This is a genomic window from Micromonospora sp. A200 (genome assembly GCF_029893845.1).
Lineage (GTDB): Bacteria > Actinomycetota > Actinomycetes > Mycobacteriales > Micromonosporaceae > Micromonospora > Micromonospora purpureochromogenes.
Genome location: NZ_JARXXY010000014.1, coordinates 111,993 through 168,016, shown reverse-complemented (window position 1 = coordinate 168,016; position 56,024 = coordinate 111,993). Strand labels below are relative to the sequence as shown.

Below are 56,024 nucleotides of genomic sequence, written 5' to 3'. Positions count from 1 at the left end.
TGCATGATGTGCAGGCCGACCCGCTTGCCGTCCGGCAGCGCGAACGCCTCCGGCACGGTGCCGATCACCGTGAACCCGAGCCGCCGGTACAGCTCCACCGCCCACGTGTTGGACTCCGCCACCGCGTTGAACTGCATCGCCGCGTACCCCTGCCGGCGGGCCCAGTCCAGGGCGTACTCGACCATCGCCCGGCCGACGCCCCGGCCCCGCGCCTCGGCGGACACCATGAAACTGGCCGTGGCGACGTGCGCGCCGGGCCCGGGCTTGTTCGGGCCGATCTTCGCCGTGCCGAGGACCCGGTCACCGTCGAGGGCGACCACGGTGACGCCCGGTGATGCCTCCACCCACATGGCGCGTGCCGACTCCTCGGTCAGCCCCGGGTCGTAGACGAAGGTGTCGGCCGCGACGACGACCTCCCGCACGATCGACCACACCTGCGGCCAGTCGGCGTCGGCGAACTCTCTGATCAGCATCGGAGCAAAGCTAACCGCAGCGCCGCCGCGACGCCAACCGGGTTCGACGGTGCCGAACCGTGACCGGTACGGGACAGCGCGGCACGCACCCGAGCGGTCACCATGGGAGCGTGGCCGTACCCGTCACCGACCGCCCGGACGCGGCAGCCCCCGCCGGGCCGCCACCACCCGGGCCCCACACGAAGGGGCCGTGGCTGGTCGCCGGCGCGGTCACCGTCGTGCTGCTGGCGCTCGCCCACCGGTACGGCTACCACCGCGACGAGCTGTACTTCCTGCTCTGCGGTCGGCACCTGGACTGGGGCTACGTCGACCAGGGGCCGCTCGTCCCGGCCCTGGCCCGAGCGATGGACACCCTCGCCCCGGGCAACCTCGTCGTGCTGCGTACCCCGTCGGCCCTGATCGCCGGGGCCGCGGTGCTGCTGGTGGCGGCGCTGGCCCGCCAGTTCGGCGCCGGACGCGGCGGGCAGCTCCTCGCCGCCGGCACCGCCGCGGTGGCCGGCGTCGTCCTCGCCACCGGGCACCTGCTCAGCACCACCACCGTGGACCTGCTGGTCTGGCTGGCCGCGGCATACTGCGCGGTCCGGGTGCTGCGCGGCGACCCGCGCTGGGCGCTCGGCCTCGGCGCGGTACTCGGCGTCGGGATGCTCAACAAGCTGCTGCCCGCGCTGCTCGGCGTGGGCCTGCTCGCCGGGGTGGCGATCGCCGGGCCGCGCCGGCTGCTGCGCGACCGGTGGGTGCTCGCCGGCGTGGCGCTGGCCGCGCTGCTCGCCGCGCCGAACCTCGCCTGGCAGGCCGCGCACGACTTCCCGCAGCTCGCGGTCGCCTCGTCGATCGCCGACGGGGACAGCTCCTACAGCGGCCGCCTCGACGCGGTCGTGCTGCAACTGCTCATCATCAGCCCGATGGCGGTGCCGATCTGGGTCGCCGGGCTGGTCGCCCTGCTGCGCCACCCCCGGTGGCGGACCTACCGGGCGCTGGGCTGGGCCTGGCTGGTGGTGTTCGGCATCGTGCTGGTGGCCGGCGGCAAGGGCTACTACGACGCGCCGCTGCTGCTGGTGCTCACCGCCGCCGGCGCGATCGTCACCGTCGACTGGGCGCGCACCGTGCCGCGTCGGGTCCTGCTGGCCGCCGCCGCTGTCGTCGCGGTCACCGGCAGCGCGGTGCTGCTGCTGCCCACGCTGCCCGCCGACCGGCTGCCCGGCTTCGTCGTCGAGGTCAACTACGACGCCGGGGAGACCATCGGCTGGCCGGCGTTCGCCGACTCGCTCGCCGCCGTGCACCGCGGCCTGCCGCCGGAGCAGCGGCAGCGCACGGTGATCCTCACCGGCAACTACGGCGAGGCCGGCGCCGTCGCCCGCTACGGTCCCGCCCGCGACCTGCCCCGCGCCTACTCCGGGCACAACAGCATGGCCGAGTTCGGCCGGCCGCCCGCCCACGCCGACACCGTGATCGCGGTCGGCTGGGACCGCCCCGACCAGCTGCGCGGCTGGTTCCGGCAGGTCACCCTCGCCGGCCGGGTCGACCAGCGCGTCGACGTGGAGAACGACGAGAACGGCGGCCCGATCTGGCTCTGTCAGGGCCTGCGGCGCCCGTGGGACCAGATCTGGGACCAGGAGGTACGCCACGCCGGCTGAGCGGGGCACCGCCGGGAATCAGCCCGCCGTCGCCACCACCACGAACTCGCCGTCGTCCCCCGCACCCACCGGTTCCCCCTGCCAGCCGCCGTGGATGCGCCGCACCCGGAAACCCGCCTCGGCGAGCGAGTCCCGCAACTCCCCCTCGGTACGGAACCGCAGCACCGCGTCGCCGCGCAGCTCACCGTCGGCGAAGCCGAAGTGACGGGTGAAGCGCACGACGCCGTTTTGGGCGTCGGTCACCTCGGTCCAGGTGACCACGACGGAGCCGTCCGGCAGGTGAACGGACCGGCGCGAGTCGACCCGGTTCCACCGCTCCCAGCGCCGGTCGGCCGGATCCCGGGAGTCGAAGAGCAGCCGGCCACCCGTACGCAGCGCCCGACGCAGCGCGGCGAGGACCCGCCGCCACTCGTCGTCGTCCACCACGAACTGCGCCACGTGGCTGGTCATCACCGCCACGTCGTACGCCCCGCCGGGCAGCACCTCCGCGCCACCCTCGATCCAGGTGACCCGGTCCGCGCCGGGCTTGGCGCGCGCCGCGTCCAGTGAGGCGCGGGCCGGGTCGACGCCGGTGACGGTGTGCCCGGCGGCGGCCAGGGCCAGCGCCAGCCGGCCGGTGCCGCAGCCGAAGTCCAGCACCCGGACCGGGTCGACGCCGACCTCGGCGAGGAAGAAGTCGTCGTCGGGACCCCACGGGCACTCGACGTCGTAGACCGCGACGAGGCGGGGATCGGCGAACTCCGCGTTGCGCACCGCCGCACGCTAACCGGACGGTTCCCGATCCGACCGGAGTGGCCGTGGCCGTGGCCGTGGCCGCAGCGCAGCATTCTGCTCGGTGGGAAGATCAGCCAGCCAGTCGACGATGGCGGCAGCTGTCCAGGACTGCGCGTGGCTGCCGGCGGGCTCACCGGTCTGCGGGTCGTAGTACTCCCCGAAGTTGCGATCCGCCACCATGGCGAGGGTCTGTTCCCGCCATCGATCCGCAAGCGCATCCTCGCCGTGCCGCCGCAGCGCCCACACGAACAGCCAGTTGAGGAATGGCCAGGTCGGGCCACGCCAGTAGGTACGCGGTTTGAACCCCGGGTCGTCCGGCGAGACGGATGGCGGCACCTTGAAACGCAGTGAGGGATGCTCGGCCCACCGTGGCCCGGCGAGGATCGCGGTCTGCTCACGCCGCACCGTCTCGTCCCCCCCGCAGAGCGCCACCGACCAGGACGCCACCGACTCGGCGGGGATCCAGGACCCGCGGATCTCGTCGAAGTCGCGGCACCGGCCGGTGACCGGGTCGAGGGTCGACAGGACCCCCTGCCGGGCATGCTCGGCAAGCAGCCGTTGCTGGTCGGCGATGTCCCCGCGCCCGAGGCTGTCGGCCATCCGCGCGGTCTCATCGGCTGCGAGGGCCAGCACCGCGGTCATGAAGACGTCCCGGACGCGGAAGGACACCACTTTTTCGATCATCTTGTCGTCGTAGCCGACCGACTTCATCTCCCTGACCAGCGTGAGGTAGCGCTGGTACTCCTCGTCGCTCGGCCGGTCGGCCAGATCGGTGACAACCTTCGTGTCGTGGCGGCGCAGTTCGACGAGCTCGTCGACGGTCACACCCGCGTACGCGGAGTCCCACCGTGGCGAGTTGTCCATGCCGGACTCCCAGCCATGATGGATTTCAATCAGCCCACGCCCCGACGGGTCGCGGATGTCGGTCAGCCACTGGTGCCACGCGACGACCTTGGGCAGATGCTCGGCGACGAAGGCCTCCGCACGGACGGCGTCCGCCCCGCCCCGCGACCGGGCGATGTCGAGGATGCGTGCCAGGGCGATGGCGTGCGCGGGGGGCTGGCAGATTCCGCTGGTGAGCACCCCGCCGGGCTTGGCCCTGGCCGAGGTGGTTCCCCACACGTCCGGCCCGGGAAAATAGCCGGGCACGTCGGAGAAGACGATGTGCGGAATCATGCCGGTCGACCACTGCGCGTCGAAGAGGTTACGCAGCTCCAGCAGCGCCCGCTCGACGGACATGTGCGCCAGGCCGATGGAGATGAAGGCGGCATCCCACGACCATTGATGGGGGTAGAGCGCCGGCGCGGCCTTCACCATCCCGCCGAGGTCGTTGTCGCGCAGAACCCTCCGCGCCGCCTCATCCAACGTCGACGCGTCCACAACAAGGCTCCTGTCGTTCATTGGCTCGTCACCAGACCCAGCCCGGTCTGAGGGTCGTAAAGCCGCACGGAGTCGGGGGCGAAGTGAAGGAGGACCGTCTCGCCCGGGGAGACCCGCTGGCTCGGTGGGACCTGGACCTTGAGGCTCTGGTCGGCCACCTTGACCGTCAGTAACGTGGCGGCGCCCAACGGCTCGACGACGTCGACGACAGCGGGAACCAGGTCCGGAGTGTTCGCGGCGATGGAGATGGCCTCGGCACGGATGCCGATCCTGATCGGACCACGCGGTACGGCCGCCGGTGCGGGGATGGAGGCGCCCTCACCGAAGATGATCCGGTCATCGGCTACCTGACCATCGAGAAAGTTCATTGGCGGCGACCCGATGAACCCCCCGACGAAGGTGTCCGCTGGGCGGTCGTACACCTCCATCGGGTGTCCGAGTTGGGCGATCTTGCCGGCCTCCATCACCGCCACCCGGTCGCCGAGTGAAAGCGCCTCGACCTGGTCGTGGGTGACGTAGACGGTGGTCGTGCCGATGTGCTCGACGATCTTCTTCAGCTCGGCGCGGAAGTTGAGCCGCAGCAGGGCGTCGAGGTTCGACAGTGGCTCGTCCATGAGCAGGACGTCGGCGTCGACGACGATCGCTCGCGCCACGGCCACCCGCTGGCGCTGGCCGCCGGAGAGCTGTGCCGGGTAGCGGTCCAGGTACGGAGTCAGCTGGAGCAGCTCCGCCGCCCAGGCCACCTTCTTGGCGATCTCATCCTTGGGCATCTTTCGGGTCATCAGGCCGAACCCGATGTTCTGGCGTACGCGCCGGTGTGGGAACACCGCATACGACTGGAACACCATCGACAGGTTGCGCCGGTTCGGTGGCAGGTAGGTCATGTCCCTGCCACCGATCGCAATCGCCCCGGCATCGGGCAACTCGAGCCCGGCGATCATCCGCAGCAGCGTCGTCTTGCCGCAGCCGGACGGGCCGAGCAGGACCATGAACTCGCCGTCTTCGACGTGCAGGGAGATGTTCTTGGTGGCCGGCTCGGTGCCGCCAGGATAGGTTTTGACCAGGTTACGAATTGAGATGTCAGCCATGGTGGTCGTCCACTTTCACTGTGCGGCGCGGGAGGCGGAGCCGGGTCATCGGATGGTGGTCCCCCACATGTTGATCAGGTACTTGCGCATCACCGCGATGAAGATCAACGCCGGGACGATGAGGAAGAAGCCGCCGGCGAAGCGGAAGGTCAGCGGGGAGTCGGACAGGGACGAGAGCACGGTGGCCGGCAGCGTCCGCTGGTTGAGGGTGAGGATGGTGGCGCCCAGCACCTCGTTCCAGCTCAGCACGAAGGTGAAGATCGAGGCAGCCGAGATCCCGGGCAGCGCGAGCGGTAGGACGACGCGGCCGAAGGCACCGAGCGGCCCGCAGCCGAAGATGCGGGCCGCTTCCTCGACATCGACCGGGACCGCGAGGAAGACGCTCGCGGTGACCAGGATCGTCGTCGGCAGCGTCAGCGCCGTGTGCAGCAACACCACGGCGAGCGGCGTGTCGTACATGCCGACGTTGAGGAACAGTTCGGCCAGCGGCACCGAGAGCACGACGATGGGCAGCGCCCGGGTGAAGAGCAGGAAGAGTTGGTACTGGTCACGGCCCTTGAAGGCGTACCGGGCGATGGCGTATCCGGCCGGCGCGCCGACCACGAGGGAGAGAGCCAGCGTCCCGACGGCGACGATCAGGGAGTTGATCAGGCCAGCACCGACACCGGTCGAGCTGAGGAAGGTTGACATCGTCTCGACCGAGAAGGCAGTCGGCAGGAACCGCAGCGGAAACTCGTTCATGGCGGCTGGAGAGGAGAATGCCGCGACCGCGATCAGGTAGAACGGCACGACCATGAACAGGCTGACCGCGACGCACGCCAATTGGAGGAGTAGGCGGTTGCGCTTGAGCCGACGTAACGGCCTCAGATCGACGGGTACGTCGTCGGACTGTTCGGTGCGCGAGGGTGCCAGCGTGCTCATCGGGCCGCCCCCTTTGTCCCGTCGCGTAGCACTCGCAGGTAGAGGAACGCCGCCGCCATCGACACGAACATGACGACGAGCGCGAGCGCCGAGGCGACATTCGGGTTCTGCAGCGCCGTGTAGAACCGGTAGGTCTCCCCGACGAGCAACGGGAAGTCCTGGCCGGTCAGGGCCTGCGCGACGGCAAAGGTCTGGAAGGCGAGGATCGTCCGAAGGATCAGAGCCACCTGCAGGCTCGGCTTGAGGAGCGGCAACCAGACGTGCCGCAGCCTCGTCCAGTAGGTCGCCCCGAAGACGTTGGCCGCCTCGTCGTAGTCCTTGGGGATTCCCTGCAGGCCGGAGACGACGATGACCATGACGAGCGACGTCGCCCGCCACAGCTCGGCGACGAGGATCGCCGTGAACTGCGATGTCGGGTTGGTGTAGGAGAGCCACGACACCGGGCCGACACCGATCGTTGACAGGGCCGAGTTCAGGTACCCGTTGTCGGTGAAGATCGCAAGCCAGACCAGACCCGCGGCCAGGTCGGAGACGGCGATCGGCACCGCCCAGAGATAGAAGTAGAAGCCCTGGCCCTTTGGCCGCTGGTGCAGCAGCAGCGCCATGACGATGGCGAGCACGAACTGCACAGGCAGCAGAACGACGATGAGGAGCAGCGTATTCCGCACGGCGGGCCCGAACTGGCCGTCGCCGACCATCCGCTCGATGTGGTCGAGGCCGAGCCCGTCCGGCGACTGGAACGCCTGCAGGATGCCGGCGACCATCGGCCACGCGAAGAGCAGCAGCATGAGGATGATCGACGGGGAGATCAGCAGCAGCGCCGGCGAGAGCCGGCGCGATCGGCTGGCACGACCTCCCCGCGTGCCTTCTCGTACCAGTTCCGTCCTGGTCATGGCTCAGGCCACGCTGCAGGTCTGACCCGCAACCGCCTTGTCCGGCGTCCAGCATGGAACCTTGGCCTGGTCGAGGATGCCCTGCAGGATCTTGGCCTGGGCGCCGAGCACCGCTGCCGGTTCCTTGCCGTCCTTGCAGATCTGCGCGAAGCAGTCCTTGTAGACCTGCGACACCTCGCCGTCGCGCTTGCCCAACCCGACCGGCGGCACGGCGACGATGGCGTTCACCGCGTTCTGCTGCGCGCCCACGGCCTTTGCCTCGAGGCTGACCGCCGGCGGTAGGTCCGTCGGGAGGTCGCCCTTGACGACCGGGAAGAACGCGTTCTGCCGCAACGTCTCCGCTTGGGCCGGTAGTTGCGACAGCGCGGTCATGACCTTGGTGGCCTGGTCGAGGTCGGCACCCCTGGGTACGCCGAAGCCGGCGACGACGAGCATGTAGCCCTGCCCCTTGGGGCCCGTCGGGGAAGGCAGCATCACCCAGTCGTCGGGCTTGTCCTTGGGAGCATTGACCAGACGGGCCACGTGGTCCCAGCCGACCAGAACCTCACCGCGTGCCATCGGTTCCTGCAGGTTGTCGTAGTTCGTCGACGCGGGGTTCATGTTCGCCCAGAGTTCCTTCATGTACTTCCATGCCGTGACCGCGTCGGCGGATGCGAATCCGGTGACCTGTCCGCCGGTGAAACTCGGCAGCAGGAAGCCCTGGAAGAAGCGGTGATAGAGGCCCTTGGGCCCGGCGGGGAAGCCGAAGACCGCCTTGCCGGTGGCCTTCCTGGCGTTGATCGCCCACTGGAGGTACTGGTCGTAGGTCAGTTTGTTCTGGTCGGCACCCGACGGCAGGTACGCCAGCGTCGACTTGTGCGCCGCCACCACGTAGGTGGCCTGCATCCACGGGATGTACTTCACCGTGCTGCCGCCGAGCGTCGCCAGCGACCAGAGGTCGTCCGAGATGCCGGCGGAGGACAGCTGAGACTTGACGGTGTCCAGGTCTTCCAGGTTGTCGGCGAGGGCGGCGAGGTCACCGTGCAGGCCCCCCACCAGTCCGATGCTGACCTTGTTCGCCTTGACCTGAGCGGAGACCTGCGTGACGACCTCCCCGGCCGTCATGGAGTTGTAGGCGATCTTGAAGTCCTTGACATGCGTCGAGAGGATCTTCTCGTAGCGCTGCTTTTCTTCGATCGGCGTGAACTGGGTGGAGATGAAGGTGAAGTCTCCACCGCCGGACGTGCTCGCGCCCTGACAGCCCGACAAGGGCCCGGCCAGGAAGGGCATCGCAGTCACCCCGAGACCGAACTTGAGGGCTGTGCGCCGGGAGAGGGGCCTGTCGTTGATCGAAGACATCAAGACCTCCACTGTGGTGGGTGTCGTCGTCGACACCCTTCTGTCAGGCTGCTGAACATAAGTGCCGTCCTCATGGTCGTCAAGGGTTGCGGGGGGTTGTAACGTCTGTATCCATGCACGATCCGCCACGGCTGCAGGCTGCCGCCGCCCCCGCGGGAGTGGCATTGTCCGCCGGTCGGTTGCTGCACCTCATCCGCAGCGAGTCGGGGGTGACCCGTGCACAGTTGTTGGCCCGCACCGGCATGTCGCGGACCACCCTGACCGAACGCCTCGAGCAACTCACCGCCGCACGCTTGATCCGCGAGAGCCGCAGCACCGATCCGACCGGCGGCCGACCCGCGAAGATCATCGAGTTCGACGCCGTCGACAAGGTCGTGCTGACCATCGATCTCGGGCACACTCACGCCCGGGTGGCGGCCGTGTCCATCGCCGGGGTACCCCTGGCGGCGACCGAGATCGCCGTGAAGGGCAGGTCGCCGTCGGAACTCGTGCTGACTGCATTGATCAAGGCAGCCGAGGAGGTACTGCAACAGTCTCAGGGTTGGGAGGTTGTCGGCATCGGGTTCGGCGTGCCCGCGCCGGTGGTGCAGGAGGGGCAGACCCACTGGGACAGCTCACCGATGCGCGGCTGGTCCGAACGCCTCATCACCGACACCTTGCAGGGGCGGTGGCCGGTCCCCCTCGTTCTCGAGAACGACGCGCGCGCGTTGGCCATCGGCGAGGACAGCCTGATGTCCTCCACCGAGTCCGGTGTGGACATCCTGCTGGCTGTCAAGTTCGGCTGGGGTATCGGCGCAGGAGTAGTGATGGACGGCCAGCCCCTGCGGGGTTCGACCGGCGCGGCCGGCGACATCGGTCACACCCGTGTGACGAGGGACGGCCCACGCTGCCGGTGCGGTCGACGCGGTTGCCTCGCCGCGTACGCCTCTGGGCGAGCGATTCTGCGGCAGCTGCGGCATCGCCGCGTGACCAGCCTTTCTGAGGTGGTGACGCTGCTGGACGGTAAGGATCCCGAGGTGACGGCCACCGTACGGCGCGCGGGTGAGGCGATCGGTCATGTCCTCGGCGGGCTACTCGCCTGCATCAATCCGTCCGTCGTGGTCCTCGGTGGCCTGCTCGGACACCATCCACTGGTCGTGCGGTCCGTCCGTGCCGAGGTGAAGAACAGCACCCTGCCCCGGGTGATCGAGCGGACCAGCATCCAACCCAGTCGTCTCGGGGAGGACGCCGGCACGATAGGAATGGCCCGGCTGGTGGTTCAATCGCTCTACAGCCCGGAGGCCGTGGACAGCCGGCTGAAACTCCTGACAATCTGATCTAGCTTGATCTTCAACCTGCGGTGGGCGAGCTGCTCAGCACCTGGACCGCGTGGTACGTCCCCTGGGTCGGAGTCGACCGCCATGCCGAGCCGATCGAGCGAGGCCGACACCGTACTCCGGCTGAGCTCGCCACTTGCACCGTCCACCAACAGCCGAAGTACCCGCTGCGACAGCCTTCCGTACCGCGACTGCCACCAGACCCTGTCCTCCATCGCGCGCTGCTCCGGGCTCAACGGCAGGTCCGATCTGACTCTGGTGGGGCCTGCGGCGCCCATGGGACCAGACCTGGGACCAGGAGGTACGCCACGCCGGCTGAGCCGGATACCGCCCGGGATCGTCAGCCCGCCGTCGCCACCACCACGAACTCCCCGTCGTCCCCCGCACCCACCGGTTCCCCCTGCCAGCCGCCGTGGATGCGCCGCACCCGGAAACCCGCCTGCGCGAGCGAGTCCCGCAACTCCCCCTCGGTACGGAACCGCAGCACCGCCTCGCCGCACAGCTCACCGTCGGCGAAGCCGAAGTGACGGGTGAAGCGCACGACGCCGTCCCGCGCGTCGGTCACCTCCGTCCAGGTGACCACGAACTGCGCCACGTGGCTGGTCATCACCGCCACGTCGTACGACCCGCCGGGCAGCACCTCCGCGCCACCCTCGATCCAGGTGACCCGGTCCGCGCCGGGCTTGGCGCGCGCCGCGTCCAGTGAGGCGCGGGCCGGGTCGACGCCGGTGACGGTGTGCCCGGCGGCGATCGTCGGGGCCCCACGGGCACTCGACGTCGTAGACCGCGACGAGGCGGGGATCGGTGAACTCCCCGTTGCGCACCGCCGCACCTATTCCATGGGGCCGGCGGGAGCGAACCGGAAGTGGATCCCGCTGGGCACGTCGGCATGCGTCAGCCCGGTGATGTCGCTGAAGTCCCTGAGCCGAGCGAGGGCCGCGTCGGCGGTCACCGTGTCGCTCAGCGCCACGGTGATGCCGGCAAAGTGCAACCACGCGTCTGCGGCGACCGATTCGAGTCCCAGGCTGTCCAGGTCACCGGACACGTTCGCCCGGACCTGGATGGCCAGGTCGCGCTGCTCCAGTATCTGCAGCTGGATCGCGTCGTAGCGGTGGTGCGCGAAGTAGTAGACGCTGGCCTCGCCCGGCTCGGCGAAGCGTGAGCTGCTGGCGCTCCGGCCTGCCATGCTGCACCACCCGTCCGCCTGGATCGGCAGCCACTCGATGTCCAGGGTGAGTGGGCTGCTCCCATGATGGCGGGACACCGGCTGGAAGGGGAAGTGAAAGCTCCAGGTCAGCTGCGGTGCGAGTCCTAGCGTCGGGTTCTCGAACAACAGCCCCCGCCACTCACCGCCCTCGGCCGGAACGAAATCGCTGCGATCCAGGGCGTCCTCGTCACCTGCCTCGTCGATCATCGGTGCAGTCTGCCACCGCCGGGAAGCAAGCAGTGGCCCGGCTCGTGCGCCAAAAAACCTATCGCTCCGATAGGAAGCAACAGAACAGACATTATGATGCACCGCCGCTTTGCCCGTTATGTTCGGACCGATTACCGGAATGTCATTAACGGTTATTCGATAAACCGACAACCGTGCCTGACTGGCGAGCTGTAGAGGTTCCCGGCAGCGCCAGCCCGACCACGGCCTGACCCAACTGCGCGCCGCGCCGTTCTGTGACGGGTGTGGCGTGTGCGTCTCCGGTACTGGCATGGTTCGGGGATGATGCCGGGCGGGCCGGGTGGCCCGCCCGGCATCATCCGCGCTAGTCCCCGGCCACCACAGTGAAGGTGAATCCGGCGCTCGTCGGACGGCGCAGCGGAATGTCGCACTTGATCCGGCGCAGTGCCTCGTTCCTGCTGAGGCCGAGCCCTTGCGCGATGAGCCGATCCGGGCGCACCGGTACCGGGTCCTCGAAGACGACCTCCACCTGGACCGGCCACGCCTCGTCGGGCCATGCCGGCGGGGTGTCCAGCCGCCAGGCCCCCGTCCAGTCCAGGGTGAAGCGGTTACGCCGGGCGAGCAGCGGATCCAACAGCCTGGAGGCCACCAATTCCGGATCGTTGACGCCGTAGCCGTGGAGCTCGGCCGGATCGAAGGATCTGACCGGCGCTCGCTCGTGGACGGTGAGCTTGCTCGTCCGATCGCAGGATACGCAGCGGACCAGCAGCCACACGTCCAGCAGCTTGCCATTGGCGTTGACGCGGAATTTTCCCTCGCCGGTGGTGGCCGACTCCGACCGGCAGTCCACGCACCGCAACGACAGCAGAGGCAGCCTGGTCCGACGAACGACCCAGGGCAGCACGATATGAGGTTGTGAAGACATGATCTCTCTCTGGACCTGACACGAGGCCGATTACGCGCGCGGCCTCAGACGCTGTACGACCGGGCGCACAAGGGCAGCCCGGCAGAACCGACGGAGAGCGTCGGCTAGGTGAGCGGAAGAAGGTGTCAGGTCTAAAGAGCAGGCGGGGTCACGCGGTTTTGTCCTCTGTCCTCACGGCGACGGGCCGCAGGCAACCTACGGGAACGCGAAAGGACGGCTCAAACGGTTTTCCGACCGAAACTTCGTCAGTGCCACCGGGACCCCTCGGTAACGAAGGCGATGGTGTCGTCGAGGCCGGCCGGTAGCCGTCGCCGGTGTCCACGGTGAGGGTCGGCAAGGCTCCGCGTCAGCCCGGGGTGAGGACGCAGAACTCGTTGCCCTCCGGGTCCGCGAGGCACGTCCACGACACATCGCCCTGGCCGACGTCGACGCCGGTGGCACCGAGAGCCCCCAGCCGGGCCACTTCCGCCGCTTGATCATCACCGGGATACGGCATCAGGCCGGAGGAGGCCAACCGTACGGCAGCGCTTCGCTCCGGGCGCTCCACGTCGACCTGCGGCCCGGCGAACGTCACGCCGTTCGGTTGCTTCAAGCCCCTACGCCGAGGGCTACGAGCTGCTGGCCGCGCCCGCGACGGGGGCGGTCAGCGCGAGCGCCGCCACGGAAAACGCCAGCGGCGGCGCCGGCCCGGCCGGCCGGCGGTGGTCGCCGGTTCGATGGCAGCGGCCAGGACAGCCGCTGAGCGCTGTTCCCGGTCGGCCCGCCAGCGTCGTACCGTCTCGTCGACGTTGACCGGCCGGACCACCACCCGCGGGCCGGTCGGGGTACGCAGCCAGGCCACGATCTCGGTGTTCAGCGCGGCCACGTACGCCCGGACGGACTCCTCGGTGGGCAGGTCACGGACCTCGTCGGGGACCTGCTCGACCCGGCGGCGCAGTTGCAGCGGCGTCGGCAGCAGCAGGTCGCTGGGCAGGGCCTCCCGCTCCAGGAAACTCTTGATCCACCACGACTCGTCGTAGGGGGCGCCGCGGCCCGGGATCGGCTTGCCCATGCCGGGCAGGTTGTCGAAGTCGCCGCGCTCCACGGCGGTGCGGATCTGCGCCTCGACCGCCGCTTCCCACGCGTTGCTCACGTCACCCACCTCCCCGAACCACCGTATCCGCCAGTACCGCCGAGGTTCAGCGCCCCGGCGCGGCCGGGCATTCCCCGCCGGCGGGTGGTGGCGGCGGCCGGGGCGTAGATTCCCGGCAGGGCCGACGCGGGGCAGAGGAGGGCAGCGTGCGGGACTGGCTGATCGGGCTCGGTGTGGCGGTGGCCTGCCTGCTGGCCAGCTGGGCGCTGCTGGTGCTGCTGGCCCGGCGGCTGCCGCCGGGCATCCTGCGCGATTTGGCCGCGTTCATCCCCGACTGTCTGACTACGGTACGCCGGCTGCGCGCCGATCCCCGGGTCCCCCGCAAGGCGAAGATCGCCATCGTGGTGGCGGGCCTCTGGCTGGCCAGTCCGATCGATCTGATCCCGGAGTTCCTGCCGGTGATCGGCCCGCTGGACGACATCGTGGTGGTCGCCCTCGCGCTGCGCTACGCGGGCCGGCAGGTGCCGCGTGAGGTGCTGCTCGCCGCCTGGCCCGGGGAGCCGCGCCTGCTGCTGCGGCTGCTCGGCCCGCCCGCCACGCCACCGGCCTGATCCCCGCCGAAGACGTCAGTCCCGCCGGCGCACGTGGCGGTGCCCGTCGCCCGGGTACGGCGGCCGGGCGGGCAGCACCTCCACGAACGGGTACCCGCTCTTCTCCGCCACCCGGCAGGACGCCGGGTTGTCGACCTCGTGCAGCAGCTCCAGCCGGGTCAGTCCGGTGGCGGCGAAGCGGGTGAACGCCCAACGGCTCACCGCGTCCACCGCGCGCGAGGCCACCCCGCGGCCCCGGGCCGCCGCGGCCGTCCAGTAGCCCACCTCGGCCTCCGGCCGTCCCGGCGTGACGTCCTTGAGCAGCACGCAGGCGACGAGCCGCTGCCCGCCGTCGACCGGGTCCGTCTCACAGACGGCGAAGCAGAAGCGGCGGCCGGCCGCCCAGCCCTGCCGGTGCCGCGCCACCCAGCGGCGGGCGTCGGCGGCGGTGCGCAATGGGTGCCGGGTGCGCGCCCGCAGTTCCGGATCGCGGTAGATCTCCAGCAGCGCGTCGACGTCGTCGTCGCGCCACGGGCGCAGGACCAGCTCGGCGGCGGATGTGGTGGCGGGCACCCGCAGGACGACGGACATCACAGCAGTGTCACCGCTGAACGGGCCGGCGCAAAGATGCGGTGCGCACGACGCAGCGGTTCCCGGCGTAGGGTCGGGGCGGGCATGGGAGGGGCGGTGCGGCGATGGTGACGGTGGGCGCGCTGGTGGGGATCGGTCTGGTGGCGCTCGGCCTGGTGCTGACGCCCGGGCCGAACATGGTCTACCTGGTGTCCCGGTCGGTGACCCAGGGCCGCCGCGCCGGGCTGGTCTCCCTGCTCGGGGTGGCGGTCGGATTCCTGGTCTACCTGGCCGCCGCGGTGGCCGGCATCGCCACGGTCTTCGTGCTGGTGCCGCCGCTGTACACGGCGGTGAAGCTGGCCGGCGCGGCGTACCTGCTGTGGCTGGCCTGGCGGACGCTGCGCCCGGGCGGGCAATCGGCGTTCACCCCGACGCCGCTGCCGCCGGACCGGCCGCGCCGGCTGTTCACCATGGGTCTGGTCACCAACCTGCTCAACCCGAAGATCGCCATCCTGTACGTGTCGCTGCTGCCGCAGTTCGTCGACCCGGCGCGCGGCCATGTGGCGGTGCAGAGCCTGCTGCTCGGGCTGACCCAGATCGTGATCGCGCTGACGGTCAACGCGCTGATCGTGCTGACCGCCGGTTCGGTGTCGGCGTTCCTGCTCCGCCGGCCGGGTTGGGCGCGGGCGCAGCGGTACGTGATGGGCACCGTGCTGGCCGGCCTCGCGGTGCGCATCGCCGTCGACCGCTCCCGGGCCGCCGTCGCCACCGGCTGACCCGTCCCGACCGCCAGGGTCGGCGCTGGGCCTCAGAGGGCGTCGGGTCGGCGCAGTGCCGGGTGCCGCTCGCCGGGCCGCGAGTGCCAGGTCGGGGCGTCCTCGCGCAGCGTGGTGTCGATGCGCAGCCGCGCCCACTCGTCCAGCTCCGGCAGGTCGTCCGGGGCGAACCAGCCCACCTCGGTCGACTCGTCGCCGTCGGCGCGCGGCTCGCCACCCACCGGCGCGCAGCGGAACCAGACGTTGAGGTACTCGCAGACGTCGCCGTTGGGATAGACCACCGGGTGGGTGGCGACCCCGCCGACCCGCTCGACCCGGACCCGCACGCCGGTCTCCTCGAAGACCTCCCGCACCACGGCGTCGGCCGGCTGCTCGCCCGGGTCGACAATGCCGGCGGGCACCGACCAGCGGCCGTTGTCGCCCCGCCGGGCCAGCAGCACCCGCCCGGCGTCGTCGCGCACCACGCCGCTGACGCCGGGCAGCAGGAGCAGGTCGTGGCCGATGTGGGCGCGCAGCCTGGTCACGTACGAGGGGACGGGCACCGGCACACGCTAGCCGGTGGCGTCGCGGTGCCGGCGGACCATCCCGGCGGCCAGCGGCGCCGCGTCGAGGTCACCGGCGGCGATCCGGCCGGCGACGGTACGGCGCACCATCCGGTCGGCCAGCGCGGGCGCGTGCCGGGCAAGGGCCAGCTCCAGCCGGCCCCGGGTCGTGGTGGCCACGTCCCGGGGCGCCCGGCGGGCGGTGGCCGCCCGCAGGATCGCCGCCACCACTCCCTCGACGGGTTCCATCCGGGACACCCCGCCCAGCGACAGACCGGCCTCGGCGGTGCTGTCGTGGATCGGCGAGGCGACCATGCTGGGGTAGACGACGCTGACGCCGACGTGGGTGCCGACCTCGTGGCGCAGCGCGTCGGCGTAGGCGACCAGGGCCCGCTTGCTCACCCCGTACGCGGCGGCGAGGGGCAGCGGCAGCACCGCCATCCGGCTGGCCACGAAGATCACCCGACCGCGGGCGGCGACCAGGTCGGGCAGCGCGGCGGCGGTGGTCCGCCAGGCGGCGAGCAGGTTCACCTCCAGCTGCTGGCGGACGGTCTCGTCGGGAGGCAGCTCCGCCGGGGCGGGACCGCCGACGCCGGCGTTGTTGACAAGCAGGTCCAGCCCGCCGAGGCGGTCGGCGGCGGCGCGTACGGCGGGCGGGACGGCGGCCGGGTCGGTCAGGTCGCAGCCGAGGACGGGCACGCCGGCGGCCACGCCCGGGTAGCGGTCGACGCCGACGACCCGCGCCCCGGCGGCGTGCAGCGCGGCGCAGAGTTGCCGGCCGAAGGTGCCGTGCGCGCCGGTGACGACCGCCCGGCGGCCGGCCAGCCCGCTCACGCCGGCACCCGGGTGGTGGCGGCGGCCCGGCGGGCGCCCTCGTCGAGTTCCCGGGCGAGCTGGGCGAGGTAGGCGTCGAAGTCGACGCGCATCGCCGGGCGGCGGTCGCCCCAGCGGTCGGTCGCCGCGCGCAGCTCCGCCCGGATGTCGGCGTGCTGCCGGGCCGGGTCGGGCAGCGCGTACGTGCCGGCGAGCTGGGCGGCGACCAGCCGGGCCTGCGCCTCGACGAGCGGGAACGCCGCCCCGGTGGACTGCATCAGCCCGACGAAGGCCAGGCCGGGCACGTCGGGGTGGAAGACGTGCCGGTACAGCGGCAGGGCCTCCGGCCGGTCGCCGAGCAGCGCCGGGTCCAGGAACGGGAGGTCCACCCGGTAGCCGGTGCACCAGATCACCAGGTCGACCTCGTCGGCGCGGCCGTCGGTGAAGGTGACCTGGTCGCCGTCGAAGCCGGCGACGCCGGGCCGTACCTCGATCTCGCCGTGGGTGAGGCGGGACAGCAGCCCGTCGGAGAGGGTGGGGTGGTCCTGGAGGAAGCCGTGGGCGGGGGCGGGCAGGCCGTAGCGGGTCGGGGGTCCGACGGTGGCGGTGAGCATGGTCTGGCTGATCCGTTGGCGCAGCCGCCACGGCAGCCGGCGGGCCAGCGCCCCGTTGAGGGTGTCCGACGGGCGGCCCAGCAGGTGCTTGGGCACCACCCACACGCCGCGGCGCAGCGACAGCAGGGTGCGCGCGGCGGCGTACGAGGCGTCGACGGCGATGTCCATCGCGGAGTTGCCGCCGCCGACGACCAGCACCCGCCGGCCGGCGAGCTGTTCCGGCCCCCGGTAGGCGTGGCTGTGCAACTGCCGGGCGGTGCCGGTGCCCGGGGGCGGCGGGACCGGTGACCTCGGCACCCGGTTGTGCCCGTTGGCGACGACCACGGCGGCCACGGTGACGCTGACCGGCCCGTCGGGTCCGTCGGCGTACACGGTCCACCGGCCACCGGCCTCGGGGACGACCCGGTCGACGGTGTGCCGCAGCCGTACCGACTCGTGCAGGCCGAACCGCTCGGCGTAGTCGGCGAGCCAACCGGCGACGCGGGTGTGGCCGGGGTAGTCGGGCCAGTGCGCCGGCATCGGGTGGTCGGCGAACTCGGTCCGCCTCCTGCTGGTGTTCAGGTGCAGCGTCCGGTACGCCGGCGAGCCGGGCGAACCGTAGACCCACAGGCCGCCGACCCGGTCGCCGGCCTCGAAGCAGACCGCGGGCACGCCGGCGTCGGCGAGGGCCTTGAGGGTGGCCAACCCGGCCGCGCCCGCCCCGATCACCGCCACGGACGGTGGTGCGCCCATCCCCGCCTCCCCTACCCACGAAAATCCAACGACTGTCGGATAATGGTCGTGGGTGGGGCCGCGCGTCAAGAGCCGTACAGGCCGTCGAGGAAGCGGTGCACGAAGGCGCGGAACTCGCGGCGCTCGCGGGCCTGCGATCCGCCGCCGGCGGCCAGGGCCACCACGTGCCCGTGCACCGCCCAGACCAGGCTGCGCACGGTGACGTGCGGGGTGGGCTCGGCCAGCGCGCCGGTCGCCGCGGCGGCGGTGAGCAGCTCGGCGACCAGCCGGTACAGCGGCGCCGCGTACCGCTCGTCCAGCTCGGCGTGGCGCTGCGGCTCCAACCAGCGGCGCAGCCACAGCGCGGTGGTCTCCGGCCGGTCCTCCAGGAAGTCCACGAACACGTCGACCAGTTCGTGCAGCGCCCGCAGCGCCTCGCCCGGCCCCGCGCCGAGAGCCGCCCGGGCCCGTGCCGTCGCCTCCTCCATGGCCGCCCGCTCGGCGGCGAACACCCGCGCGAAGCAGGCGTCGTAGAGCTGCGCCTTCGTACCCGTGTGGTGGGAGACCGTGGCCACGTCGACGCCGGCGGCGGCGGCGACCTCCCGGAGCCCGACGGCGTCGAAGCCCCGCCGGGCGAACAGCTCGGTCGCCGCGGCGAGCACCACCTCACGGGTCTGCCGGGTCTCGTCACGGCGGGGACGGCCCGGGCGGCGTCGGGGCATGGTCATGCCGGCCATTGTGCCCCTACAATCCAGCAACCGTTGGATTGGCCGGGAGGAGACGCGGCATGACCGGGCTCGACCAGCAGCCGACCAGCGCGGACGCGGCGGCCCTGCCCCGCGGCCCGCTGCTCGGCTTCGCCGCCGGCTCGCTCGGCATGGGCATCTGGGTCACCGTGCCCGGCCTGCTGCTGCTCTACTTCCTCACCGACGTGCTGGCCGTCGCCCCCTGGCTGGCCGGATTGGCGCTGCTGCTGCCCAAGGTCGCCGACGTGCTGCTGCACCCGTGGGTCGGGCACCGCTGCGACGTCGAACAGGCCCGCCGCGGCGACCGGCGGCGGCTGTTGCTGCTCGGCTGCGCTCTGCCGGTGGCCTTCGCGGCCCTCTTCGCGGTGCCCGGCGGGCTGACCGGCGCGCCCGCCGCCGCCTGGGTGGCGGTCCTCTTCGTCGCCGGCAACCTGCTCTTCGCCGCCTACCAGGTCCCCTACCTGGCCACCCCCGCCGACCTGCGGATCGGCTACCACGAGCGGACCCGGCTGATGGCCTTCCGGATGGTGGTGCTGACGCTCGGCATCCTCGTCTCCGGTCTACTGGCCCCGCTGCTGGCCGGCGGGGACGCCGCCACCCGGGGCGGCTACCAGCGGATGGGCGTGCTGCTCGCCGCCGGGATGCTGGCCGCCATGCTGGTCGGCGTCGCCGGCATCGCCCGGTTGCGCCGGGCCGCCGCCGCGAGCGCCGCCCCGCACTCCGGCGGCTGGCGGGCGCTCGCCGCCGCCCTGCGCGACCGGCAGTTCCGCTGGCTGGTCGCCGCCTACCTGGCCATGTCCACCACCACCCACCTGGTGCTGGCCGGGGTGCCCTACTACGCCGAGTACGAGCTGGGCCGCCCGGGCCTGACCACGGTGCTGGTGGCCGCGTTCGTCGCCCCGGCGCTGCTGGTCACCCCCGGCTGGCTGGCGGTGGCCCGCCGGGTCGGCAAGCAGCGGGCGCTGCTGGGCGCCCAGGGCGCGTTCGCCGCCGGCTCGCTGGTGCTGGCGGTGGGCCGGCCGGCGGGGCTGCCGGTGCTGGTGGCCGCGGTGGCGGTGCTCGGGGTGGCCTTCGCCGGCATGCAACTGCTGCCGTTCTCGATGGTGCCCGACGTGATCCGCGCCGGCACCGGTGCCGCCGGCACCTACACCGGGGTGTGGACGGCCACCGAGGCCACCGGCGCGGCGCTGGGCCCCTGGGCGTACGCGCTCTGCCTGGCCGCCGGCGGGTTCGTCGCCTCCACCGCCGGGCAGAGCGTCACCCAGCCCGACGCGGCGCTGGACGCGATCCGCTGGGGCTTCGGGCTGCTGCCCGCCGCGGCGATGCTCGCGGCGCTGCTGCTGCAACGCCGCTACATCCTGGACCGCGCCGCCCGCGCCGGGGACTGACCGTCCCGACGCCGGCACTAGACTTCCGCCTCGATGGACGCCCAGCCCGCCCCCGCCGACACCCGCCCCTGTGCCCACTGTGGACGGGACGTGCCGCAGCGCATCGGCGCCGGCCGGCCGTTCCGCTACTGCCGGGACAACGACGGCGCCTGCCAGCGGGCCTCCCGCAACTCCCGGATGCGGCACCGCAACGCCCCCGGCCTGCCAGGTCAGGTGGCCCGCACCTGGGAGGCGGTGGACCGGCTCGACCAGATCGTCGAGACGCTGACCGAGGCGCTGCACGCCGAGCTCTCCCCGGCCGGGGTGGAACGCCAGCTCGCCCAGCTGCGCGCCGAGACCGCCGCCGACATCGCCCGGGCGCACACCGAGCGCGACGAGGCCCGCACCGACGCCGAGACCGCCGCCGCCGAGGCCACCCGCGCCCGTCAGGAGGCCCGCGCCGCCGCCGCCGACCGCGACACCGCCCTGGCCCGCGCCGAGCAGGCCGACGCGCGGGCCGCCGCCGCGCGGGACCACGCCGCGCGCGCCGAGGCGGACCGGGACGTCGCCCGCCGCGAGGCCAGCGCCGCCGAGGCGCTGCGCGCCCAGGCCGAACGGGACCGCGACGCCGCCCGCCACGAGCTGCGCGGCCTGCGCACCGAGCGGGACACCGACCGGCAGCGCGCCGCCGACCTGACCGTCGAACGCGACGCCGCCCGCGCCGACGCCCAGCGGGCCACCGCCGCCGCCGCAGAGGCGGTGCGCCAGGCCGAGCTTGCCGCGGCCGAGGCCGCGCGGGCGCGTACCGAGGCCGACCGGCACGCCGAGCAGGCCCGGCGGGCGCACGCGGAGGCCGCCGCCGCGACCGCTGACCGGGACGCCGCGCGGGCGACGGCCGACGCCGCCCGCGAGGAGGCCGCCGCGGTGTCGGCCCGCGCCCGCGAGGAGGCCACCGGGGCCGCCGCACAGCGCGACGCGCTCGCGGCCCAGCTGGCCGAGGCCCGCCGCGGCGGCGACGCCGCGCAGGCCCGGCTGACCGAGATCGAGGTACGGCTGCGCGCCGCCGAGGCCGACCGCGACGCCGCCCAGCGGCGGGCCGCGCAGCTCGCCGACCAGGTCAGCGACCTGGCTGCCGCGCTGGCCCGGCTCGGCGCGCCGCCTCAGGCGCGCTGAGCGGGCACCTCGGCCGGTGCGGCCTCGACCTGCACCCTCGTGTCGTGGAACGTCGGCCCGCCACCCAGGTCGGTGTCACGGACGGCGGTGACGGCGTTGACGGTGCTGCCGCCGGGGCTCAGCCGCGCCCAGTACGCCTTGTAAGTGAACGCCAGGCCCGGCCGGGTGGCCTCGTCCACCGCCACGGTGGCCAGGAACGCGCCCCGGTCGTTGTGCACCCGCGCCCCGTCGCCGTCGGCCAGGCCCCGGGCGGCCGCGTCGACGGGGTGCAGGTGGATGCGGGGCGGGCCGGTGCGGTCGAGGTGCCAGGGCAGCGAGGCGAAGGTGGAGTTCATCAGGAACCGGCCGGCCGGGGAGATCAGCGCCAGCGGGAACCGCCGCGCCAGCTGCGGGTCGGCGGCCTCCACCGGCGGGGTGTAGCCGATCAGCGGGTCGACGCCCTGCCCGGTGAGCTGCGGGTCGTACAACCGGGCCCGCCCGTCGCGGGTGGGAAAGCCGCCCTTGGCGTACGGGGCGGCGCCGACGTCGACGCCGGTGGCCCGCGCGTAGGTGTGCTCGCGCAGCTCCTCGAAGCTGACCCCGGCGCCGTCGAGCAGCTGCCGGGCCAGGTCCTCGTCGGTGTCGCGCAGCCGGGGATGGGTCAGGCCGAGGGCGGCGGCGACGCGGCGGAAGATCTCCGTGTTCGGCAGCGCCTCCCCCGGCGGGCTGCTCGCCGGCAGGTTCAGCGTCGCGTAGTGGTGCCCGTAGGAGGTGTGCAGGTCGAGGTGTTCCGGCTGCATGGTGGCCGGCAGCACCACGTCGGCCCAGTCGCAGGTGTCCGTCCAGCGCTGCTCCAGCACCACGGTGAACAGGTCGGCCCGGCCCAGCCCGGCGCGCAGCCGGTTCTGGTCGGGGACGGTGGCGGCCGGGTTGGCGTCGAACACCACCAGCGAGGTGACCGGCGGGTCGGCCTCGCCGGTCAGCGCCGCGGCGAGCCGGCTCATGTTGATCGAGCGGGCCGGCGGGGTGGGCAGGTCGACCGGGCGGGCCACCCGGTCGGGGTCGATCCGGTGGTGCCCGGAGGTGGTCACCAGCGCCCCACCGCCCGGGTAGCGGAAGTCCCCGGTCAGCAGCGGAATCGCCGCGATGGCCCGGACGGCCTGGCCGGCGCCGGCGTGCCGTTGCAGGCCCAGTCCGACCCGGATGGCGGTGGGCCGGGTGCCGGCGATCCGCGCGCCGAGCCGGCGCAGCACGTCGGCGTCGAGACCGCACTCGGCGGCGGCGCGTTCCACCGGCCACTCGTCGAGGCGGCCGTCGAGCCGTTCCCCGCCGGTGGTGTGCGCGTCCCGCCACTCCCGGTCGACGCCACCGAGGTCACGGATGTGGCGCATCAACCCCAGCGCGAGGGCGGCGTCGGTGCCGGGCAGCGGCGCGACGTGCTCGTCGCTGCGCGCGGCGGTGTCGGTGCGCAGCGGGTCGATCGTCACCACGTACGCGCCGCGCCGCTGCGCCTCCTGCACGAACGGCCAGTGGTGCAGGTTCGTCGAGAGCAGGTTCGCGCCCCACAGCACGATCAGCCGGGCGTCCACGATCGACTCCGGTTCGAAGCCGACCGACCCGCCGTAGATCGACTGGAGGGCGGCGCGGGCGGCGGCGGTGCAGATGGTGGTGCGCAGCCGCGACGCGCCCAGGTGGGCGAAGAGCCGGGGCCCCATCGTCCAGCCCTGCACCAGGCCCATCGTGCCGGCGAAGTAGTACGGCAGGATCGCCTGCGGCCCGTCGGCGTCGATGGTGGCGCGCAGCCCGGCCGCCACCCGTTGCAGCGCCTCGTCCCAGCTCGCCGGCCGGTACGACACCGGCCCGACGCCCTTGGGCCCGACCCGCACCAGCGGCCGGGTGAGCCGGTCGGGTCCGTTGACCGCGTCGAGGTAGCGGTTGACCTTCCCGCACAGCGCGCCCCGGGTGAACGGGTGGTCCCGGTCGCCGCGCAGCGCCACCGCCCTGCCGTCGGTGACGGTGAGCTGCCAGGTGCAGGTGTCCGGGCAGTCCAGCGGGCAGGCGCCGGGGTGGATCGTGGTGCGGGCCATGGCGCGGATCGTATCCCCACCACGCCGGGCGGGGCGGCCCCGCGCGCGCCGGGCGCGGGCCGAACCAGGGTCAGTGGATGCCGGCCATCAGCCGGGAGATGTGCCGGGTGAACATCACCGCGCCGAGGCCGAGCAGGACCGAGGCCAGGCCGAAGGTGAGGAAGTAAGTCGGCTCGGGCCAGGTCTCGGCGAGCCGGGCGACCTGCCCGCCGATGGCGTCGCCGACGGCGGTGGCGAGGAACCACAGGCCCATCATCTGGCTGGCGTACTTGACCGGGGCCAGCTTGGTGGTGGCGGACAGGCCCACCGGGCTCAGCGACAGCTCACCGGCGACCTGGATGGCGTACACGGCGACCAGCCACCACGGGGACACCAGGTCCCCGCCGACGGCGGCCTGCGCGGCGGCGGCCATCAGCACGAACGACAGGCCGTTGAGGACCAGGCCGACGGCGAACTTCACCGGCGTGGACACCCGGTGGCCCAGGCGCAGCCAGAGCCAGGCGAACAGCGGCGCCCCGATGATGATCAGGATCGGGTTGACCGACTGGAGCCAGGAGGCGGGGAAGGTGAAGCCGAGCACGTCCCGGTCGGTGCGGTCGGCGGCGAAGATGTTCAACACCGATCCGGCCTGGTCGTAGATCAGCCAGAAGGCGGCGGCGAAGACGAACAGCCACAGGTACGCCTTCATCCGGCTGCGTTCGGTGTTGCTGATCTCCCGGTCGGTGATGATCCGCGCGAAGTAGCCGATGGTGATCAGCACGGTGGCGACGGTCAGGGAGTTGACCACGGTGTTGACGGTGAACAGGTCGGCCACGGCGAGCGCGGCGAGCACCACCAGCAGCACCAGCACGCCGACGCCGACGCGGGTCAGCGCCCGGCGACGGTCGGCGCCCAGCAGCGGGTCGGCGGGGCGCTCGCCGGCGTCGCCAAGGTTGCGCCGGCCCAGGACGTACTGCAGCACGCCGAAGGTCATGCCGATCGCGGCGGCCCCGAACCCCAGGTGCCAGTTGATCTTCTCGCCGAGGAAGCCGGTGACCAGCGGGGCGATGAACGCGCCCAGGTTGATGCCCATGTAGAAGATGGAGAAGCCGGCGTCGCGGCGGGGCGAGTCGCGGTCGTAGAGCGAGCCGACCATGGTCGAGATGTTGGGTTTGAGCAGCCCGGTGCCGAGCACGATCAGGGTCATCCCGGCGAACACGCTCCACCGGGCGGGGATCGCCATCACGTAGTGCCCGACGGCGATGACCACGCCGCCCCACAGCACGCTGCGACGCGCCCCGATCAGCCGGTCGGCGACCCAGCCGCCGGGCAGCGCCATCAGGTAGACCATGGCGTTGTAGGTGCCGTAGACCGCGTTGGCGGTGGACTCCCGCATGCCCAGGCCGTCCTCGGCGACCGCGGCGGTCAGGTAGAGCACCAGGATGGCCCGCATGCCGTAGAAGCTGAACCGCTCCCACATCTCGGTGAGGAACAGCGTCGACAGCGCGCGGGGATGACCGAAGAAGGTCTTCCCGCCCGGCGGTCGGGCATCGACCGGCATGTCACTGGTCATCGTCACCTCCTCCCGATCTGGGGCGGCTAACATCCCCGGTGAGCGCCGAAACACTCCACCGATTCGACCCGGCCGGGGACGACCCCGCCGGGTCTCGCCCGTGGCCGGTTACCCTTGCAGGGGCCACCGGCCGGATCACCCAGCCGGGCGGGAATGCCGCGGGGGCGACGGGCCGTTACACCGACAAGACCAGCACCACGAACGAGGGGAAGTCGATCATGGGCGAGCGTATGCTGCGCGGTAGCCGGCTGGGCGCGGTCAGCTACGAATCCGACCGCAACACGGAGCTCGCGCCGCGTCAGACCCGCGAGTACCTGTGCGCCAAGGGTCACCAGTTCGAGGTGCCGTTCGCCGTCGACGCCGAGGTCCCCACGACCTGGGAGTGCAAGTTCGACGGCAGCGTCGCCCGGCTGGTCGACGGCACCGAGCCGGAGCAGAAGAAGGCCAAGCCGCCGCGTACCCACTGGGACATGCTGCTGGAGCGGCGCTCCATCGCCGAGCTGGAGGACATCCTCGCCGAGCGGCTGCAGGAGGTCCGTACCCGCCGCGGCCGCGCCTGAGCGGCCCACCTGACAACGACGGCGCCCCCGGGAGAAATCTCCCGGGGGCGCCGTCGTGTGTGTGTCAGGGGCGGCGCGGCTCGACGATCTCACCCTCGATGGCCCGACCCCCGTCGACGACCTGCGGCGGGCCCGCGTCGACGACCTGCCCGTCGACCGTCGGCTCCGGCGCGGGCCGGCTGGCGCCGCGGCGCACCCGCACCGTGCGCGGCCCGAACAGGTCACCGGCGACCATCGACGACACCCGACGCTCGGCGGCACGTTGCACCCCGGCGCGGGCCAGCCGGCGCACCGGCGGCACCAGCAGCAACAGCCCCACCACGCCGCTGACCAGGCCCGGGGTGGCCAACAGCAGCGCCCCCAGCAGCCCCACCAGGCCGTCGGTGACCTGCCGACCCGGCGGCTGTCGGGCCTCCACCGACGAGCGGAACCCGCGCCAGGCGCGCATCCCCTCCCGGCGCAGCAGCACCAGCCCCAGCAGCGACGCCGCGAACACCAGCAGCACCGCCGAGCCGAACCCGATCACCCGGCCCACCCCGACGAAGACCGCCAGCTCCAGCACCACCGCCAGCAGCAGGGCCGGTGGCACGAACCTCAGGTATCGGCGCATCTCACCTCATCCGCGTCGCGCGGCGCCCGGTCGACGACGCCGCCGTGAACCGGACCCGGGGCGGAAACCCCGCCCCTCCAGCATGACACGCCCGGGCGTCACGGCCACCGGCCCGCGACCCGCCGGCCGGGCCACGCCGCCCGCCGGTCCCGCAGCCCCCACGTGGTGATCCGCCACAGCGCCTCCGCCACGATCAGCGGGCTCATCTTGCTCGCGCCGCGCTCCCGTTCGGCGAACGTGATCGGCACCTCCACGATCCGCACCCCCGCCCGGTGCGCCAGCCGCGACAGCTCCACCTGGAACGAGTAGCCCTGCGAGCAGACCGACTCCAGCTCCATCGCCGTCAGCGCCGTCGACCGGTACACCCGGTAGCCGCCGGTGGCGTCGGAGACCGGCACGCCCAGCGCCAACCGCGCGTACAGATTGCCGCAGCGCGACAGCAGCAGCCGCCGCAGCGGCCAGTTCAGCACCCGCGCCCCGCGGGTCCACCGGGAGCCGATGACCACGTCGGCGTCGCGGGCGGCGGCCAGCAGGGCGGGCAGGTCCTCCGGGGCGTGCGAGCCGTCGGCGTCCATCTCCACCACCGCGTCGTAGCCGCGCCGCCGCGCCCACCCGAACCCGGCCAGGTACGCCGCGCCGAGCCCCTCCTTGCCGGGGCGGCGCAGCACGTTGACGTGCGGGTCGGTGGCCGCCATCGCCTCGGCGAGCGCGCCGGTGCCGTCGGGGCTGTTGTCGTCGGCGACGAGGATGTCCACCGCCGGCGCGGCGGCGCGGACCCGGGCCACGACGTCGGGGAGGTTCTCCGCCTCGTTGTAGGTGGGGATCACCACCAGCACGCGCCCCACCCCGGGGTGGCCCACCGGCACTGGCTCGCTCACCGCACCCCTTCCGCGTCCGCCCCGGCCTCACCGGCCGGCGTCGACCTCCCGGCGGCGGCGCAGCCCGCCGGCGGCCACCAGGACCGCCACCGCGAGCCCGGCCAGGGCCAGCTCCGGCCACACACCCGCCCGGGTGGCGGGGGTACGCCCGTCGGCGAGCGCCATCTGCCGCAGCACCACCGCGCGGGTGTTGAACCCGGTGGCGCCGCTTACCCGCCCGTCGGGGGTCACGAACCCGGACACCCCGACCGTGGAGGCCATCAACGCACCCCGGCCGTGCTCGACGGCCCGCAGCCGCACCATCGCCAACTGCTGGCGGGCCTCGGCGACGTCGAACGTGGCGTTGTTGGTCTGCACCACCAGCAGCTGCGCCCCACCGTCGACGGTGTCGCGCACCAGGCCGTCGTAGGCGACCTCGAAGCAGATCACGTCGCCGAGCACCGCCGGACCGGACCGGACCACGCCGGGCCGCTCGCCGGGCACGAAGTCGTTGCGGACGAGGTCGACCTGCTTGCTGACCATCCGGGCGATCGTGCGCAACGGCACGTACTCGGCGAACGGGACGGGATGCCGTTTGGTGTACAGCTGCGACATGTCCGCCCCGGTGCCCGGGCGCCACAGGATCCCCGCGTTGCGCACCTGCCCCCGCTCGGGGCCGAGCAGCACCGCGCCGACCAGGATCGGCGCGCCGATCGCGTCGGCGGCCTGGGAGATCCGCTCCCCGGCGGCGGCGTTGCGCAACGGATCGATGTCGGAGGAGTTCTCCGGCCACACCACCAGGTCGGGACGGGGCCGCGTGCCGGCGTCGACCCCGGCGGCCAGCTCCAGGGTGGCGTCGACGTGGTTGTTGAGCACCGCCTGGCGTTGGGCGTTGAAGTCCAACCCGAGGCGGGGCACGTTGCCCTGCACGACCGCCACGGTGACGGTCCGGCCGGTGCCGGCGGCGCCGGTGGGCACCAGCAGCGCCCCACCGGTGAGCGCCAGGGCCGACGCCACCAGCAGCGCCACCGGCGCCCAGCCGCGCCGGTCGCGGCCCGGCCAGCGCCGCCACCCGGCGGCGAGCAGCAGCCCACCGGTCAGCGCCACGGCGAACGTCACCAGCGGCGCGCCGCCGAGCCAGGCCAGCCGCAGCAGCGGGGAGGTGTCCTGGCTGAACGCCAGCCGCCCCCACGGGAACCCGCCGAACGGGGTGCGGTCGCGCAGCGCCTCCTGCGCCACCCAGAGCAGCCCGGTCACCACCGGCCACGCCCACCGGCGCCGGTCGACCAGCGGCGACACCCACGCGGTGGCGACGCCGAGCAGCGCCAGGTAGCCGGCCTGCAGCAGCGACAGCAGCACCCACGGCAGGTAGCCGGTGTGCAGGTTGGTCCACTCCAGCATCGGCGCGAACAGCGCCACCCCGGTCAGGAAGCCCAGACCGGCGCCGGCGCGCAGCCGCCGCCGGTGCGCCGCCGCGCCCAGCAGCGCCACCCCCACCGGGGCCAGCGGCCACACCCCGTACGGGGGGAACGCCAGCAGCATCGCCAGGCCGGCGAGCACGGCGGCGGGCACGGCCAGCCGCAGCGGCAGCGCGCGCGGTGCGTCCGCGCGGCCAACCACCTCGGCGGCCCGGGTCTCATCCCGGTCGAGCGTCGTCACCGGCACCTCACCACGATCACGCGCCGAAGGCTACCCGGCCGGCGGTGGCCGGTGCCGCCGACCGGACCAGGTCGTGTCGTACCCGGCTGGCAGGGTGACCGGCATGACAGCGCCCCCGACCGTGACGTACGTGCTGATACCCGGCGCCGGCGGCAGCGCCGACTACTGGCACCTGCTGGTCGACGAGCTGCGCCGGCGGGGCCGGGAGGCGGTGGCGGTGCCGCTGCCCGCCGCCGACCTACACGCCGCGCTGCCCGAGTACGCGGCCGTGGTCCGCGCCGCCGTCGACCCGCACCCGCGGGTGGTGCTGGTGGCGCAGTCGCTGGGCGCCTTCACCGCCCCGCTGGTCGCCGACCATCCGGCGGTGCGGCTGCTGGTGCTGGTCAACCCGATGGTGCCGGCGCCGGGTGAGACGGCCGGCGACTGGTGGGCGGCCACCGGCCACGGCCCGGCCCGCGCCGGGTACGCCGCCGCGCAGGGCCGCGACCCGCACGCCGGCGTCGACCTGGCGGTGGACTTCTTCCACGACGTGCCCGCCGAGGTGACCGCCCGGCTGCTCGACGGCGGGGGCGCGCCGGAGTCCGAGGCGGTGTTCGTCCGGCCGAACCCGCTGCGCCGCTGGCCGGACGTGCCGACCCGGGTGGTGACCGGCCGCGACGACCGGTTCTTCCCGGCGGACTTCCAGCGCCGCCTGGCCGTCGAGCGTCTCGGCGTGCGCCCCGACGAGCTGCCCGGTGGGCACCTGCTGGCGTTGAGCCAGCCACGCCGGCTGGCCGACCTGCTGGAGTCCTACGCCCGGGACATCTGAACGGGCGGGCGGGTACAGAAATCGGGGCGCGGCATACGCCGCGCCCCGATGCTCCCAGGCCCTTCCCGGCCGGTGGGGCGAGAGTGAGGTGCGCCGACCTTCGGACCGACCGGACGCGGACTGGCTGCCCCCGCCGGGCCGTTGTCTACTGGCCGTGCCTCTCACCCTGCCCGTACACCGGTAACCGCGGCCGGTTCGCGCCGCCCCGCCGACCCCCGCCCGCTGGACCTGGCCGCCGCGACGAGTTGCACCGTGTCGCTCGGCCAGCGGACGAAGGGACGAAGCGAACAACAGCCGCTTCCCGTAGTAGGACTCAAAGACGGTACGGCTTGCACCCCCGCCGCTGTCAACCCACCCCGGGCCAGTCGTGTGTTGCGACACGGCGTGTCGCGTCGGCGCGTCTCAATCCGTGCCGAGATGCCGGCGCAGCAACGCCCGCGCCGCCTGCGGATGCTCGTCGGCGAGCAGCCCGCCGGCGGCCAGCACGTAGTCCACATCGACCACCGCGCGCGCCTCCCGGGGCAGCGGCCACCCGCCGGCGTGGTCGGCCAGCACCGCGGCGAGGACCCCGGCGGCGTGGTCGGCGGGCGCATGCCGCAGCACACCACCGGAACCCACCATCAGCCGCACGTCGCGCAGGTCCCGGCCGGCGCGTTCCCCGGTGGCGGCGCCCCGGGCGTGCCGGCGCAGCGCCACCGTCGCGGCCAGCGCCGCGATCCGCCGGTCGGCGGCCCGCTCCGCGCCGGATTCGGCCAGGAACCCCGGGTCGGCGGCCCGCACCACCGCCGCCCGCTGCAGAACGTCCTGCTCCCCCACCGCGAGCAGGCGTTCCTCGGCGGCGGCGCGGACCACCCCCGGGGCGCTCCACCGCATCCCCAGGTCCCCCTCGACGGTGCGGGCCCGCCACAGCGTCCCGGCGACCTCCCGGCCCGGCCCGTCGGCCCGCTCGTCCGGGGTGAGCACCGAGTACACGTCGGTGGTGGCCCCACCGACGTCCACCACCGCCAGGTCACCGCCGAGGGTGTCGGCGAGCACCTCCACGCCGGTCAGCACCGCGTCCGGGGTGGCCGCGCGCACCAGCCGCGCGAACCGGGTACCCCGCGACAGCCGCTTGCCGCCGATGACGTGCCGCAGGAACACCTCCCGGATCGCCGCCCGCGCCGACGCCGGGGCCAGCACCCCGATGCGCGGCAGCACGTTGTCCGCCGCCGTCACCGGCACCCCCGCCCCGGCCAGCAGCGCGGACAGCTCGTCGCGGACCGCGACGTTACCGGCCAGCACCACCGGCACCCGCCAGCGGGCCTTCGCCAACCGGGTCGCGTTGTGCGTCAACACCTCGGCGTCCCCACCGTCGGTGCCCCCGACCAGCAGCACCACGTCCGGGCGGGCCGCCCGCAACGCCGCCAGGTCGGTCGCGCCGAGCCGGCCCGCGGCCACGTGCACCACGTTCGCGCCCGCCGACAACCCCACCCGCCGGCCCGCCTGCGCGGTGACCAGCGGCTCGTAGCCCACCACCGCCAGGCGCAGCCCGCCACCGGCCGACGAGCACACGTACCAGGGCAGGTCCCGCGCGCTGAGCCCGGCGGTGGCCGCGCCGACCGCGGCGTCCAGGCCGTGCAGCACGTCCGTGCCGACCGTGGTCGGCGCCGACGCCGCCGCGACCAGCGCGGCGCCGTCGAGGTCCACCACCGCGACCTTCGTGTACGTGGACCCGACGTCGGCGCAGACGGCGAGGGTCACGCCGGCGGTGGAACGACCACGGTGCCGGTCGCGGTGACCGCAACGATCGGCGTCTGCAGCACCTCCGCCGCGGACTCCGACCGGTCCGGCCGACCCCGGCACACCACCCGCGCCTCGAAGTCGATGGTGCGGCTGCGGGTACCCACCCGGGTCACCGTCGCGGTCACCTCCAACACGTCCCCGGCCCGCATGGCGCTGCGGAACTGCACATCCGAGTACGACGCGAACAACCCCTCGTCGCCGTCGGTGCGGATGCACACCTCCGTCGCCACGTCCCCGAACAACCCCAGCGCGTACGCCCCGTCGACCAGGTTCCCCGCGTAGTGGGCGTGCGAGTACGGCACATACCGCCGGTGGGTGACGGTCAGCCCGACCCGGGAATCACTCATGCCTTCGCCTTCTTGTTCGTGATCAGCGCGTGCACCAGGTAGCTGGCCACCTCACCCGGGGTGGTGCCCCGGCCGAAGATCCGGTCCACGCCCAGCTCGCCGGTCATCGTCTCGTCGAACCGCGGCCCGCCCACGATCAGCAGCGGCCGCTTCCCCGCCGCCATCGCCTCCCGGAACGCCGCGGACATCTCCCGCGTGTTGTGCAGGTGCGCGTCGCGCTGCGTCACCACCTGCGACACCAGCACCGCGTCGGCCTTCTCCACCCGGGCCGCCTCCACCAGCTCCGGCACGCTGACCTGCGCGCCGAGGTTGGTGACCTTCAGCTCCCGGTAGTACTCCAGGCCCTTCTCCCCCGCGATGCCCTTGACGTTGAGGATCGCGTCGATGCCCACGGTGTGCGCGTCCGTGCCGATGCACGCCCCCACCACCGACAGCTTGCGCCGCAACCGCTGCTTCACCACCGCGTTGACCTCCTTGGCGCTCAGCAGCGGGAAGTCCCGCTCCACCACCTGCACCGCGGCAAGGTCCACCAGATGGTTCACCCGCCCGTACACCACGAAGAAGGTGAACCCGTCGCTCATCGGCTTGGCGTGCACCAGCATCGCCGGGTCGATGCCCATCTTGTTGGCCAGCTGGAGCGCCGCGCCCTCGGCCCGCTTGTCGTGCGGCACCGGCAACGTGAACGACACCTGCACCATGCCGTCACCGGTGGTGTCCCCGTACGGCCGGACGATCTTCTTCTCCGCCGCCGCCGTCACGCGCGGTCCCCTTCCAGGATCTCGGTGGCCGGGTTGTAGTAGTCGGCGTCGTGCGCGGCCACCCCCGCCAGGCCCTTGCCCCGGTCCGCGGGCCGCTTCATGATCCCGAACGTGCCCTCGGCGATCGCCGTCAACAGCGACTGGTCACCGATGCGCTCCAGCAGATCCAACGCCTCACCCAGCACCCGGTTGGCGCGCTGCTGGATGAACCCGCCCGGCGCCGGCACGAAGTCCTCGTGCAGCCCACCGGCCGCGCCCAACACGTACCGCACGTTCTGCAGGGCGATGTCCCGATCCGACAGCCACGGCGTCACCACCGCCTCGGTCATCATCCCCACCAGCAGGATGCCCTGCCCGGTCATGGCGCCCACCAGGTTGAAGAACCCGTCGAGCAGATTGCCGCGGAACACGTCCCCGGTCATGTGCTTCGTCGGCGGCATCCACTTCAACGGCGCGTCCGGGAACAACTCCCGCGCCAACAGCGCATGCGCCAACTCCAGGCGGAACGACTCCGGCAGATCCGGGTTGATCTCGAACGCGTGCCCCAACCCCAACTGCCAGTCGGCCAACCCCGCCTCGTGCGCGAAGAACTCGTTGAGCAACTGCGACACCGTCACCGTGTGCGCCTCGTCCACCGCGTCGGCGGTGGTCAGGTAGTTGTCCTCACCGGTGTTGATGATGATCCCCGCCCGGGCGTGCACCTGCCGGGAGAACCGCTGGTCCACAAACGTGCGGATCGGATTGATGTCGCGGAACAGGATCCCGTACATCGAGTCGTTGAGCATCATGTCCAGCCGCTCCAGGCCGGCCAGGGTCGCCATCTCCGGCATGCACAGACCCGACGCGTAGTTCGTCAGCCGCACGTACCGGCCCAACTCCTTCGACGTCTCGTCCAACGCCGCCCGCATCAACCGGAAGTTCTCCTGCGTGGCGTACGTGCCGGCGAAACCCTCCCGGGTCGCCCCCTCCGGCACGTAGTCCAGCAACGACTGCCCCGTCGACCGGATCACCGCGATCACGTCCGCGCCGGCCCGCGCCGCGGCCTGCGCCTGCGGGATGTCCTCGTAGATGTCACCGGTCGCCACGATCAGGTAGATCCACGGCCGCTGCGCCGGATCCCCGTACCGCTTCACCAGCCGGTCCCGCTCCACACGCCGCCGGTCGATCAACCGGACACCCGCCCCGACCGCCTTGCGGGCCGCCTTCCGGGCGGCGGTGGCCGCCTTCCCGGCCGGCTGCGTGAAACGCACCGACCCGGCCGCCGCCTTCTGCGCCAGCAACGTCACGTCGCTGATCTGCTCCCGCGCGAGGGCGTCGAACACCGGCACCGCCACCCCGTGCCCCAACCCGACGTCGGCGACCACCGCGTCGACCAGCCGGTTCACCCACGGAATGCCGTCCGGGTCCGCGCCGGTCACCCCGGCCAGCCGCAACACCGCCCGCTCCACCGACACCGTCGTGTGGCTACGCGCCAGATCCACCACCGGCTGCCCGGCCCGGCGCGCCAACTCCCGCGCCCGCGCCACCAGCACCGGATCCAGGTCGAGCTTGCCCGTCACGCCGTCACCCCGGCCCCGCTCGCCGCCGGCGCGACCCGCGCCCGTGCTGCCTCGATCCTTCGCTCGCTCACGCAGACCCTTCCTCATAGATGACCTCACCGCGCAGCACCGTGCGCCGGCACACCGGCAACGGCGTCGGATCCTGCGGACCCCGCAGCTCCGGGTCCTCGGCCTGCAACACCGGCAGACCCCGCTCCACCCCCGCCGGCGTCGACCACACCGCGAACGTCGCCGGCGCCCCCAACGCCAGCACACCCTCGTTGTCCAGGTGCACCGCCCGCCAGCCACCCCGGGTGTGCGCCGCGAACGCCGCCCGCGCACTCATCCGCTGCACCGGGTTGTGGTGCGCCGCCGCCGCCCGCACCGAACCCCACGGGTCCAGCGGCGTCACCGGCGAATCCGACCCGAACGCCAACGCCACCCCGACCGCGTGCATCGCCCCCATCGGGTTCGACTCCAACGACCGGTCCAACCCCAACCGCGACTCGTACATCCGGCCCGCGCCACCCCACAACCGGTCGAACGCCGGCTGCATGCTCGCCACGATCCCGTACTCCACGAACCCGGCGATCAGCCGCTTGTTCATGATCTCCGCGTGCTCCACCCGGTGCCGCGCCGCCCGCACCCGGTCCGTGCCCAGCTTCTCCGCCGCCGCCGCGAACCCCTGCAGCACCGTCGAGATCGCCGCGTCCCCGATCGCGTGGAACCCGCCCTGCATCCCGTGCACCGCACAGTCCAGCAGGTGATCACGCACCTCGTCCGCGGAGACGTACCCGTGCCCGCACGAACCCGCGTCACCGTCCAGGTACGCCGCCGACACATGCGCCGTCCGCGACCCCAACGCGCCGTCGGCGAACAGGTCACCACCGGCCCCCACCGCACCCAACTCCCGGGCCCGCGCCGCACCCAGCAGCTCACCCCAGTAGCCGTACACCTCCGGCACGCCGTCGCCCGACACCGCCAGCAGACCGGTGAAGTCCTCCTCGTCGGAGATCTCCGGGCCACCGCACTCGTGCACCGCCGCGACGCCCAACGACGCCGCGTGTGCGAGGGCCGCCCGCTGCGCCGCGACCCGCTGCGCGCGCGTCACCGCCGCGAACGCCGCCGCCCGCACCACATGGTGCGCATCCCGACGCAACCACCCCGACGCGTCGTACCCGGCCGCCTGCGCCGCCTGCGGACACGCCGCCAGCAGCGCCGCCGACACCAGCGCCGAATGGATCGACGCCTGCGACAGGTACACCCGCCGACCCCCGGCCGCCCGGTCCAGCGCCGCCGCGTCCGGCAACTGCGGCACCAGCCAGTTCGACTCGTCCCAACCGTGCCCCAGCACCACCGCATCCGACGGCAACCCCGCCGCGAACGCCGCCACCGCCTCCAGCAGCCCCGCCGCCGACCGCACCCCCGACAGGTCCAACCCCGACAACGCCAACCCCGTGTCCGTGGCGTGCACGTGCGCGTCCACGAACGCCGGCGTCACCAGCGCACCGTCCAGCTCCACCACCCGGTCGGCGGCCGGCGCGTCCCGGTCCGCACCCAACCACGCGATCCGGCCGTCGGTCACCAGCAGGGCCGTCGCGCGCGGATCGGCCGGACAGTGCAGCACGCCGCCGCGGTACAGAGTCGAGGGGTTCGTCATGACACTCAGTCTGCCGCCAGCCGGGACTCGAACAGAGCGCGGACCCCCGGCTCCGACCGCAGCAGACCCAGCGCCAGCTCCGCGTGACCCGGCACGTAGCCGTTGCCCACCAGCATCGTCACGTCCGCCGCCAGGCCCTCCGCGCCCAACGCCGCCGCCGCGAAGCTCGTGGCCATCGAGAAGAAGATCACCGTGCCGCCGTCCGCCGTGGCCAGCACCGCCCCGTGCTCGCAACCCGGCACGTCCACGCAGACCACCGTCACGTCCGCCGGCACCCCCAGCGCCGACGTCACCGCCGTCGACAACGCCACCGGATCCCGGGCGTCGGCCAACGCGACCACCGAGGCCAGCCCGGCGCGCTCCAGCGCGTCACGCTCCGCCGCCACCGGCACCACCCCGACGGTACGACCCGCGCCCGCCCGCCGCGCCGCCGCGAGGGACAGCGACCCGCTCTTACCGGCCCCACCGATCACCGCCACGGTCACCGGCGTCGGGTCGTTCTCGCGCTGCCTGCGCGCCACGTGCTCCGCGACGACCCGGCCGGTCAGCGCCGGCGCCCCGCACACGTCCAGCACCGCCAGGGACAGCTCCGGGTGCAGGTCGGCCGGGAGCACCGCCGCGATCGACCGGGCGAACAGGATCGCGTACCCGTCGCACGGCACCTGCTCGCTGCGCCCGTCCCAGCGGGCCAGCCCGTCGAGGATGGTCAGCGGGGTCAGGGTCAGCGACACCAGCGTCGCCACCCGGTCACCGGCCGTCAGCTCCAGCGGCGACCGCCGGCCGACCTCCTCCACGGTGCCGATCAGCATGCCGCCCGACCCGGTCACCGGGTTCTGCATCTTGCCCCGGGTGGCGATGATCTCCAGCACCTCGGCGCGGACCTTCTCCCCGTCGCCGCCGTGCTTCTCCGACAACTGCCGGAAGCTCGCCGCGTCCAGGTTCAGCCGCTCGACCCGGATCCGCACCTCGTTCGGCGCGATCCGCGGGTCGGCGTCCAGCCGCCACGCCGCCTGCGGCAGCACCCCCGCCGGTTCCACAACGCGGTGCAGACCCACCGGTGACGTCACGCCGACCTCCCCTGTCAGCCGCGTGAAGCCCCGGCCTGGGCTCGCATCGCGGGAAAACTTCCGGCAGACTAATATCTTCACCGGATATTTTCCAGTAGCCTACGGGCCGCTGATCATCTGCACCACTACGCACCGAGGAGGGGCCGTGACCCAGACCCAACCGGTTGAGACCATCCCTCAACCCCGTCACGCCCCGGTCGCGACGCCGACCGCCGGGCAGCCGTACGAATACCGCCGCAGCCCCCTGGTCGAACCCGACTGGACCCGCTTCCCCGGCTGGCGCCACATCACCCGGGAGCAGTGGGAGAACGCCCAGTGGCAGCGCGTCAACTGCGTCAAGAACATCAAGCAGCTGCGCACCGTGCTCGGCGACCTCGTCGACGAGACCTTCTACGCCGACCTGGAGGCCGACCAGAAGGCCCTGGCCACCATGTCCATGCTGGTGCCGCCGCAGATGCTCAACACCATGGTCCCGTTCGCCCCGATGACCACCGAGGCGTTCCTCGCCGACCCCGTGCGGCGCTACATGATCCCCGTCGCCTCCGACCGGCGCACCGACTGGCCCTCACACCCCTACGCCAGCCGCGACTCACTGCACGAACACGACATGTGGGTCGCCGAGGGCCTCACCCACCGCTACCCCACCAAGGTCCTCGCCGAGCTGCTCTCCACCTGCCCGCAGTACTGCGGGCACTGCACCCGGATGGACCTGGTCGGCAACTCCACCCCCGCCGTCGACAAGCTCAAGCTCACCCTCAAGCCCGTCGACCGCTACGACGCCCACATCGCCTACCTCAAGGCCCACCCCGGCGTCCGCGACGTCGTCGTCTCCGGCGGCGACGTGGCCAACGTGCCGTGGCGCAACCTCGAGTCGTACCTGATGCGGCTGCTGGAACTGGAAACCGTCCGCGACATCCGGCTCGCCACCAAGGCCCTCATGGGCCTGCCTCAGCACTGGCTCCAGCACGACGTCGTCGAGGGCCTGGAGCGGGTCGCCCGCACCGCCGCCCGACGCGGCGTCAACCTGGCCATCCACACCCACGTCAACCACGCCCAGTCGCTGACCCCGCTGGTCGCCAAGGCCGCCCAGACCGCCCTCGACGTCGGCGTCCGCGACGTACGCAACCAGGGCGTGCTCATGCGCGGCGTCAACGCCACCACCCCCGACCTGCTCGACCTCTGCTTCGCCCTGCAGGGTGAGGCGGGCATCCTGCCGTACTACTTCTACATGTGCGACATGATCCCCAACGCCGAGCACTGGCGGGTCCCCGTCTGGCACGCCCAGCAACTCCAGCACGACATCATGGGCTACCTGCCCGGCTACGCCACCCCGCGGATCGTCTGCGACGTCCCCTTCGTCGGCAAGCGCTGGGTGCACATGCTCACCGAGTACGACCGCGACCGCGGCATCTCATACTGGACCAAGAACTACCGCACCTCGATCGAGTCCGCCGACCTGGAGGCGCTCAACAAGCGCTACGCCTACTACGACCCGATCGACACCCTGCCCGAGGCCGGCCAGCAGTGGTGGACCGAGCACCGCGACGACTGACCCGCACCACCCCCGTCACCCCCGCGCGGCCCACCGGCCGGCGGGGGTGACGACTTTCCTCCCCGGCCCGCCCCGGCGAGGCACGCTGCACCTGGCCGTGGTGACCGCCCTGCTCACCGTGATGTTGGTGGCCGACCGCCGCCGCCACGACATCGCGGCGGTCACCGGCGTCAGGCGCGCGGGGCGTACATGATCACGGCGACGCCGACCAGGCAGATCGCCGCACCGGCCAGGTCCCAGCGGTCCGGCCGGAAACCGTCCACCACCATCCCCCACGCCAGCGAACCGGCCACGAAAACGCCGCCGTACGCGGCCAGGATCCGGCCGAAGTGTGGATCCGGCTGGAAGGTGGCCACGAAGCCGTAGCAGCCCAGCGCGATCACCCCGGCCGCGATCCACCACAGGCCCCGGTGCTCGCGCCAGCCCTGCCAGACCAGCCAGGCTCCGCCGATCTCGGCGAGCGCCGCCAGGGCGAACAGCAGAAGGGACCGGGCGACCGTCACGCCCGCAACGCTAATCGAGCGGTCCCCGGGCAACGCCGGGGACCGCTCGTCAGGTGCCTGGGTCAGCGGAACGTGTCGCGCGCCCGGCGACCGGCGTCCCTGGGGTCCCCGCCCGTCTGCCGGGCCCGGGCGGTGCTCTGGTCGGTGGCGCCCTCGCCACGCATCCGCTCGTTGTCGGTGACGTCGCCGATCCGCTCCTTCGCGACGCCGGCGAGCTGCTGGGCCTTGTTCTTCGCCTTCTCCCTGAAGCTCATCTCGCCTCCTGCTACTCCGGCGGTCAGCGAGGCGCTCTCGCTCCGCTCCCCAGTGCGTCCCCGGTCACCATGGCCCGAAACCGTGGTCGCCTTGGCGTGGTTCCGTTGCGGTGTGACGTGGCTCGTGTCGCGTCTGGCATCCTAGGATACTGGTCTGAGAGTGTTCGGGAGGCGCACTCCCTGGCGCACCGTGAAAGACCGTGCGGGGCGCACGCTGCGCTGGTCCGGCGCGACCGCGGCGTCCGGGCTGCTGGATCGGCCCCGTGTCGGCGACATGGGGGTGTTGCGGAAGGGTGGTTACCACCATCTCGGCGATATGCGGAGGACCGGCCAGCCGGTGACCCGGCCGCCCCTGCCCTACCAGGCTCGACCGCCCGCCGCCGGCCGGCGCCACGGCATGGCCCACGCAGCGAGCCGCTACGGAAGCCCCCGACGATCACGCCACACCCGCTGAGCCGTCCTAGGACAATAGGTGGGTGGTCACTGTCCGGCCAAGGGCCTCCGGTCCTGGTTGACTGGGGGCATGAGCGAGATCCTCCTGGTCCGGCACGGCGAGACCACCTGGAGCGCCAGCCGCCAACACACTTCGTACACCGATCTGGCACTGACTCCCGACGGCGAGCGACAGGCCCGCGCCCTCGGCGGGGTGCTGGTCGGCCGGCGGTTCGCCCGGGTGCTGTCCAGTCCCCGCCAGCGCGCCCGGGCCACCGCGCAGCTCGCCGGCCTCACCGTGGACGAGCTGGACGAGGACCTGGCCGAGTGGAACTACGGCGAGTACGAGGGCCGGACCACGGTGGACATCCACAAGAACGATCCGCGGTGGAACATCTGGACCGACGGCTGTCCCGGCGGCGAGACGCCCGAACAGATCGGGGCGCGGGTCGACCGGTTGCTCGACCGGGTCACTCCCCTGCTCGAGAAAGGCAGCGTCGCCCTGGTCGGGCACGCGCACAACCTGCGCGTCGTGGGCGCGCGCTGGATCGGGCTGCCCCCGTCCGGCGGCGGGAAGCTCCGGCTGGACACCGCCACGGTCAGCGTGCTCGGGTACGAGCACGGGCGCCGCGTCATCCTCCGCTGGAACGGCGGCTGACCGGCCGCTCAGCCGGCCTCGCCGTTGGCGCGGGGCCGCACCCGGGTCCGCGGATCGAGGTCGATCTTCGGCGGCCGCCCCTCGTACGGGGTGGAGAGCACCACCGTGGTGCGGGTGGTGACGTTGGCCGCGGTGCGGATCTCCTGGAGCACCCGCTCCAGGTCGGCCGGGCCGGCCACCCGCACCAGCAGCAGGTAGAAGTCCTCCCCCGCCACCGAGTAGCAGGAGTCGATCTCGGGCAGGTGGGCCAGCCGCTCCGGCGCGTCGTCCGGCTGCGACGGGTCGAACGGGCGGATCGCCACGAACGCGGTCAGCGGCAGGTCCAGCGCCTCGAACGAGACCCGGGCGACGTAGCCGTTGATCACCCCGCGCTGCTCCAGCCGGCGGACCCGCTGGTGCACCGCGGAGACCGACAGCCCCACCTTCTCCGCCAGATCCGTGTACGACAGCCGACCGTCAACGGTCAGCGCGGCGACGATGGCGCGGTCGATCTCCTCCACGGCGTGCAACCTACCGGGTGGAAGCCAGGGGTGCGACGACCGGCCGGCCGCGGTCACGCTGGGCGGGCCGTCCGGTCGCGCACCGCATCGGCCGCGTAGTTCAGCACCTCGGCCATGTCCTCCTCGTCGAGGAAGGGCAGGTCGGTGAGGATGTCGGTGACGGACATCCCCTCCGCCATCATCGCCAGCAGGGTGGCCACCGGGATCCGGGACTGCCGCACGCAGGGCGCGCCGCCCATCACCTCGGGGTCGACGGTGATCCGGGGGAAGGTCACCGGGACAGGCTAGCCCTTGGCCAGCGCCCGGGAGATCACCAGCCGCTGGATCTGGTTGGTGCCCTCGACGATCTGGAGCACCTTCGCCTCCCGCATGTACCGCTCCACCGGATGGTCTACGACGTATCCGGCGCCGCCGAGCACCTGCACCGCGTCGGTGGTCACCCGCATCGCCACGTCGGTGGCGAAGAGCTTCGCCTTCGCCGCCTCGATCGAGTACGGCCGGCCGGCGTCGCGCAGCCGGGCCGCGGCGAGCGTCAGCGCCCGGGCGGCGGAGATCTGCGTGGCCAGGTCGGCGAGGTTGAAGCCGAGCCCCTGGAAGTCGATGATCGCCTGGCCGAACTGGCGCCGTTCCTTCGCGTACCCGACCGCGTAGTCGAGGGCGGCCTGGGCCAGCCCGACCGCGCAGGCGGCGATGCCGAGCCGGCCGGAGTCCAGGGCCGACATGGCGATGGTGAAGCCCATGCCCTCGCCGCCGATCAGCCGGTCGGCGGGCACCCGGGCGTCGTCGAAGGCGATCTGCGCGACCGGGGAGGCGTGCAGGCCCATGGTCCGTTCGGCGGCCTGCGGGTGCAGGCCCGCAGTGTTCCGGTCGGCCAGCAGGCAGGAGATGCCCTTCGGGCCGGGGCCGCCGGTGCGGCAGAAGATGTTGTAGAAGTCCGCGACCCGGGCGTGCGTGATCCACGCCTTGGTGCCGGAGACGACGTACGAGTCACCGTCGCGGACGGCCTTCGTGGTCATCGCCGCCGCGTCCGAGCCACCCTGCGGCTCGGAGAGGCAGTACGCCCCGAGCAGCTCCCCGCCGACCATGTCGGGCAGCAGCTTGCGCTGGGCGTCGTTGCCGAACTGGGCCACCGGGTAGCAGGACAGGGTGTGCACGCTGACCGCCTCGGCCACGGCGAGCCAGCGGCTGGCCAGGATCTCCAGCACCTGGAGATAGACCTCGTACGGCTGGGCGGCGCCGCCGTACTCCTCGGCGTAGGGCAGGCCGAGCAGGCCGGCCCGGCCAAGGGTGCGCAGCACCTCCCGGGGGAACTCGGCGCGCTCCTCGAACCCGGCGGCCCGGGGGGCCAGCTCGCGGTCGGCGAGTTCGGTGGCGAGGTCGAGCAGGTCGTGGGCCTCGTCGGTGGGGAGGATCCGGTCGACAGTCATAGCGCGATGAGCTCCGTGGGGGTGGTGTTGAGCCGGTGTACGCCGTCCGTCGTGCAGACGACGATGTCCTCGATGCGGGCGCCGTGTCGGCCCGCGAGGTAGATGCCGGGTTCGATGGAGAACGCCATGCCGGGCTCCAACGACCGGGAGTTGCCGGCGACGACGTACGGCTCCTCGTGCCCGTCCAGGCCGATGCCATGGCCGGTGCGGTGCAGGAAGGCGTCGCCGTACCCGGCGGCGGTGATCGGCTCACGGGCGGCCGCGTCGACCGCCTCGGCGGTCACGCCGGGCCGGACCGCGGCCACGGCGGCGCGCTGCGCCGCGTGCAGCACCTGGTAGTAGTCGGTGAACTCGGCCGGGGCGCGCCCGCCGGCGAGATAGGTGCGGGTGGAGTCGGAGCAGTAGCCCGAGGGCATGGTCCCGCCGATGTCGACGACGACCGGTTCGCCGGCCTGGATCGGGCGGTCCGAGGTGCCGTGGTGCGGGCTGGCGCCGTTCGGGCCGGCGGCGACGATGACGAAGTCCACGGTCGCGTGGCCGGCGGCGCGGATCGCCGCGGCGATGTCGCTGGCCACCTCGGCCTCGCTCCGCCCCGGCCGCAGCCACTCACCCATCCGGGCGTGCACCGCGTCGATCGCGGCGCCCGCCTCCGCCAGAGCGGCGACCTCGGCCGGCGACTTGCGCACCCGCAACTCGCGCAACACCTCGCCGGCCAGCCGCTGGGTCGCCCCGGGCAGCGCGGCGCGCAGCGCGAGGACCTGCTCGGCCCACATCCGGTCGGCCAGCCCGACCGCCCCGACCGGTCCGCCGAGCGCGGCGGTGACCAGCGGGTACGGGTCGGTGCCGTCGGCGTGGTCGACGATGCGCACGCCGGTGGCCGGGGCCGGGGACGCCTCGGCGGCCGGCCGTTCCAGGGTGGGGACGATCAGGGTCGGCTCGCCGTCGGCGGGCAGCACCAGGCAGGTCAGCCGCTCCCCCGCGTGCGCGTCGTAGCCGGTCAGGTAGCGCAGGTCGGAACCGGGGGTGAGCAGCAGCGCGTCCAGGCCGGCGGCGGCGGTGGCGCGGCGCGCGGCGGCCAGCCGGTCGGCGGGGTACAGCTCCTCGGTTCCCACCCGGCCAGCTTAACGGTCGTTTGGGCGGCAACCTACTCCGGCTCGCGCGCCCCCGGTCAGGCCCGGGCGCCGCCGAGGCCGAGCAGCACGGCCAGCCCCAGCGCGCTGCGCGGCGCGTACGGCACCCGCCAGAGCCCGCCGTGCGCCGCGCCGTACGCCTCGTCCTGCCAGGGGTGGGCCAGCGCCGGACCGCCGCCGGTGCGCAGGTCGTGCACCAGAAGCGCGGCCATCAGGGTGTTGCTGGTCGCCGGCTCGAACACCTCGATGCCGAACCGGTGGGCGCCGGCGTACGCGGCGGCGAGCGCCCGGTTGCGCAGCACCGAACGGGTGCGGGTGGGCGGGGCGACGGTGAACGACACCGTCGAGCCGGCGTCCCGGGCCACCGTGGCCCGCCACCGCTGGAGCCGCTTCGCGAGGGCGTAGTTCGGGCCCTGCTGCGGGACCAGGCTGTCGTTGATGCCGGGATCGGCGCCCGGCGGATAGTTGCGGTGCAGCAGCCGCCCCCCGGAGACGACGCGCAGCGACCGGCGCGCCCAGCTGCCGGCCCCGTAGCCCCGCTCGGCGTGCCGCACCGCCTCGGCCGGGACGGCGAAGACGTCGGTGGGGGTGGCGAGGAAGGCGAGTGCGACGTCGTCGCGGTGCTGCTGGAGGTGGCCGGTGAGCGCGTCGACCGCCATGGCGACGCGCACGTTGGTGGCCCCGTCGGCGTACACGTAGTTGCCGAGCACCAGCCGGCCGTCGATGCCGCGCAGCCAGTCGGCGACCTGCGGCAGGCGGTGCAGCAGGTCGGCGCCGGCCCGGGCGGCCAGCGTCGCCTGGTCGTCGGCGGCGGCGGCAGGGCGTACCGGCAGCCGGAGGCGACCGCCGTGCCGACGGGCTGTCTGCAGCACCCGCCGCCAGAGCTCCGGTCGCGGCAGGTCGACTGCCACCACGTCGCCGCCCCAGCGCAGCAGGGACGGCAGCGGGCCCATCTCGGCGCCCGCACCGAGCACGACGACCCGCTGGTCGCGCAGGTCGAGCCAGTCCGGGTTGGCGAGGACCGCGCCGACCGCCTCGGCGCAGGACGGCTCGATGACCCCGGCGGTGACCCAGGCGTCGAGTCGGCGGCGCAGCTCGTCGCCGTACAGCCGCTGGCCCCGGTAGGGCAGCGACAGGTCCCGCTCGACCGGCCCGCCGCCGGTGACCGTCGCCGTCTCCAGGGGCTCGCCGGCGGCGGGCGTGAAGGCCTCGTCGAGCCCGGTCTCCCGGCCGTCGGCACCGATCACGGTCATTCGGGCGTGCAGCGAGGCGAGCCCGTCCCGGGCGATGCTCAGGGCGGCCTCGCGGGAGAGCAGCCCCGCCTCGACCAGCCGGCGGAAGTGCCCCAGGTAGCCGTGCCGCCAGTTGGTCTCGTGCTCCGCCGAGCGCGCACCGACCGGATCGACAGCGCGCAGCGCGTCGGCGACGACCGCGCGCCCGAGCGCGCTCGTGCTGCGCCCCTCGCCGGTACGGGGGAACACCACCCCGGTCGGTCCCTCCACGGCCGCTGCCCCTTCCCTCGGTGGCGCCGGGCCGTCCCGACGCGGATGCCACTCTGCCTCATGCCGACATGACCTGCAGCGTGGGCTCGGGGCGCGGTGCGGACGGCGCGACACCACGAGGCGAGCGCCTACGGCGGGCCGGGCGTCCGGCAGCGCGGCCGGCGTGACCCGCCGGGCGGGGCGCTCCCTGGCGCGCCCCGCCCGGTCGCGGGTCAGCCCGCTACGGTCTCCGACTGCCAGGAGAACACCGCCGCCGCCCGCGGGTCGGCGGTGACCCGCAGCCAGTTCGAGGCGGTGTCGCCGTACGTCTCGAGCCGCGTCAGGTTGGCCACGCCGGCGTAGGTCGGCTCGACCTCGTAGACGTGCTCGTCGCCGTGCACGAGCAGCACCGGCCTGCCGTACGCCGCGGCTCGCTCGGCGATGCGGGCCCGGATGTCGGCGTAGCCCGGCGTGGCCAGGGGCTCGGCCTGCATCATCAGCAGCACGCCCGGCGCGGCGGTCAGCCGGGCCGCGGCGAACGTGGCGTCGATCCAGTCCAGTGCGGCGGCCGTGCGGGCCTCGAACTCGGCCAGCCGCAGGTCGGGGCGGTCGCCACCGGGCAGCTGCGACCACGGCGCGAGGTCGTTCTCGCTGCCCACGACGTGGACGGTGGCGAAGACGATCCGGCTGCGGACGAAGAGCACGTTCTCCCGGTAGTCGCGGTGGCGGGGGTCGGCGGCCTGCGACAGCACCGGCGTCGGCCGGCCGCCGATGGTGCTGCCGGCCTGCGGATAGAAGACCCGGCGGACCGCGTCGAGGCGTTCGGTCGGCAGGTAGCCGCCGGCGGCGGTGCGGTGGCAGTCGGTCCACTCGTTGTCGCCGGGTGTCAGCACGAACGGGTCGGCGAAGGTGTCGTAGAGCCGGCGCAGGTCGGCGAAGCGGGCGTCGTCGCAGGTCGACGAGCCGCTCTTCACGTCACCGGCGTGCAGCACGAAACTCACCCGCGGGTCGGCGTTGACGTCATCGACCAGGGCGGGGAACTGGGCCCGTTGGGCGTCGGAGTACGGGGTGTCGCCGAGCAGGGCGAAGGTGACCGGGTTGGCGGCGGCGCGGTGGTCAGGCGCGGCGGTGGCCGATGCGGCCGGCAGCGCGGCGACGATCGTGGAGACGAGGGCAAGGGCCGGAAGGCGGGTCCATCGCATCGGATGATTCCCGCAGGTCGTCCTCACTAGAGGGTGACCGTCCGCTGACACCCCTGCGGCGATCCGTCGACGATTCGCCCGCAGGCGGCGCTCCCCGCCGTGCCGACCCGTTCGCCAGCGGGCGGAGGCGGCCGCGCCGGTCCCGGCCCAGGTACGCCACCCGCAGCCGGGGTGGCGCACCTGGGGCCCGGACTCAGTTGCTCAGCCAGCGGTGGATGCAGTGCAGCAGGTCGTCGGCGTCGACCGGCTTGGTGACGTAGTCGCTGGCGCCCGAGGAGATGCTCTTCTCCCGGTCGCCGTGCATCGCCTTGGCGGTGACGGCGATGATCGGCAGCTCGGCGTAGCGGGGCATGGCCCGGATCGCCGCCGTGGCGGCGTACCCGTCCATCTCCGGCGTCATCACGTCCATCAGCACCAGGTCGATGTCGTCGTGGCGCATCAGCGTCTCGACGCCCTTACGGCCGTTCTCGGCGTAGACGACGTCGATGCCGTGCAGTTCCAGGATGTTGGTCAGCGACCACCACTCGCCCCCATCGCCGAGCCGCCGGGCACGGGCGGAGCCGTCCCGGCGACAACATCAACCGCGCAAGTATGCCGATTGGGCGAGCGGCCCGCAGGGGAGAGCGAACCGGGGTGAGCTGCGCCGGCGTGGCGGGGACGGAGGTGGGCGGGTGACGCTCCGGGGTACCCGGATCAGCGCGTCGCCGGGCGCCCGCACGACTGACGGACCAGTGCCACCATCTCCGCCACCGAGCCGGCCGGGTCGGTCACCGGGAACTGTACCGCGCGGACCACGGCGTCGGGGTCGACCAGCAGGGTGAGCCGCTTGAACCGGTCCACCCCTCCGGCCCGGAACGTCGGCAGCAGCAGCCCCGCCGCGAGCCGCCCGTCCTGGTCGGACAGGAGCGGGTACGGCAGCCGGGCGTATTCGGCGAAGGCCCGCAACTGGTCGGGGCGCTGGGTGCTCACGCCCCGCACCTCGGCGCCGGCGGCCCGGATGAGTTCGTGCCGGTCGGCGTACGTGCGGGCCTCCAGCGTGCACCCGACAGCACCGGGGATGTCCCCCCAGGCCGGCGGAAGTCCCTGGTCGCCGGGGGCGAACGCGCCGGGGAAGAGGTAGAGCACCGTCCAGCGGCCCGGCACGGCCGGCGGCTCGTCGCCGCCGTCGTGCCGGGGCAGCATGACCGCCGGCAGCCGGCGGCCGACGAGCTGGCGCACCCGGCGGGCCTCGGCGGAGTCGGCGCGCGCGGTCGCGGTGAGGGCCCCGTCGCCCATCACGTGCCGGCTGCCCCAGTCCTGCAGGGCGACCAGCACCGGTAGCAGCCCCTCCCCCTTCGGCGTGAGCAGGTAGTCGTAGCGCGGCGGGTGGTGCGAGTACGCCTCCCGGCGCAGCACCCCGTGCTCGACCAGCGCGGCGAGTCGTTCGGTCAGCGCCCGGCGGCTGACCCCCAGCTCGCGCTGGAGCGCGTCGAAGCGGGTGGTGCCGCCGGCGACGTCGCGCACGATCAGGAAGGTCCACCAGTCGCCCAGCACGCCGAGGGCCTGGGCGATGCCGCAGTCGGCGTCGGCGAGGTCCGCCCGCCTCATCCACCCACCTCCTCGCTCGGTCCGCCGTCGACTATAGTCCGTTCCAGATTGGAACTCACTGGCTCGGGGACGGGGGTTGACGGTCATGACCGTCGAGCAGGGAGCCGGGGTGTTCTGGCGCTGGTGGGCCGCCGGCACGACCAGCCTGGTCGGGTCGGCGGTCGGCGGGGTGGCGCTGCCGCTGACCGCGCTGACCGTGCTGGACGCGACCGCCTTCGAGATGGGCCTGGTCGCCGCCGCCGGCTACGTGGCCTGGCTGGTGATCGGGCTGCCCGCCGGGGTCATCGTGCAGCGGTTGCCGCTGCGTGGCGCGCAGGTCGGCGCCGACCTGGCCCGCGCCGTCGCCGTGGCGTCCATCCCGCTGGCCTGGTGGTGGGGGTGGCTGACCGTCGCCCAACTGGTCGTCGTCGCGCTGGTGGTCAGCTTCGCCAACGTGCTCTTCGACGTCGCCAACTCCACCTTCCTGCCGGCCATCGTCGGCCGCGAGCAGCTGCACTCCCGCAACAGCCTGACCTCGGCCACCCACGCCGCCACCCAGCTCAGCGGTCCCGCGCTGGGCGGGCTCGCGGTGCAGGCCCTCGGCGCGGTGCCGACGGTGCTGGTCGACGCGGCCAGCTACCTCGTCTCCGCGGCGCTGCTGCGCTCGCTGCCGGCCCGCCGCGCCGACGCCCCCGACCGGTGGCCCCCGATCCGCCAGATGATCGGCGAGGGCTGGCGGTACGTGACCCGCCACCCGGTCATGGGCCCGACCATGTGGAGCGCCACCGCGGTGAACTTCGTCTGCGGGGCGCAGCTCGCGGTCTACCCGCTCTTCCTCGTCCGCGAGCTGCACGCCCCGGCCGTGCTGGTCGGCGTGCTGCTCGCCGTGGAGGGCGTCGGATCGCTGGTGGGTGCCGCGCTGACCCCGTGGATCACCGGCCGGTGGGGCACCGCCCGGTCGGTCCTGGTCGCCTGCCTGGTCTCCGTCGCCGGCGCGTTCGTCGTCCCGCTCGGGGTCGGCTGGCCAGCGTACCTGGCGTTCGCCGTCGGCAACGTGGTCTTCGCCGCCGGCGTGGTGGTGCTCAGCGTGACCACCCGCACCTACCGGCAGACGGCCAGCCCGCCCGAGCTGCTCTCCCGGGTGATGGCCACCGTCCGCTTCGTCTCCTGGGGCGCGATCCCCGTCGGCGGGCTGGTCGCCGGCGCCCTCGCCGGTGTCGTCGGCGCCCGGGGCACCCTGTTCGTCTTCGCCGCCGCCGCGGTGTGCGCGCCGCTGGCCCTGCTCGGGTCGCCCGTGCGTCGACTGCGGGACTTCACCGACCTGCGGGTGGACGGCGTCGATCAACGGGAGGTCCTCGGCGCCCGGTGACCGGCGTCAGAGCGGTGGCAGGGCCGCCGCGACGCTGCGGACCCGTTCCGGGTGGGTGAGCACGTCCACGTTGTCGACGTACTGGTCAACGGCGCCGATCGGCGGACGCCCGCGCAGCGCCGGGTCACCGATCGCGGCGCGCAACGCGGCGGCGAACCGGCCGGCGTCCAGCACCAGGAACGGCCGGCCGTGGAAGGGCCGCACCCGGGGGTCGACCGGCGCGGCGAGGCCCGTGCCGTTCGTCCAGTCCGCGAGGGTCTCCAGGGCCCGGCCGAGCCCGGCCTCCCGCGCCGTCCAGCCGCCCGGCCCCAGGGCGTCGGTCAACGCGGCCACCACCGGCGGCGCCTGCGGCAGCCGGGCGAAGACGGTGCCGAGCCACTTGTCGTACGGGGGCCAGCGGCGATGCAGCAGCAGCCCGAGGCGCATCAGGTCGCGGGCCAACCCGGCGGTGACCACCCGGCTGCCCAGCTCGTCGCCGACCTCGGCGCACCGCCCGGCCAGGTGCTCGCACTGGCCGATCCGGGTCCAGGCGGCGCTCAGAATGTGGCGCCACACGTCGTCCGGGTACCAGGCCAGCCGGTCCCGGGCGGCGCGCAGCGCCCCGCCGAGCCCGTCATGGAAGACCGCCCCGCCGGTCAGCTCGGCCAGTCGCTGGGTCGGCAGCGACAGCCAGTCCTCGATGGTGACCCCGGCGGCCGGGTCGAAACCGAGCCGGCCCCGTAGCCAGCCGCCGAGTTCGTCCACGCCGACCCCGTGTCGGTCACCGGCCGCGTCCACCACCCCGAGGCGGGTGCCGGGGCCACCGGCGAACCGGGTCGGCCAGCCCAGGAACTGCGCCGGCAGGCCGACGTCCAGCGCGGCGCGGACCGCCGCGACGTCTGCGGCGTCGGCGACGAAGAGCTGGGCCCGCGGACCCCAGTCGTGGTCGGTGGAGCGGGGCGTGTCCAGCCCGAGCAGTTCCGAGCCGCCGTCGAGCAGGCCGGCGGCATAGGCCAACCCGGGACAGCGCCGCGCCAGCAGCGGCGCGAGGATTTCGTCGTGGAATCTGCGGCAGAGCGCCAGGCCGGGTACGAACGCCATGCCGGCAGTCTGCCGGTGCCGGCCCGGGCCGCCACCGGAATACCAGCCCGCCTGCCGGTCACCGCCGATAACCTGGACCGGAGGCGACGGACGGGAAGGTGGGACGGTGACGCAGGAGCGCGCAGCGGGACGGCGTCGCCGGATGTTCGCAGCCGGCATCCTCGCCGTGCTCGGGCTGGCGCTGCTGGCGCTCGGTCTCACCGTCGCCGACGGCGTCCTCGCCGGCGTCGAGGTGGTGCTGGCGATCGCGCTACTGCTGGCCAGCTACGCCCTGCAGTACGTGGCCCGTCGCAAGACGCTCTACCGCCACGACGAGCGGTGAGCCGCGGCGGGACGGCGGGGGCCCGGACCGGAGCCGACCAGGCCGGCGCGGCACGCCACGTTCCCACCCCGTCGTAGGTCTGTGACAGGCTGTCGGGCGTGGCACAGCGACCCCCGATCCTGCTGATCGACGCGCCGAGTCTCTACTTCCGGGCCTACTTCGGCATTCCCGAGTCGGCCGCGAAGACCGAGGACGGCCAGCCGGTCAACGCCGTCCGCGGCTTCCTCGACATGCTCGCCCAACTGGTGCGCACCCGCCGCCCCGACCGGATGGTCTGCGCGCTGGACCACGACTGGCGGCCGGCCTGGCGGGTGGAGCTGCTGCCGTCGTACAAGGCGCACCGGGTGGCGCCGCAGGGCGGCGAGGTGGTGCCGGACACCCTCTCCCCGCAGGTGCCGATGATCCTGGACGTGCTGGAGGCGATCGGCATCACCGCGGTCGGCGCGACCGGCTACGAGGCCGACGACGTGCTGGGCACGCTGTCGGTGACCCAGGACGCGCCGGTCGAGGTGGTCTCCGGCGACCGCGACCTGTTCCAGCTCGTCGACGACAAGCGCGGAGTGCGGCTGCTCTACATCGGCCGGGGCGTGGCCAAGCTGGAGGACTGCGACGACGCGGCGGTCCGCGGCCGCTACGGGGTGCCCGCCGACCGGTACGCCGACTTCGCCGCGCTGCGCGGCGACCCGAGCGACGGGCTGCCCGGCGTGCCCGGGGTGGGTGAGAAGACGGCCGCCCGCCTGATCGACCGGTACGGGGGCCTCGCCGGCATCCTCGCCGCGCTGGACGAGCCCGGTTCCGGCTTCGCGCCGGGGCTGCGCACCAAGCTGGACGCGGCCCGGGGCTACCTGGCCGTCGCGCCGAAGGTGGTGGAGGTGGCCCGGGACGTACCGCTGCCAGCGCTGCCCACCGCGTTGCCGACGGCCCCCGCGCAGCCGGAGCGGCTGCTGGAGCTCGCGCAGCGGTGGAACCTGGCCGGCTCCTGCCGACGACTGGTCGACGCCCTCGCCGACCGGCCCTGACCACCGGCCGGGGCGGCCGGCGGGGCGGGACGGGCGACGACCGCCGCGGTTCTCAGGTGGAGAAGTGGTAGGCCAGCACGCCGCGGTTGACGGCGGCGATCGCCTGCCGCGCGGTGGACCGCAGGTCGGCCGAGGCGCCACCGGAGTCGGCGAGCTGGCCGAGCAGGTCGACGACCTGCCGGGACCAGCGCACGAAGTCGCCGGCGGGCATCTCCCCGTCGATCTCGTGCCCGCTGGCCAGCACCTTGGCCAGGGCCTCGCCCCGCGCCCAGCGGTAGATCGGCCAGGCGAAGCCGAGGTCCGGCTCGCGGGTGACGGTGAGACCTCGCCCGGCCTCGTCGGCCTCGATCTCCCCCCACAGCTTGAGCGTCTCGTCGACCGCGTCGGCGACCGGGCCGCGGGGCAGTCCGGCCCGCTCGTCGACGTCGCGGCGGGCCTCGAAGACCACCACCGAGACGGCGGCGGCCAGCTCGGCCGGGGAGAGCCCGTCCCAGACGCCCCGGCGCAGGCACTCGGCGACCAACAGGTCGGCCTCGGTCCAGATCCGGCCGAGCATCCGGCCGGCGTCGGTGACCCCGCCGTCGGCGGCGAGGTAGCCCCGGGCGGTGAGCAGCGCGACGATCCGGTCGAAGGTCCGGGCCAGCGAGCCGGTCCGGCCGGCGACCCGCTGGCGCAGCTCCTCGGTGTCCTTCTCCAGCCGGCGGCTGCGCTCCGCCCAGCGGGCGTGCTCCTCCCGGTCCGGGCAGCCGTGGCAGGGGTGGTTGCGCAGCTCGGTACGGAGCTGGCTGAGCCGGTGGTCCTCGCCGGCGGCCTGCCGGGAGCGGCCGCCGCGGCGACCGCCGTGCCGGTCCAGGCCGGTGCCGCTGACCTCGGCGGCGAGGTCACGCCGGGCGGCCGGGGACCGGTGGTTGAAGTGCTTGGGCACCCGGATGCGGGCGAGCACCTCCGCCGGGGTGGTGAAGTCGCCGGGGCTGACCCGCCCGGCCCAGCGGTCCTGGGTGAGCACCAGCGGGCGCGGCTCGCCGAAGCCGCCGGTGGCCGGGTCGAGCACGACGGCGAGCCCGGCCCGCCGGCCCGACGGCACCCGGATCACGTCGCCGACCCGCAGCCGCTCCAGGGAGGCGACCGCCGCCGCCTTGCGCTGGGTCTGCCCCTGCCGGGCGATGGCCCGCTCGCGGTCGGCGATCGCCACCCGCAGCGCGAAGTACTCGTCGAAGTCGCCGTGGTGGCAGGCGGCCTCCACCCCGTACGCCTCGATGGTCTCGGTGTTGCGCTGCACCTGCCGGGCCAGGCCGACCACCGACCGGTCCGCCTGGAACTGCGCGAACGACGACTCCAGCAGCGCCCGGGCGGGCTCCGCGCCCACCGTGCCGACCAGGTTGACCGCCATGTTGTACGACGGCCGGAAGCTGGAGCGCAGCGGATAGGTCCGGGTGGAGGCGAGCCCGGCGACGTGCCGCGGGTCGGTCTCCGGGGACCACACCACGACGGCGTGCCCCTCGACGTCGATGCCGCGCCGACCGGCCCGGCCGGTGAGCTGCGTGTACTCCCCCGGCGTCAGGTCGACGTGCGCCTCGCCGTTGAACTTGACCAGCCGTTCCAGCACCACGCAGCGGGCCGGCATGTTGATGCCGAGCGCGAGGGTCTCGGTGGCGAAGACCGCCTTGACCAGGCCGCGGACGAACAGCTCCTCGACGACCTCCTTGAACACCGGCAGCATGCCGGCGTGGTGCGCGGCCAGGCCGCGCTCCAGCCCGTCGAGCCACTCCCAGTAGCCCAGCACCGTCAGGTCCTCGCCGGGGATGGCGGTGACCCGGGACTCGACCACCCGGCGGATCTCGGCGCGCTCCTCGGGGGAGGTGAGGCGCAGCCCGGCGGCGAGGCACTGCTGCACGGCGGCGGCGCAGCCGGCCCGGCTGAAGATGAACAAAATCGCCGGGAGCAGTCCCTCGCGGTCGAGCCGGTCGACGATGTCCGGACGCATCGGACCGCGCCAGCGGGGACCGCGCCGCCCGGCGCCGGGGCCGGCGCTGCGCCCCTCGCCCAGCTCCAGGCGGCGCACCGTGTCGCGGGTGTAGCGCAGCAGCTCCGGGTGCACGTCGTGCTTGCGGGCCGCGTCCGCGTCGTGGAACAGGTCGAACATCCGCTTGCCGACCAGCATGTGCTGCCACAGCGGCACCGGCCGGTGCTCGCTGACCACCACGGCGGTCTCGCCGCGCACGGTGACCAGCCAGTCGGCGAACTCCTCGGCGTTGGAGACGGTGGCCGAGAGCGAGACCAGGGTGACCGAGGCGGGCAGGTGGATGATCACCTCTTCCCAGACCCCGCCGCGGAACCGGTCGGCGAGGTAGTGCACCTCGTCCATCACCACGTAGGCCAGGCCTTCCAGGGTGGCCGAGCCGGCGTAGAGCATGTTGCGCAGCACCTCGGTGGTCATCACCACCACGGGGGCGTCGCCGTTGATCGCGTTGTCGCCGGTGAGCAGGCCGACCTGCTCGGCGCCGTACCGGTCGACCAGGTCGTGGTACTTCTGGTTGGACAGCGCCTTGATCGGCGTGGTGTAGAAGCACTTGCGCCGGGCGGGCGGCGACTCGCCGCCGTCGGCCGCCGCCGGCCGCGCGGGCGTCCCCCGCAGGGCCAGGTGTACGGCGAACTCGCCGACCACGGTCTTTCCGGCGCCGGTGGGAGCGCAGACGAGTACGCCGCTTCCCCGTTCCAGGGCCTGGCACGCCTCGCGCTGGAAGTCGTCGAGATCGAACCCCAGATCGAGGGCGAACTCGTCCAGCGCCGGGAACTGGGAGGCCTGCGCGGCCCGGCGGCGCGCCGCGGCGTACCGCTCGGCGGGGCTCGACATGTCCTCAAGATTAGTGCGTACTCCGCACGGCTACCGGCCAAGGCCGTCCGCCGGGGTGGTCGGTGGGGGTCGGTAGGGTGCACGACGTGCCGGATCATGCCCAACCGCCCCATGTCCCGAGCGGCGCCGACGACGCCGTCCGCCCGGGTCCGCCCCGCCGCGCCGTGGAGGCGGTCCTGTTCGACTTCCACGGCACCCTGGCCCAGGTGGAGGAGCCCCGCGAGTGGGTACTCCAGGCGGCTGCCGCCTGCGGGGTGACGCTGGAGCGGATGCGGGCCACCGCGCTGGCCGACCGGCTGCTCACCGCGGGTCGGGCGGGCGGACCGCTGCCGGCGCGGGTGCCGCCGCGGCTGGCCGAGCTCTGGGCCGACCGGGACCTCTACCCGTACGCGCACCGGGGGGCCTACACCGGGCTGGCCGAGACGGTGGACACCGGCATCGAGGGCTTCGCCGAGGCGCTCTACGAGCGGCTGCTGGTCCCGGAGGGCTGGGTGCCCTACCCGGCCGTCGAGGCCACCCTGGGCGCTCTGCACAAGGCCGGCGTGAAGGTGGCGGTGGTGAGCAACATCGGCTTCGACATCCGGCCGCTCTTCGCCGCCTGGGGCCTCGACGGGCTGGTCGACGCGTACGCCCTGTCGTACGAGGTGGGGCGCTGCAAGCCGGACCCGGGGATCTTCCTGCGCGCCTGCGGGATGCTGGGCGTGGACCCGGAGCGGACGCTGATGGTGGGTGACACCCCGGCCGACGCCGGCGCGGTCAATGCCGGCTGCGCGGTGCTGGTGCTGCCCTGCGCCGATCCGGGCCGGGAGAACGGCCTCGGCGCCGTGCTGGACCTGGCGCTGCGCGACTGACCTGCGGCGATACATCAGCGCTAACAGGATCTTGATAATCGCGTTAGGACCGGCCGCTAACACCGAGGGGTTATCGTCGCTATCGTGACCGAGACGTCGCCCCGGGACCGGATCGTGCGGGCCGCCGCCGCGCTGCTCGCCGAGGGCGGCCGGGAGGCGGTCTCCACCCGCGCGGTGAGCCGCGCCGCCGGCGTGCAGGCCCCGACCATCTACCGCCAGTTCGGCGACCTGCGCGGCCTGCTCGACGCCGCCGCCAGCTACGGCTTCGCCGCGCACCTGCACGCGCAGGCCGCCCGCGAGCCCGCCGACGACCCGGTGGACGACCTGCGCCGGGGCTGGGAAATGCACGTCGGGTTCGGCGTCGCCAACCCGGCCTTCCACACCCTGATGTACGGCGATCCGCGCCCCGGCGCGCGCCCCACCGCCGCCCGGGTGGCCGCCGACATCTTCCGCCAGCTCGTCGTGCGGGTGGCCGAGGCGGGGCGGCTGCGCGTCGACGTGGACCGGGCGGCCGAGATGGTCCACGCGGCCAGCTGCGGCGTCACCCTCACCCTGATCCAGGGCGGCGACCCGGGCCTGTCGGTCGCCACCCGCGAGGCGGTCGTCACCGCGATCTGCGCCGACAGCCCCGCCGCCCGCGCCGTCCGCCCACCCGACCGGCCGGTCCGCCACGCCGTCGCCCTGCGCGCGGCGCTGCCGCGGCTGACCGGCGACCTCACCCCGGCCGAGCGGGCGCTGCTCGCCGAGTGGCTGGACCGGCTCGCCGGCGCCGACCGGCAAGCGTGACCACTGCGTCCCGGCGGCATGGCGGCATCCAGGCGCGCCGGTAACCGCCGGGTCAGCGGGACGGCCGGCGCCCATGATCCGCTCCGTTCCGGCGACCTGGCGGTGTCCGAGGGGGCCGGAGACCGCCACGTCGGCGAGACGGTGAGGCGGCGAGTGCCGCGGCCGGTGTGCGGGGCTGCACGTGGCGGGCCACCGGCTGCGGGCCGGCCCGGTGGGCGCACTAGCGTCGCGGGAATGGATCCCCACGCCCGCCCGTCGACGCCCGCCCGCCTCCTGCGCCGCGGGGGAACCGGCCAGGTAGGGGCGGTCGGCCTGGTGCTCGGCGGCGCGCTGTCGGTGCACTTCGGCTCGGCGGTCGCCGCGCTGCTCTTCCCCCGGGCCGGGGTGGCCGGCACGGTCACCCTGCGGCTGGCCATCGGCGCGCTGCTCATGCTGCTGGTGTGCCGGCCCCGGCTGCGGGGCTACAGCCGGGGCGACTGGGCGTCGGTGGTCCTGTTCGGGCTCGCCCTGGCCGGCATGAACTCGGTGTTCTACCAGGCCATCGAGCGGATCCCGCTGGGGCCGGCGGTGACCCTGGAGGTGCTCGGGCCGCTCACCCTGTCGGTGCTGACCGCCCACCGGTGGACCGCGTGGTGCTGGGCCGGTCTGGCGCTGGCCGGGGTGGC

56 protein-coding genes (2 of these 56 cut by a window edge) are annotated in these 56,024 nt (G+C 73.6%); 16 read left to right on the top strand and 40 right to left on the bottom strand.

Annotation, left to right across the window (positions count from 1 at the left end; genetic code table 11):
• On the bottom strand, nt 1-473 hold the 5' portion of the coding sequence (locus M2302_RS16050; protein WP_280838704.1) for a GNAT family N-acetyltransferase. 13 nt of this gene lie to the left of the window's left edge; 473 of the gene's 486 nt are visible here — the first part of the coding sequence; its start codon is at nt 471-473; its stop codon lies off the left edge, out of view.
• 110 nt (nt 474-583) lie between these two features.
• Here M2302_RS16050 and M2302_RS16045 point away from each other — a divergent pair, with 110 nt between their 5' ends.
• The gene (locus M2302_RS16045; protein ID WP_280838703.1) at nt 584-2,107 is read left to right on the top strand and encodes a glycosyltransferase family 39 protein; all 1,524 of its coding nucleotides are present in this window, start codon (nt 584-586) and stop codon (nt 2,105-2,107) included.
• An 18-nt stretch (nt 2,108-2,125) separates the two neighbouring features.
• Here M2302_RS16045 and M2302_RS16040 read toward each other — a convergent pair whose 3' ends face one another.
• From M2302_RS16040 to M2302_RS16015, 6 genes are read right to left on the bottom strand one after another with little or no spacing between them, the layout of a single operon-like run.
• Nucleotides 2,126-2,860 (bottom strand): class I SAM-dependent methyltransferase, encoded by a 735-nt coding sequence (locus M2302_RS16040; protein WP_280838702.1) that lies wholly within the window; start codon nt 2,858-2,860, stop codon nt 2,126-2,128.
• A 9-nt stretch (nt 2,861-2,869) separates the two neighbouring features.
• Nucleotides 2,870-4,261, bottom strand: coding sequence for a glycoside hydrolase 100 family protein (locus M2302_RS16035; protein ID WP_280838701.1), 1,392 nt, complete (start codon nt 4,259-4,261; stop codon nt 2,870-2,872).
• A 17-nt stretch (nt 4,262-4,278) separates the two neighbouring features.
• On the bottom strand, nt 4,279-5,349 hold the full coding sequence (locus M2302_RS16030; protein WP_280838700.1) for an ABC transporter ATP-binding protein: 1,071 nt from the start codon (nt 5,347-5,349) through the stop codon (nt 4,279-4,281).
• 45 nt (nt 5,350-5,394) lie between these two features.
• Nucleotides 5,395-6,270 carry a carbohydrate ABC transporter permease gene (locus M2302_RS16025; protein ID WP_280838699.1) on the bottom strand — a complete coding sequence of 292 codons (876 nt, stop codon included), beginning with the start codon at nt 6,268-6,270 and terminating at the stop codon, nt 5,395-5,397.
• A complete protein-coding gene (locus tag M2302_RS16020; RefSeq protein ID WP_280838698.1) occupies nt 6,267-7,163 on the bottom strand; it encodes a sugar ABC transporter permease in 897 nt (298 codons plus the stop codon). The genes M2302_RS16025 and M2302_RS16020 overlap by 4 nt, the downstream gene beginning before the upstream one ends.
• 3 nt (nt 7,164-7,166) lie before the next feature.
• Nucleotides 7,167-8,501 carry an ABC transporter substrate-binding protein gene (locus tag M2302_RS16015; protein ID WP_280838697.1) on the bottom strand — a complete coding sequence of 445 codons (1,335 nt, stop codon included), beginning with the start codon at nt 8,499-8,501 and terminating at the stop codon, nt 7,167-7,169.
• 113 nt (nt 8,502-8,614) lie between these two features.
• Between M2302_RS16015 and M2302_RS16010 the strand changes: the two genes are divergently transcribed.
• Nucleotides 8,615-9,817: an ROK family transcriptional regulator gene (locus M2302_RS16010; RefSeq protein WP_280838696.1), complete on the top strand. Its 1,203-nt coding sequence runs from the start codon at nt 8,615-8,617 to the stop codon at nt 9,815-9,817.
• 340 nt (nt 9,818-10,157) lie between these two features.
• Here M2302_RS16010 and M2302_RS16005 read toward each other — a convergent pair whose 3' ends face one another.
• From M2302_RS16005 to M2302_RS15985, 5 genes are all read right to left on the bottom strand, one after another.
• The gene (locus M2302_RS16005; protein WP_280838695.1) at nt 10,158-10,649 is read right to left on the bottom strand and encodes a class I SAM-dependent methyltransferase; all 492 of its coding nucleotides are present in this window, start codon (nt 10,647-10,649) and stop codon (nt 10,158-10,160) included.
• Nucleotides 10,650-11,231, bottom strand: coding sequence for a hypothetical protein (locus tag M2302_RS16000; protein ID WP_280838694.1), 582 nt, complete (start codon nt 11,229-11,231; stop codon nt 10,650-10,652). It lies immediately after the preceding gene.
• A 343-nt stretch (nt 11,232-11,574) separates the two neighbouring features.
• The gene (locus M2302_RS15995; RefSeq protein WP_280838693.1) at nt 11,575-12,114 is read right to left on the bottom strand and encodes a DUF1062 domain-containing protein; all 540 of its coding nucleotides are present in this window, start codon (nt 12,112-12,114) and stop codon (nt 11,575-11,577) included.
• Between the two features lie 367 nt (nt 12,115-12,481).
• Entirely contained in the window at nt 12,482-12,727 is a 246-nt protein-coding gene (locus M2302_RS33135; RefSeq protein ID WP_348529422.1) for a VOC family protein, read from the bottom strand.
• Between the two features lie 51 nt (nt 12,728-12,778).
• On the bottom strand, nt 12,779-13,267 hold the full coding sequence (locus M2302_RS15985) for a DUF1992 domain-containing protein (protein WP_280838692.1): 489 nt from the start codon (nt 13,265-13,267) through the stop codon (nt 12,779-12,781).
• Between the two features lie 146 nt (nt 13,268-13,413).
• On the opposite strand from M2302_RS15985, the gene M2302_RS15980 reads away from it, so the two are divergent.
• A complete protein-coding gene (locus tag M2302_RS15980; protein WP_280838691.1) occupies nt 13,414-13,818 on the top strand; it encodes a DUF1232 domain-containing protein in 405 nt (134 codons plus the stop codon).
• 15 nt (nt 13,819-13,833) lie between these two features.
• Here M2302_RS15980 and M2302_RS15975 read toward each other — a convergent pair whose 3' ends face one another.
• A complete protein-coding gene (locus tag M2302_RS15975) occupies nt 13,834-14,388 on the bottom strand; it encodes a GNAT family N-acetyltransferase (protein ID WP_280838690.1) in 555 nt (184 codons plus the stop codon).
• A 104-nt stretch (nt 14,389-14,492) separates the two neighbouring features.
• Between M2302_RS15975 and M2302_RS15970 the strand changes: the two genes are divergently transcribed.
• Nucleotides 14,493-15,143 carry a LysE family translocator gene (locus M2302_RS15970; RefSeq protein ID WP_280838689.1) on the top strand — a complete coding sequence of 217 codons (651 nt, stop codon included), beginning with the start codon at nt 14,493-14,495 and terminating at the stop codon, nt 15,141-15,143.
• Between the two features lie 32 nt (nt 15,144-15,175).
• On the opposite strand, the gene M2302_RS15965 is transcribed toward M2302_RS15970, so the two are convergent.
• The 4 genes from M2302_RS15965 to M2302_RS15950 all read right to left on the bottom strand — a co-directional run bounded on the left by M2302_RS15965 (nt 15,176) and on the right by M2302_RS15950 (nt 18,545).
• Nucleotides 15,176-15,685 (bottom strand): NUDIX domain-containing protein, encoded by a 510-nt coding sequence (locus tag M2302_RS15965; RefSeq protein ID WP_280838688.1) that lies wholly within the window; start codon nt 15,683-15,685, stop codon nt 15,176-15,178.
• Nucleotides 15,686-15,694: 9 nt separating this feature from the next.
• Entirely contained in the window at nt 15,695-16,519 is an 825-nt protein-coding gene (locus M2302_RS15960) for an SDR family NAD(P)-dependent oxidoreductase (RefSeq protein ID WP_280838687.1), read from the bottom strand.
• On the bottom strand, nt 16,516-17,844 hold the full coding sequence (locus M2302_RS15955) for an FAD-dependent oxidoreductase (protein WP_280838686.1): 1,329 nt from the start codon (nt 17,842-17,844) through the stop codon (nt 16,516-16,518). The genes M2302_RS15960 and M2302_RS15955 overlap by 4 nt, the downstream gene beginning before the upstream one ends.
• 65 nt (nt 17,845-17,909) lie before the next feature.
• Nucleotides 17,910-18,545, bottom strand: a complete 636-nt coding sequence (locus M2302_RS15950; protein WP_348529424.1) for a TetR/AcrR family transcriptional regulator — start codon at nt 18,543-18,545, stop codon at nt 17,910-17,912.
• 65 nt (nt 18,546-18,610) lie between these two features.
• On the opposite strand from M2302_RS15950, the gene M2302_RS15945 reads away from it, so the two are divergent.
• Both M2302_RS15945 and M2302_RS15940 read left to right on the top strand, forming a co-directional pair.
• On the top strand, nt 18,611-19,957 hold the full coding sequence (locus M2302_RS15945; RefSeq protein ID WP_280838684.1) for an MFS transporter: 1,347 nt from the start codon (nt 18,611-18,613) through the stop codon (nt 19,955-19,957).
• Nucleotides 19,958-19,990: 33 nt separating this feature from the next.
• The gene (locus tag M2302_RS15940; protein WP_280838683.1) at nt 19,991-21,109 is read left to right on the top strand and encodes a hypothetical protein; all 1,119 of its coding nucleotides are present in this window, start codon (nt 19,991-19,993) and stop codon (nt 21,107-21,109) included.
• Here the strand turns inward: M2302_RS15940 and M2302_RS15935 are convergent.
• A complete protein-coding gene (locus tag M2302_RS15935) occupies nt 21,097-23,175 on the bottom strand; it encodes a molybdopterin-dependent oxidoreductase (protein WP_280838682.1) in 2,079 nt (692 codons plus the stop codon). The two genes, M2302_RS15940 and M2302_RS15935, sit on opposite strands and share 13 nt — an antisense overlap.
• A 70-nt stretch (nt 23,176-23,245) precedes the next feature.
• Nucleotides 23,246-24,727 (bottom strand): peptide MFS transporter, encoded by a 1,482-nt coding sequence (locus M2302_RS15930; RefSeq protein WP_280838681.1) that lies wholly within the window; start codon nt 24,725-24,727, stop codon nt 23,246-23,248.
• A gap of 218 nt (nt 24,728-24,945) precedes the next feature.
• On the opposite strand from M2302_RS15930, the gene M2302_RS15925 reads away from it, so the two are divergent.
• A complete protein-coding gene (locus M2302_RS15925) occupies nt 24,946-25,287 on the top strand; it encodes an RNA polymerase-binding protein RbpA (protein WP_007070998.1) in 342 nt (113 codons plus the stop codon).
• A 64-nt stretch (nt 25,288-25,351) separates the two neighbouring features.
• Here the strand turns inward: M2302_RS15925 and M2302_RS15920 are convergent, their stop codons facing one another.
• From M2302_RS15920 to lnt, 3 genes are all read right to left on the bottom strand, one after another.
• The gene (locus M2302_RS15920; protein ID WP_280838680.1) at nt 25,352-25,897 is read right to left on the bottom strand and encodes an FxsA family protein; all 546 of its coding nucleotides are present in this window, start codon (nt 25,895-25,897) and stop codon (nt 25,352-25,354) included.
• A gap of 98 nt (nt 25,898-25,995) precedes the next feature.
• The gene (locus M2302_RS15915) at nt 25,996-26,775 is read right to left on the bottom strand and encodes a polyprenol monophosphomannose synthase (protein WP_280838679.1); all 780 of its coding nucleotides are present in this window, start codon (nt 26,773-26,775) and stop codon (nt 25,996-25,998) included.
• Nucleotides 26,776-26,802: 27 nt separating this feature from the next.
• Entirely contained in the window at nt 26,803-28,374 is a 1,572-nt protein-coding gene (lnt, locus tag M2302_RS15910; protein ID WP_280838722.1) for an apolipoprotein N-acyltransferase, read from the bottom strand.
• Between the two features lie 142 nt (nt 28,375-28,516).
• Between lnt and M2302_RS15905 the strand changes: the two genes are divergently transcribed.
• Entirely contained in the window at nt 28,517-29,221 is a 705-nt protein-coding gene (locus M2302_RS15905; RefSeq protein WP_280838678.1) for an alpha/beta fold hydrolase, read from the top strand.
• Nucleotides 29,222-29,623: 402 nt separating this feature from the next.
• Here the strand turns inward: M2302_RS15905 and M2302_RS15900 are convergent, their stop codons facing one another.
• The 6 genes from M2302_RS15900 to M2302_RS15875 form a co-directional block, all read right to left on the bottom strand.
• Nucleotides 29,624-30,961: a glutamate mutase L gene (locus tag M2302_RS15900; protein ID WP_280838677.1), complete on the bottom strand. Its 1,338-nt coding sequence runs from the start codon at nt 30,959-30,961 to the stop codon at nt 29,624-29,626.
• Complete coding sequence (locus M2302_RS15895) at nt 30,958-31,350, bottom strand: hotdog domain-containing protein (protein WP_280838676.1); 393 nt, start codon at nt 31,348-31,350, stop codon at nt 30,958-30,960. The genes M2302_RS15900 and M2302_RS15895 overlap by 4 nt, the downstream gene beginning before the upstream one ends.
• Complete coding sequence (locus M2302_RS15890) at nt 31,347-32,108, bottom strand: OAM dimerization domain-containing protein (RefSeq protein ID WP_280838675.1); 762 nt, start codon at nt 32,106-32,108, stop codon at nt 31,347-31,349. Before M2302_RS15890 ends, M2302_RS15895 begins: the two co-directional genes overlap by 4 nt.
• Nucleotides 32,105-33,667: a lysine 5,6-aminomutase subunit alpha gene (locus tag M2302_RS15885; RefSeq protein WP_280838674.1), complete on the bottom strand. Its 1,563-nt coding sequence runs from the start codon at nt 33,665-33,667 to the stop codon at nt 32,105-32,107. The genes M2302_RS15890 and M2302_RS15885 overlap by 4 nt, the downstream gene beginning before the upstream one ends.
• A gap of 67 nt (nt 33,668-33,734) precedes the next feature.
• Complete coding sequence (locus M2302_RS15880) at nt 33,735-35,306, bottom strand: amidohydrolase family protein (protein WP_280838673.1); 1,572 nt, start codon at nt 35,304-35,306, stop codon at nt 33,735-33,737.
• A gap of 5 nt (nt 35,307-35,311) precedes the next feature.
• On the bottom strand, nt 35,312-36,361 hold the full coding sequence (locus tag M2302_RS15875) for a zinc-binding alcohol dehydrogenase (RefSeq protein ID WP_280838721.1): 1,050 nt from the start codon (nt 36,359-36,361) through the stop codon (nt 35,312-35,314).
• Nucleotides 36,362-36,518: 157 nt separating this feature from the next.
• On the opposite strand from M2302_RS15875, the gene M2302_RS15870 reads away from it, so the two are divergent.
• The gene (locus M2302_RS15870; protein ID WP_280838672.1) at nt 36,519-37,925 is read left to right on the top strand and encodes a lysine 2,3-aminomutase; all 1,407 of its coding nucleotides are present in this window, start codon (nt 36,519-36,521) and stop codon (nt 37,923-37,925) included.
• A gap of 170 nt (nt 37,926-38,095) precedes the next feature.
• Here the strand turns inward: M2302_RS15870 and M2302_RS15865 are convergent, their stop codons facing one another.
• Together M2302_RS15865 and M2302_RS15860 are read right to left on the bottom strand one after the other, a co-directional pair.
• Nucleotides 38,096-38,428 (bottom strand): YnfA family protein, encoded by a 333-nt coding sequence (locus M2302_RS15865; RefSeq protein ID WP_088962221.1) that lies wholly within the window; start codon nt 38,426-38,428, stop codon nt 38,096-38,098.
• A 62-nt stretch (nt 38,429-38,490) separates the two neighbouring features.
• Nucleotides 38,491-38,682, bottom strand: a complete 192-nt coding sequence (locus M2302_RS15860; RefSeq protein ID WP_280838671.1) for a CsbD family protein — start codon at nt 38,680-38,682, stop codon at nt 38,491-38,493.
• Between the two features lie 523 nt (nt 38,683-39,205).
• Between M2302_RS15860 and M2302_RS15855 the strand changes: the two genes are divergently transcribed.
• A complete protein-coding gene (locus M2302_RS15855; RefSeq protein ID WP_280838669.1) occupies nt 39,206-39,772 on the top strand; it encodes a histidine phosphatase family protein in 567 nt (188 codons plus the stop codon).
• Nucleotides 39,773-39,780: 8 nt separating this feature from the next.
• Here M2302_RS15855 and M2302_RS15850 read toward each other — a convergent pair whose 3' ends face one another.
• The 8 genes from M2302_RS15850 to M2302_RS15815 all read right to left on the bottom strand — a co-directional run bounded on the left by M2302_RS15850 (nt 39,781) and on the right by M2302_RS15815 (nt 47,099).
• Complete coding sequence (locus M2302_RS15850) at nt 39,781-40,272, bottom strand: Lrp/AsnC family transcriptional regulator (protein ID WP_280838668.1); 492 nt, start codon at nt 40,270-40,272, stop codon at nt 39,781-39,783.
• A gap of 53 nt (nt 40,273-40,325) precedes the next feature.
• Nucleotides 40,326-40,547 carry a DUF433 domain-containing protein gene (locus M2302_RS15845; RefSeq protein ID WP_154936964.1) on the bottom strand — a complete coding sequence of 74 codons (222 nt, stop codon included), beginning with the start codon at nt 40,545-40,547 and terminating at the stop codon, nt 40,326-40,328.
• Nucleotides 40,548-40,556: 9 nt separating this feature from the next.
• The gene (locus M2302_RS15840; protein ID WP_280838667.1) at nt 40,557-41,699 is read right to left on the bottom strand and encodes an acyl-CoA dehydrogenase family protein; all 1,143 of its coding nucleotides are present in this window, start codon (nt 41,697-41,699) and stop codon (nt 40,557-40,559) included.
• Nucleotides 41,696-42,811: a Xaa-Pro peptidase family protein gene (locus M2302_RS15835; protein WP_280838666.1), complete on the bottom strand. Its 1,116-nt coding sequence runs from the start codon at nt 42,809-42,811 to the stop codon at nt 41,696-41,698. Before M2302_RS15835 ends, M2302_RS15840 begins: the two co-directional genes overlap by 4 nt.
• A 56-nt stretch (nt 42,812-42,867) precedes the next feature.
• Nucleotides 42,868-44,331: a hypothetical protein gene (locus M2302_RS15830; protein WP_280838665.1), complete on the bottom strand. Its 1,464-nt coding sequence runs from the start codon at nt 44,329-44,331 to the stop codon at nt 42,868-42,870.
• A 212-nt stretch (nt 44,332-44,543) separates the two neighbouring features.
• A complete protein-coding gene (locus M2302_RS15825; protein ID WP_280838664.1) occupies nt 44,544-45,512 on the bottom strand; it encodes a metallophosphoesterase in 969 nt (322 codons plus the stop codon).
• A gap of 193 nt (nt 45,513-45,705) precedes the next feature.
• Nucleotides 45,706-46,014: a response regulator gene (locus M2302_RS15820; protein WP_280838720.1), complete on the bottom strand. Its 309-nt coding sequence runs from the start codon at nt 46,012-46,014 to the stop codon at nt 45,706-45,708.
• 191 nt (nt 46,015-46,205) lie between these two features.
• The gene (locus M2302_RS15815; RefSeq protein WP_280838663.1) at nt 46,206-47,099 is read right to left on the bottom strand and encodes a winged helix-turn-helix transcriptional regulator; all 894 of its coding nucleotides are present in this window, start codon (nt 47,097-47,099) and stop codon (nt 46,206-46,208) included.
• Between the two features lie 85 nt (nt 47,100-47,184).
• On the opposite strand from M2302_RS15815, the gene M2302_RS15810 reads away from it, so the two are divergent.
• Nucleotides 47,185-48,447 (top strand): MFS transporter, encoded by a 1,263-nt coding sequence (locus tag M2302_RS15810; RefSeq protein WP_280838662.1) that lies wholly within the window; start codon nt 47,185-47,187, stop codon nt 48,445-48,447.
• A gap of 6 nt (nt 48,448-48,453) precedes the next feature.
• On the opposite strand, the gene M2302_RS15805 is transcribed toward M2302_RS15810, so the two are convergent.
• Nucleotides 48,454-49,527 carry a DUF4037 domain-containing protein gene (locus M2302_RS15805; RefSeq protein ID WP_280838661.1) on the bottom strand — a complete coding sequence of 358 codons (1,074 nt, stop codon included), beginning with the start codon at nt 49,525-49,527 and terminating at the stop codon, nt 48,454-48,456.
• Between the two features lie 106 nt (nt 49,528-49,633).
• Between M2302_RS15805 and M2302_RS15800 the strand changes: the two genes are divergently transcribed.
• Nucleotides 49,634-49,849: a hypothetical protein gene (locus M2302_RS15800; protein ID WP_280838660.1), complete on the top strand. Its 216-nt coding sequence runs from the start codon at nt 49,634-49,636 to the stop codon at nt 49,847-49,849.
• A gap of 98 nt (nt 49,850-49,947) precedes the next feature.
• Nucleotides 49,948-50,868, top strand: a complete 921-nt coding sequence (locus M2302_RS15795; protein ID WP_280838659.1) for a 5'-3' exonuclease — start codon at nt 49,948-49,950, stop codon at nt 50,866-50,868.
• A 52-nt stretch (nt 50,869-50,920) separates the two neighbouring features.
• On the opposite strand, the gene M2302_RS15790 is transcribed toward M2302_RS15795, so the two are convergent.
• Nucleotides 50,921-53,722 carry a DEAD/DEAH box helicase gene (locus M2302_RS15790; RefSeq protein ID WP_280838658.1) on the bottom strand — a complete coding sequence of 934 codons (2,802 nt, stop codon included), beginning with the start codon at nt 53,720-53,722 and terminating at the stop codon, nt 50,921-50,923.
• A 164-nt stretch (nt 53,723-53,886) separates the two neighbouring features.
• Between M2302_RS15790 and M2302_RS15785 the strand changes: the two genes are divergently transcribed.
• From M2302_RS15785 to M2302_RS15775, 3 genes are all read left to right on the top strand, one after another.
• Nucleotides 53,887-54,573: an HAD-IA family hydrolase gene (locus M2302_RS15785; RefSeq protein WP_280838719.1), complete on the top strand. Its 687-nt coding sequence runs from the start codon at nt 53,887-53,889 to the stop codon at nt 54,571-54,573.
• Between the two features lie 84 nt (nt 54,574-54,657).
• Nucleotides 54,658-55,359, top strand: coding sequence for a TetR/AcrR family transcriptional regulator (locus tag M2302_RS15780; protein ID WP_280838657.1), 702 nt, complete (start codon nt 54,658-54,660; stop codon nt 55,357-55,359).
• A 234-nt stretch (nt 55,360-55,593) separates the two neighbouring features.
• Nucleotides 55,594-56,024: the 5' end (the start) of an EamA family transporter gene (locus M2302_RS15775; protein WP_280838656.1), read on the top strand. It continues 550 nt past the right edge of the window; only the first 431 of its 981 coding nucleotides appear in the window; it begins with the start codon at nt 55,594-55,596; its stop codon lies off the right edge, out of view.

Excerpts from the sequence above, each read along its gene's own strand:
- M2302_RS16030 (WP_280838700.1), bottom strand. The coding sequence starts at position 5,349 with ATGGCTGACATCTCAATTCGTAACCTGGTCAAAACCTATCCTGGCGGC.
- M2302_RS16025 (WP_280838699.1), bottom strand. The coding sequence starts at position 6,270 with ATGAGCACGCTGGCACCCTCGCGCACCGAACAGTCCGACGACGTACCC.
- M2302_RS16020 (WP_280838698.1), bottom strand. The coding sequence starts at position 7,163 with ATGACCAGGACGGAACTGGTACGAGAAGGCACGCGGGGAGGTCGTGCC.
- M2302_RS16015 (WP_280838697.1), bottom strand. The coding sequence starts at position 8,501 with ATGTCTTCGATCAACGACAGGCCCCTCTCCCGGCGCACAGCCCTCAAG.
- M2302_RS16010 (WP_280838696.1), top strand. The coding sequence starts at position 8,615 with ATGCACGATCCGCCACGGCTGCAGGCTGCCGCCGCCCCCGCGGGAGTG.
- M2302_RS16000 (WP_280838694.1), bottom strand. The coding sequence starts at position 11,231 with ATGATCGACGAGGCAGGTGACGAGGACGCCCTGGATCGCAGCGATTTC.
- M2302_RS15975 (WP_280838690.1), bottom strand. The coding sequence starts at position 14,388 with ATGTCCGTCGTCCTGCGGGTGCCCGCCACCACATCCGCCGCCGAGCTG.
- M2302_RS15970 (WP_280838689.1), top strand. The coding sequence starts at position 14,493 with ATGGTGACGGTGGGCGCGCTGGTGGGGATCGGTCTGGTGGCGCTCGGC.
- M2302_RS15955 (WP_280838686.1), bottom strand. The coding sequence starts at position 17,844 with ATGGGCGCACCACCGTCCGTGGCGGTGATCGGGGCGGGCGCGGCCGGG.
- M2302_RS15950 (WP_348529424.1), bottom strand. The coding sequence starts at position 18,545 with ATGCCCCGACGCCGCCCGGGCCGTCCCCGCCGTGACGAGACCCGGCAG.
- M2302_RS15945 (WP_280838684.1), top strand. The coding sequence starts at position 18,611 with ATGACCGGGCTCGACCAGCAGCCGACCAGCGCGGACGCGGCGGCCCTG.
- M2302_RS15940 (WP_280838683.1), top strand. The coding sequence starts at position 19,991 with ATGGACGCCCAGCCCGCCCCCGCCGACACCCGCCCCTGTGCCCACTGT.
- M2302_RS15935 (WP_280838682.1), bottom strand. The coding sequence starts at position 23,175 with ATGGCCCGCACCACGATCCACCCCGGCGCCTGCCCGCTGGACTGCCCG.
- M2302_RS15930 (WP_280838681.1), bottom strand. The coding sequence starts at position 24,727 with ATGACCAGTGACATGCCGGTCGATGCCCGACCGCCGGGCGGGAAGACC.
- M2302_RS15925 (WP_007070998.1), top strand. The coding sequence starts at position 24,946 with ATGGGCGAGCGTATGCTGCGCGGTAGCCGGCTGGGCGCGGTCAGCTAC.
- M2302_RS15920 (WP_280838680.1), bottom strand. The coding sequence starts at position 25,897 with ATGCGCCGATACCTGAGGTTCGTGCCACCGGCCCTGCTGCTGGCGGTG.
- M2302_RS15905 (WP_280838678.1), top strand. The coding sequence starts at position 28,517 with ATGACAGCGCCCCCGACCGTGACGTACGTGCTGATACCCGGCGCCGGC.
- M2302_RS15895 (WP_280838676.1), bottom strand. The coding sequence starts at position 31,350 with ATGAGTGATTCCCGGGTCGGGCTGACCGTCACCCACCGGCGGTATGTG.
- M2302_RS15880 (WP_280838673.1), bottom strand. The coding sequence starts at position 35,306 with ATGACGAACCCCTCGACTCTGTACCGCGGCGGCGTGCTGCACTGTCCG.
- M2302_RS15860 (WP_280838671.1), bottom strand. The coding sequence starts at position 38,682 with ATGAGCTTCAGGGAGAAGGCGAAGAACAAGGCCCAGCAGCTCGCCGGC.
- M2302_RS15855 (WP_280838669.1), top strand. The coding sequence starts at position 39,206 with ATGAGCGAGATCCTCCTGGTCCGGCACGGCGAGACCACCTGGAGCGCC.
- M2302_RS15840 (WP_280838667.1), bottom strand. The coding sequence starts at position 41,699 with ATGACTGTCGACCGGATCCTCCCCACCGACGAGGCCCACGACCTGCTC.
- M2302_RS15825 (WP_280838664.1), bottom strand. The coding sequence starts at position 45,512 with ATGCGATGGACCCGCCTTCCGGCCCTTGCCCTCGTCTCCACGATCGTC.
- M2302_RS15815 (WP_280838663.1), bottom strand. The coding sequence starts at position 47,099 with ATGAGGCGGGCGGACCTCGCCGACGCCGACTGCGGCATCGCCCAGGCC.
- M2302_RS15810 (WP_280838662.1), top strand. The coding sequence starts at position 47,185 with ATGACCGTCGAGCAGGGAGCCGGGGTGTTCTGGCGCTGGTGGGCCGCC.
- M2302_RS15805 (WP_280838661.1), bottom strand. The coding sequence starts at position 49,527 with ATGGCGTTCGTACCCGGCCTGGCGCTCTGCCGCAGATTCCACGACGAA.
- M2302_RS15790 (WP_280838658.1), bottom strand. The coding sequence starts at position 53,722 with ATGTCGAGCCCCGCCGAGCGGTACGCCGCGGCGCGCCGCCGGGCCGCG.